The organism is Nocardioides flavus (ex Wang et al. 2016) (genome assembly GCF_014653115.1).
GTDB lineage: Bacteria > Actinomycetota > Actinomycetes > Propionibacteriales > Nocardioidaceae > Nocardioides > Nocardioides flavus.
This window is the reverse complement of record NZ_BNAD01000007.1, coordinates 115,343-171,149: the sequence shown is the minus strand read 5'-3', so window position 1 is coordinate 171,149 and position 55,807 is coordinate 115,343. Positions and strand designations below refer to the sequence as shown.

General features: G+C 71.7%; 53 protein-coding genes and 1 riboswitch (1 of these 54 only partly in view). Of the genes, 24 read left to right on the top strand and 29 right to left on the bottom strand.

What is annotated here, in order from left to right:
• Positions 1-198 precede the first annotated feature (198 nt).
• Together IE200_RS13545 and IE200_RS13540 are read right to left on the bottom strand one after the other, a co-directional pair.
• Positions 199-1,212: a type IV toxin-antitoxin system AbiEi family antitoxin domain-containing protein gene (locus IE200_RS13545; RefSeq protein ID WP_191280005.1), complete on the bottom strand. Its 1,014-nt coding sequence runs from the start codon at positions 1,210-1,212 to the stop codon at positions 199-201.
• Positions 1,213-1,429: 217 nt separating this feature from the next.
• Positions 1,430-2,896: a KamA family radical SAM protein gene (locus IE200_RS13540; RefSeq protein WP_191280004.1), complete on the bottom strand. Its 1,467-nt coding sequence runs from the start codon at positions 2,894-2,896 to the stop codon at positions 1,430-1,432.
• Positions 2,897-3,061: 165 nt separating this feature from the next.
• On the opposite strand from IE200_RS13540, the gene kdd reads away from it, so the two are divergent.
• The 7 genes from kdd (at position 3,062) to IE200_RS13505 (ending at position 10,122) form a co-directional block, all read left to right on the top strand.
• Entirely contained in the window at positions 3,062-4,144 is a 1,083-nt protein-coding gene (gene kdd, locus IE200_RS13535; RefSeq protein WP_191280003.1) for an L-erythro-3,5-diaminohexanoate dehydrogenase, read from the top strand.
• Positions 4,144-5,727: a lysine 5,6-aminomutase subunit alpha gene (gene kamD / locus IE200_RS13530; protein WP_191280002.1), complete on the top strand. Its 1,584-nt coding sequence runs from the start codon at positions 4,144-4,146 to the stop codon at positions 5,725-5,727. Before kdd ends, kamD begins: the two co-directional genes overlap by 1 nt.
• Positions 5,724-6,479 (top strand): lysine 5,6-aminomutase subunit beta, encoded by a 756-nt coding sequence (gene kamE / locus IE200_RS13525; RefSeq protein ID WP_191280001.1) that lies wholly within the window; start codon positions 5,724-5,726, stop codon positions 6,477-6,479. The genes kamD and kamE overlap by 4 nt, the downstream gene beginning before the upstream one ends.
• A complete protein-coding gene (gene kal, locus IE200_RS13520) occupies positions 6,476-6,880 on the top strand; it encodes a 3-aminobutyryl-CoA ammonia lyase (protein ID WP_191280000.1) in 405 nt (134 codons plus the stop codon). Before kamE ends, kal begins: the two co-directional genes overlap by 4 nt.
• 430 nt (positions 6,881-7,310) lie before the next feature.
• Positions 7,311-8,873: an apolipoprotein N-acyltransferase gene (gene lnt / locus IE200_RS13515; RefSeq protein WP_191279999.1), complete on the top strand. Its 1,563-nt coding sequence runs from the start codon at positions 7,311-7,313 to the stop codon at positions 8,871-8,873.
• Positions 8,870-9,622 carry a polyprenol monophosphomannose synthase gene (locus tag IE200_RS13510; protein WP_229856522.1) on the top strand — a complete coding sequence of 251 codons (753 nt, stop codon included), beginning with the start codon at positions 8,870-8,872 and terminating at the stop codon, positions 9,620-9,622. Before lnt ends, IE200_RS13510 begins: the two co-directional genes overlap by 4 nt.
• Complete coding sequence (locus tag IE200_RS13505; RefSeq protein ID WP_191279998.1) at positions 9,619-10,122, top strand: FxsA family protein; 504 nt, start codon at positions 9,619-9,621, stop codon at positions 10,120-10,122. Before IE200_RS13510 ends, IE200_RS13505 begins: the two co-directional genes overlap by 4 nt.
• A gap of 21 nt (positions 10,123-10,143) precedes the next feature.
• Here IE200_RS13505 and IE200_RS13500 read toward each other — a convergent pair whose 3' ends face one another.
• The 3 genes from IE200_RS13500 to IE200_RS13490 form a co-directional block, all read right to left on the bottom strand.
• Positions 10,144-10,524 (bottom strand): RNA polymerase-binding protein RbpA, encoded by a 381-nt coding sequence (locus IE200_RS13500; protein WP_129454004.1) that lies wholly within the window; start codon positions 10,522-10,524, stop codon positions 10,144-10,146.
• 250 nt (positions 10,525-10,774) lie between these two features.
• Positions 10,775-12,154, bottom strand: a complete 1,380-nt coding sequence (locus IE200_RS13495) for an MFS transporter (RefSeq protein WP_191279997.1) — start codon at positions 12,152-12,154, stop codon at positions 10,775-10,777.
• Positions 12,151-12,975, bottom strand: coding sequence for a glycerophosphodiester phosphodiesterase (locus tag IE200_RS13490; protein WP_229856520.1), 825 nt, complete (start codon positions 12,973-12,975; stop codon positions 12,151-12,153). The genes IE200_RS13495 and IE200_RS13490 overlap by 4 nt, the downstream gene beginning before the upstream one ends.
• Between IE200_RS13490 and IE200_RS13485 the strand changes: the two genes are divergently transcribed.
• Entirely contained in the window at positions 12,884-13,270 is a 387-nt protein-coding gene (locus IE200_RS13485) for a TFIIB-type zinc ribbon-containing protein (RefSeq protein WP_308433009.1), read from the top strand. The genes IE200_RS13490 and IE200_RS13485 overlap by 92 nt on opposite strands.
• A gap of 177 nt (positions 13,271-13,447) precedes the next feature.
• Here IE200_RS13485 and IE200_RS13480 read toward each other — a convergent pair whose 3' ends face one another.
• Entirely contained in the window at positions 13,448-14,971 is a 1,524-nt protein-coding gene (locus IE200_RS13480) for a helix-turn-helix domain-containing protein (protein ID WP_191279994.1), read from the bottom strand.
• A 100-nt stretch (positions 14,972-15,071) separates the two neighbouring features.
• Here IE200_RS13480 and IE200_RS13475 point away from each other — a divergent pair, with 100 nt between their 5' ends.
• Positions 15,072-16,088, top strand: coding sequence for a zinc-dependent alcohol dehydrogenase family protein (locus IE200_RS13475; RefSeq protein WP_191279993.1), 1,017 nt, complete (start codon positions 15,072-15,074; stop codon positions 16,086-16,088).
• Positions 16,085-17,926 carry an alkaline phosphatase D family protein gene (locus IE200_RS13470; RefSeq protein WP_229856519.1) on the top strand — a complete coding sequence of 614 codons (1,842 nt, stop codon included), beginning with the start codon at positions 16,085-16,087 and terminating at the stop codon, positions 17,924-17,926. Before IE200_RS13475 ends, IE200_RS13470 begins: the two co-directional genes overlap by 4 nt.
• Here IE200_RS13470 and IE200_RS13465 read toward each other — a convergent pair.
• A complete protein-coding gene (locus tag IE200_RS13465; RefSeq protein ID WP_191279992.1) occupies positions 17,913-18,059 on the bottom strand; it encodes a hypothetical protein in 147 nt (48 codons plus the stop codon). The genes IE200_RS13470 and IE200_RS13465 overlap by 14 nt on opposite strands.
• 196 nt (positions 18,060-18,255) lie before the next feature.
• Here IE200_RS13465 and IE200_RS13460 point away from each other — a divergent pair, with 196 nt between their 5' ends.
• Complete coding sequence (locus tag IE200_RS13460) at positions 18,256-19,368, top strand: DNA glycosylase AlkZ-like family protein (protein ID WP_229856517.1); 1,113 nt, start codon at positions 18,256-18,258, stop codon at positions 19,366-19,368.
• On the opposite strand, the gene IE200_RS13455 is transcribed toward IE200_RS13460, so the two are convergent.
• The gene (locus tag IE200_RS13455) at positions 19,358-20,155 is read right to left on the bottom strand and encodes an SRPBCC family protein (protein ID WP_191279991.1); all 798 of its coding nucleotides are present in this window, start codon (positions 20,153-20,155) and stop codon (positions 19,358-19,360) included. The genes IE200_RS13460 and IE200_RS13455 overlap by 11 nt on opposite strands.
• A gap of 12 nt (positions 20,156-20,167) precedes the next feature.
• The gene (locus IE200_RS13450) at positions 20,168-20,650 is read right to left on the bottom strand and encodes a pyridoxamine 5'-phosphate oxidase family protein (protein ID WP_191279990.1); all 483 of its coding nucleotides are present in this window, start codon (positions 20,648-20,650) and stop codon (positions 20,168-20,170) included.
• Positions 20,651-20,773: 123 nt separating this feature from the next.
• Between IE200_RS13450 and IE200_RS13445 the strand changes: the two genes are divergently transcribed.
• Together IE200_RS13445 and IE200_RS13440 are read left to right on the top strand one after the other, a co-directional pair.
• Positions 20,774-23,158 carry an ATP-binding cassette domain-containing protein gene (locus IE200_RS13445; RefSeq protein WP_191279989.1) on the top strand — a complete coding sequence of 795 codons (2,385 nt, stop codon included), beginning with the start codon at positions 20,774-20,776 and terminating at the stop codon, positions 23,156-23,158.
• Positions 23,158-23,829, top strand: coding sequence for an alpha/beta fold hydrolase (locus IE200_RS13440; protein ID WP_191279988.1), 672 nt, complete (start codon positions 23,158-23,160; stop codon positions 23,827-23,829). The genes IE200_RS13445 and IE200_RS13440 overlap by 1 nt, the downstream gene beginning before the upstream one ends.
• 7 nt (positions 23,830-23,836) lie before the next feature.
• Here the strand turns inward: IE200_RS13440 and IE200_RS13435 are convergent, their stop codons facing one another.
• Complete coding sequence (locus IE200_RS13435; protein WP_191279987.1) at positions 23,837-24,628, bottom strand: Fpg/Nei family DNA glycosylase; 792 nt, start codon at positions 24,626-24,628, stop codon at positions 23,837-23,839.
• Positions 24,629-24,672: 44 nt separating this feature from the next.
• On the opposite strand from IE200_RS13435, the gene mmuM reads away from it, so the two are divergent.
• On the top strand, positions 24,673-25,575 hold the full coding sequence (mmuM, locus tag IE200_RS13430; protein ID WP_191279986.1) for a homocysteine S-methyltransferase: 903 nt from the start codon (positions 24,673-24,675) through the stop codon (positions 25,573-25,575).
• A gap of 3 nt (positions 25,576-25,578) precedes the next feature.
• Here the strand turns inward: mmuM and helR are convergent, their stop codons facing one another.
• Positions 25,579-27,798, bottom strand: a complete 2,220-nt coding sequence (gene helR, locus IE200_RS13425; protein ID WP_191280018.1) for an RNA polymerase recycling motor ATPase HelR — start codon at positions 27,796-27,798, stop codon at positions 25,579-25,581.
• A 49-nt stretch (positions 27,799-27,847) separates the two neighbouring features.
• On the opposite strand from helR, the gene IE200_RS13420 reads away from it, so the two are divergent.
• From IE200_RS13420 to IE200_RS13405, 4 genes are all read left to right on the top strand, one after another.
• Positions 27,848-28,312, top strand: coding sequence for a PaaI family thioesterase (locus IE200_RS13420; RefSeq protein ID WP_191279985.1), 465 nt, complete (start codon positions 27,848-27,850; stop codon positions 28,310-28,312).
• Between the two features lie 215 nt (positions 28,313-28,527).
• Positions 28,528-29,367 carry an aldo/keto reductase gene (locus tag IE200_RS13415; RefSeq protein ID WP_191279984.1) on the top strand — a complete coding sequence of 280 codons (840 nt, stop codon included), beginning with the start codon at positions 28,528-28,530 and terminating at the stop codon, positions 29,365-29,367.
• A gap of 25 nt (positions 29,368-29,392) precedes the next feature.
• Positions 29,393-30,115, top strand: a complete 723-nt coding sequence (locus tag IE200_RS21115) for a peptidylprolyl isomerase (protein ID WP_191279983.1) — start codon at positions 29,393-29,395, stop codon at positions 30,113-30,115.
• A gap of 77 nt (positions 30,116-30,192) precedes the next feature.
• On the top strand, positions 30,193-30,666 hold the full coding sequence (locus tag IE200_RS13405) for a GyrI-like domain-containing protein (protein ID WP_191279982.1): 474 nt from the start codon (positions 30,193-30,195) through the stop codon (positions 30,664-30,666).
• Here IE200_RS13405 and IE200_RS13400 read toward each other — a convergent pair.
• Both IE200_RS13400 and IE200_RS13395 read right to left on the bottom strand, forming a co-directional pair.
• Positions 30,626-31,072, bottom strand: a complete 447-nt coding sequence (locus IE200_RS13400; RefSeq protein ID WP_191279981.1) for an OsmC family protein — start codon at positions 31,070-31,072, stop codon at positions 30,626-30,628. The genes IE200_RS13405 and IE200_RS13400 overlap by 41 nt on opposite strands.
• A gap of 21 nt (positions 31,073-31,093) precedes the next feature.
• Complete coding sequence (locus tag IE200_RS13395) at positions 31,094-31,237, bottom strand: hypothetical protein (protein ID WP_191279980.1); 144 nt, start codon at positions 31,235-31,237, stop codon at positions 31,094-31,096.
• Between the two features lie 149 nt (positions 31,238-31,386).
• On the opposite strand from IE200_RS13395, the gene IE200_RS13390 reads away from it, so the two are divergent.
• From IE200_RS13390 to IE200_RS13370, 5 genes are all read left to right on the top strand, one after another.
• A complete protein-coding gene (locus IE200_RS13390; RefSeq protein ID WP_191279979.1) occupies positions 31,387-32,214 on the top strand; it encodes a formate dehydrogenase accessory sulfurtransferase FdhD in 828 nt (275 codons plus the stop codon).
• Between the two features lie 86 nt (positions 32,215-32,300).
• Positions 32,301-33,488: an exonuclease SbcCD subunit D gene (locus tag IE200_RS13385; RefSeq protein WP_191279978.1), complete on the top strand. Its 1,188-nt coding sequence runs from the start codon at positions 32,301-32,303 to the stop codon at positions 33,486-33,488.
• Positions 33,485-36,496 (top strand): AAA family ATPase, encoded by a 3,012-nt coding sequence (locus tag IE200_RS13380; protein ID WP_191279977.1) that lies wholly within the window; start codon positions 33,485-33,487, stop codon positions 36,494-36,496. Before IE200_RS13385 ends, IE200_RS13380 begins: the two co-directional genes overlap by 4 nt.
• 10 nt (positions 36,497-36,506) lie before the next feature.
• A complete protein-coding gene (locus IE200_RS13375) occupies positions 36,507-38,027 on the top strand; it encodes a TldD/PmbA family protein (protein WP_191279976.1) in 1,521 nt (506 codons plus the stop codon).
• A complete protein-coding gene (locus IE200_RS13370) occupies positions 38,027-39,427 on the top strand; it encodes a metallopeptidase TldD-related protein (protein ID WP_191279975.1) in 1,401 nt (466 codons plus the stop codon). Before IE200_RS13375 ends, IE200_RS13370 begins: the two co-directional genes overlap by 1 nt.
• Positions 39,428-39,442: 15 nt before the next feature.
• Here the strand turns inward: IE200_RS13370 and IE200_RS13365 are convergent, their stop codons facing one another.
• The 16 genes from IE200_RS13365 to IE200_RS13290 all read right to left on the bottom strand — a co-directional run bounded on the left by IE200_RS13365 (position 39,443) and on the right by IE200_RS13290 (position 55,114).
• Positions 39,443-39,730 carry a hypothetical protein gene (locus IE200_RS13365; protein ID WP_229856514.1) on the bottom strand — a complete coding sequence of 96 codons (288 nt, stop codon included), beginning with the start codon at positions 39,728-39,730 and terminating at the stop codon, positions 39,443-39,445.
• Complete coding sequence (locus tag IE200_RS13360) at positions 39,727-40,989, bottom strand: TFIIB-type zinc ribbon-containing protein (protein WP_191279974.1); 1,263 nt, start codon at positions 40,987-40,989, stop codon at positions 39,727-39,729. The genes IE200_RS13365 and IE200_RS13360 overlap by 4 nt, the downstream gene beginning before the upstream one ends.
• 28 nt (positions 40,990-41,017) lie before the next feature.
• On the bottom strand, positions 41,018-42,214 hold the full coding sequence (locus IE200_RS13355) for an SHOCT domain-containing protein (RefSeq protein ID WP_191279973.1): 1,197 nt from the start codon (positions 42,212-42,214) through the stop codon (positions 41,018-41,020).
• Between the two features lie 97 nt (positions 42,215-42,311).
• Positions 42,312-43,601, bottom strand: a complete 1,290-nt coding sequence (locus IE200_RS13350) for a serine hydrolase domain-containing protein (RefSeq protein ID WP_191279972.1) — start codon at positions 43,599-43,601, stop codon at positions 42,312-42,314.
• A 16-nt stretch (positions 43,602-43,617) separates the two neighbouring features.
• A complete protein-coding gene (gene gcvP / locus IE200_RS13345) occupies positions 43,618-46,383 on the bottom strand; it encodes an aminomethyl-transferring glycine dehydrogenase (protein ID WP_229856528.1) in 2,766 nt (921 codons plus the stop codon).
• A gap of 186 nt (positions 46,384-46,569) precedes the next feature.
• Positions 46,570-46,678, bottom strand: a riboswitch (glycine riboswitch).
• Positions 46,679-46,813: 135 nt separating this feature from the next.
• A complete protein-coding gene (locus tag IE200_RS13340) occupies positions 46,814-47,383 on the bottom strand; it encodes a MerR family transcriptional regulator (RefSeq protein WP_456237859.1) in 570 nt (189 codons plus the stop codon).
• Between the two features lie 280 nt (positions 47,384-47,663).
• Positions 47,664-48,131, bottom strand: a complete 468-nt coding sequence (locus IE200_RS13335; RefSeq protein ID WP_191279971.1) for a bifunctional nuclease family protein — start codon at positions 48,129-48,131, stop codon at positions 47,664-47,666.
• Between the two features lie 98 nt (positions 48,132-48,229).
• Entirely contained in the window at positions 48,230-48,973 is a 744-nt protein-coding gene (gene ftsR, locus IE200_RS13330; RefSeq protein ID WP_191279970.1) for a transcriptional regulator FtsR, read from the bottom strand.
• Between the two features lie 4 nt (positions 48,974-48,977).
• On the bottom strand, positions 48,978-49,505 hold the full coding sequence (locus IE200_RS13325; RefSeq protein ID WP_191279969.1) for an FHA domain-containing protein: 528 nt from the start codon (positions 49,503-49,505) through the stop codon (positions 48,978-48,980).
• Positions 49,506-49,646: 141 nt separating this feature from the next.
• Positions 49,647-50,033, bottom strand: coding sequence for a glycine cleavage system protein GcvH (gene gcvH / locus IE200_RS13320; RefSeq protein ID WP_229856512.1), 387 nt, complete (start codon positions 50,031-50,033; stop codon positions 49,647-49,649).
• 40 nt (positions 50,034-50,073) lie between these two features.
• Positions 50,074-50,838: a DUF881 domain-containing protein gene (locus IE200_RS13315; RefSeq protein ID WP_191279967.1), complete on the bottom strand. Its 765-nt coding sequence runs from the start codon at positions 50,836-50,838 to the stop codon at positions 50,074-50,076.
• On the bottom strand, positions 50,831-51,163 hold the full coding sequence (locus IE200_RS13310; RefSeq protein ID WP_191279966.1) for a small basic family protein: 333 nt from the start codon (positions 51,161-51,163) through the stop codon (positions 50,831-50,833). Before IE200_RS13310 ends, IE200_RS13315 begins: the two co-directional genes overlap by 8 nt.
• Positions 51,160-51,996 (bottom strand): DUF881 domain-containing protein, encoded by an 837-nt coding sequence (locus IE200_RS13305; RefSeq protein WP_191279965.1) that lies wholly within the window; start codon positions 51,994-51,996, stop codon positions 51,160-51,162. Before IE200_RS13305 ends, IE200_RS13310 begins: the two co-directional genes overlap by 4 nt.
• Positions 51,997-52,069: 73 nt before the next feature.
• The gene (locus tag IE200_RS13300; RefSeq protein ID WP_407941003.1) at positions 52,070-52,669 is read right to left on the bottom strand and encodes a CDP-alcohol phosphatidyltransferase family protein; all 600 of its coding nucleotides are present in this window, start codon (positions 52,667-52,669) and stop codon (positions 52,070-52,072) included.
• 20 nt (positions 52,670-52,689) lie between these two features.
• Positions 52,690-53,754 (bottom strand): hemolysin family protein, encoded by a 1,065-nt coding sequence (locus IE200_RS13295; protein WP_191279964.1) that lies wholly within the window; start codon positions 53,752-53,754, stop codon positions 52,690-52,692.
• Positions 53,744-55,114, bottom strand: coding sequence for a hemolysin family protein (locus IE200_RS13290; protein ID WP_191279963.1), 1,371 nt, complete (start codon positions 55,112-55,114; stop codon positions 53,744-53,746). Before IE200_RS13290 ends, IE200_RS13295 begins: the two co-directional genes overlap by 11 nt.
• A gap of 235 nt (positions 55,115-55,349) precedes the next feature.
• Between IE200_RS13290 and IE200_RS13285 the strand changes: the two genes are divergently transcribed.
• Positions 55,350-55,807, top strand: the 5' portion of a protein-coding gene (locus IE200_RS13285) for a sulfatase family protein (RefSeq protein WP_191279962.1). 1,063 nt of this gene lie beyond the right edge of the window; only the first 458 of its 1,521 coding nucleotides appear in the window; its start codon is at positions 55,350-55,352; the stop codon falls past the right edge of the window.

Here is a 55,807-nt window from a genome sequence, read left to right as displayed (position 1 = left end):
CTCACCCGCATCGCGTTCGGCTTCCACTCACCCCAACCCCTCATCGCGCTCGCGATGCTCAGCCGCGGCCCCTACAGACCAGCCCTCCCAAGCCGAGCATGACCCACACATCAGTCAGGAGAGCCGGTCAACCGGGGATCACTGACGTTGTCAGGCAATGCAGAGGCCGACAACGTCCGCGAGAGCCTGACAACCCCATCAGGCAGCGGCGGTGCGGAACAACCGACGGATCCGGTCAGCTGTCTCGACGGGCTTGTAGAGGTCTGCCCAGACGATGCGGATGCACCGCCACCCCGTGAGCTCGCAGATCCGGGACTCGCGCTGCTTCTCCCGCAGGACGCAGTCGACGACGGACTCACCCTCGCGCAGATGCCTCTGGTACTTCACCTTGCCGTCGAACTCCAGGAAGACGCCGAGCTCGGGCCACGCCAGGTCGACCCGCGCCACATCGAGCCCCCGCTCGTCCAAGATCGGGTAGTTGGGAACCGGAGCCGGGAGGTGCTGGGTCCAACAGAGAAACCGGGCACGAGACTCGCCCACCGACTCCGAGCGTCCGTCCGCAAGCCGCAGCACGAGATCTGTCGTCAAGGTCCGCGGCCAGTACGTCATTGCCTCGTAGCGTGCCCGAAGCTTCTCGGGAGTCGTGTGGCCGTTGTGCAGGAGGTAGTCGATCTCGACCAGAGCGTGCTCGACGTCGAGCAGAGTGGTGAGCTCCAACGCTGTGCGTGTGGCGCTCATCACCGAGACGCCATTGCGCACCTCGACATCCTCGTCGCCCGCCTCGCCGCATGCCTCGCCGCATGCCTCGCCGCATGCCTGGTCGCCCGTCACCCCACCCCGTGCGATGACACCGCGGTGCTGGACCACGCCAGCCTCGGCCCGGCCCGCGCGTTCGTCCGGCCGAGTGACGTGCACGGTCGTGAGGTCGCAGTCCCACAGCGGCGCGTCGTACTCGTTGGCGGAGCTCAGGTGACTCAGGACGACGTCAGTGTTCGCCTGGCGCACGACGGCGCGGCACAGGACGCCGTAACGACCGTTGGCACCCAGGCCCGCCCATCCATCACCCAGGACGTAGGCACCACGACGTACGCGCACCCAGTCGCCGATTCTGACGAGGAGCGCGATGGCGCGGTCGTGGTACCCGAGCGCCAGGGCTTCCTTGCGCGTGAAGACGCCATGGAGCTCGATGAGTGCTCGCAGCTGGTGGTCCATGGTCTGAGGCTGCCCCGCACCGACCTCACCTGCCGTCACTCGCTCCGGGGCGTGTGGAAAACGGCGGACGACGCGCGCCTGTGGACGGTTGGCGGCGGCCGGCGGGATCATATGGAGGTGAGGTTGCCAGGCAGTCGCTGACGTTGTCAGGCGTTGCACGGGCCGACAACGTCAGCGATCCCCGGCTGACCGGGGATCGCTGGGACCCGCGCAGACCTCAGTACGCCTGGAGAGCAGCCGTACGCCGCGACGCCTCGGCCATCTCGGCGGCCTTGAGGGAGGTCTCGTCGAGACGGCCGTGCTGCTCCCACCACTGCTGGCCGGACTCGGGCAGCGTGTGGATCGGGTCGTAGTACTCGTAGAGACGCGAGAGCGCCTCGGCGTCGTCGGACTCGATGGAGGTGCGGTAGTTCTTGGTCCAGAAGGAGATGCCGTGCTCGGTGTCGTAGTCGGCGTTCTGGTGCACCCAGCGCTTGCCGACGAACGGCACGTCGCACACGATGCGCGGCGTCGCGAAGCCCGGCAGGTAGCCCATGATGTGGTGCTGCAGGCGCTGCGCGTCGGCGAGCGAGACCCGCCAGTGCTCCGAGAACGGGATCATGTCGCACATGTAGAAGTAGTAGGGCATGATCTGCGCGCCGTCGAGCAGGCGGAAGCACAGGTCGAGCAGGGCGTGCGGGTCGGCGTTGACGCCGTTGAGCAGCACGCCCTGGTTGCGTACGTCGCGCAGGCCGGCGTCGAGCATCGCCCGCGAGGCCTCGGCGACGATCGGCGTCACCGAGTTCGCGTGGTTGGCGTGGGTGTGCATCGCCAGCGACACCCCGCGTGAGCGGGCGACCCCGGCCACCCGGGCGACACCCTCGACGACGTCGGGCTGGAGCCAGTGCTGCGGCAGGCCGATGAGCGCCTTGGTGGCGAGTCGGATGTCGCGGATGTTCTCGACCTCGAGCACGGACATGAGGAACGCCTCGAGGCGGGGCCACGGCATGTTGGCCACGTCTCCGCCGGATACCACCACGTCGCGTACCGACGGGGTGCGCCGCAGGTAGTCGAGCATGTCGCCGAGGCGGTCGTTGGGCTTGCCGGCGAACTTGAGCTTGTCGATGACCGGGGTCGAGTTGCCGACGAGGTCCATGCGGGTGCAGTGGCCGCAGTACTGGGGGCAGGTCGGGAGCAGCTCGGCGAGCACCTTGGTGGGGTAGCGGTGGGTGAGGCCCTCGGTGGCCCACATGTCGTGCTCGTGCAGCGAGTCGCGTGCGGCGTGCGGGTGGGACGGCCAGTCGGTGCGCCGGTCGCTGAACACCGGGATCATGTAGTGCCGGACCGGGTCGGCGTAGAACGCCTCGGTCATCGAGCCGGCTCCACCCGGCGAGAACGCCGGCACCATCGTGTTCATCATCTGCGGCGGCACGAGCATCGACATGGTGGCCCGCTCGGCCTGGTCGCGCTCGAGGTCGGCGTAGAACCGCTCGTCGAGCAGGTCGCCCATCAGCTCGCGCAGCTGCTTGACGTTCTTGATGCAGTGCGCGCGCTGCCACTGCACGGAGGACCACTCGTCGGCGGTCACCGACGCCCAGCCGGGGAAGCGGGTCCAGTCGGGCTCGACGAGCTCCACCCGGTGGTAGGGATAGGGCTGTCCGGTGGCGAGGCCGGGACCGAGGTGGGGGGCGGTCTCGATGCTCATGAGATCTCCTTGCAGGGGCCCGGTCGCGGCCGGGTCAGGGCTGACGGCGCGCCGGTTGTGTGGGCGGCGACACATCTGGGAGAGTACGTGGAGAACGTACGGCGAGTCCAATGCCACGCCGCAAGATTTCCGGTTCAAACCGTTGAACCTAGAAGGATGCACTGCATGAACCTGTCCACGGACGTCCGCACCAGCGATCCGACCGGCCTGCACCGTGTCCTGGACGAGCCCGCCGTGCTCCCCCAGGCGGCCCAGCGGCTCGACACCCGCGCGGAGCTCTGGCCCGACGAGGTCCGGGTCCGCGTGGAGCGGCTCAACCTCGACGCCGCGTCGTTCCGCCAGCTCGAGCGCGCGCACACGAAGTTCGGGGAGACCGATGCGGACGCCGTCCGCGCCGAGGTGCTCGACATCGTCGCCGCACGGGGCAAGATGCAGAACCCCGTGACGGGGTCGGGCGGGATGCTCGTCGGCACCGTGGAGGAGGTCGGCCCCGAGTCGCCCCTGGGCCTGGCGGTGGGGGACCGGGTCGCGACGCTCGTCAGCCTGACCCTCACGCCGCTCGTCATCGAGGACGGGCTGGCCCGCTGGGACGGCCGCAGCGAGCAGGTCCCCTGCGACGGCTACGCCGTGCTCTTCGGCCGCTCCATCGCCGAGGTGGTCCCCGACGACCTCGACCCGGCGCTCTCGTTGAGCGTGATGGACGTGTGCGGAGCACCGGCACTGACCCGACGCGTCGTGGAGGAGTACGCCGCCCGCGCCGGGCAGGACGGGGTTGGCGCTCCGGTCGTGGCCGTCATCGGTGGTGCCGGCAAGTCCGGCTCCCTCAGCCTCGCGGCCGCCCGCGCCGCCGGCGCCGCCCGTACCATCGGCGTCGTCCCGCACCAGGGAGAGCACGACGTCCTCGCTGACGCCGGCATCGCCGACGTGGTCACCGTCGCCGACGCCCGCGACCCGATCGCGCTGCGCGACGCCGTCACGGCGGCCGGAGGGCCCGCCGACGTCACGGTCGTGTGCGTCGACGTGCCGGGCTGCGAGGGCGGCGCGATCCTCGCGACCGCCGAGGGCGGCACCGTCATCTTCTTCTCCATGGCCACCAGCTTCAGCGCCGCCGCGCTCGGCGCCGAGGGACTGGCCGCCGACGTACGGATGCTCGTCGGCAACGGCTACGTGCCGGGCCACGCGGCGTACGCGATGGAGCTGCTGCGCGCCGACGCCGGTGTCCGCGGCCTGTTCGAGCGGAGGTTGTGATGGCGGCCAGCCAGCTCGGCATCGACCGCGCCGACGTACGCCGCGCCCGTACGCTCGCGCGCCAGGTCGGCAAGCCGATCGTCGACCTCGCCCGGCGCCACACCACCGTCTCGGTCGAGCGGGCGACGCTGCGCCTGGCCGGGCTCGGCGGCGCCGACCCGGACGGCACCCCGTGGGTCAACCGGCTGGCCGACGTCGTACGGGCGGACACCGGGCTCGAGCACGGCGTGAGCCTGCCCGTGTGGGACGCGCTGCTGCGCGGCGAGGCGGAGGACCTGCTGACGCTCGCCCAGAAGGCGGCTGCCGGCTCGGTGACCTTCCGGCTCCCCGAGGGCAGGGACTCCACGCGTGCCGCCGGTGCGTCTCGCAAGGCCGTCGCCGCCGGCATCAGGCAGATCGATCGCCAGCGTGTCGCCCGCGAGAAGATGATCGCGAGGGTCGGCGACGCCCCCAGCAAGCCGTGGATCTACCTCATCGTGGCCACCGGCGACATCCACGAGGACATCCCGCAGGCGCAGGCCGCGGCCCGCGAGGGTGCCGACGTGATCGCGGTGATCCGCTCGACCGGCCAGTCGTTGCTCGACTTCGTGCCCGAGGGTGCCACGCGCGAGGGCTTCGCCGGCACCTACGCCACCCAGGAGAACTTCCGCCTCATGCGGGCTGCCCTCGACGAGACGTCGCGGGAGCTGGGTCGCTACGTGCGCCTGACCAACTACGCCTCCGGCCTCTGCATGCCGGAGATCGCGACGCTGGCCGGCCTCGAGCGCCTCGACATGATGCTCAACGACTCGATGTACGGGATCCTGTTCCGCGACATCAACCCGGTCCGGACCTTCGTCGACCAGCGCTTCAGCCGCCAGATCCACGCTCGCGCCGGGATCATCATCAACACCGGCGAGGACAACTACCTCACCACCGCGGACGCCGTCGAGGCGGCGCACACCGTCACGACGAGCCAGCTCCTCAACGAGTACTTCGCCAAGGAGGCCGGGCTCGAGGACTGGCAGCTCGGGCTCGGCCACGCCTTCGAGATCGACCCGGAGGTGCCCGACTCGTTCCGCCTCGAGCTCGCCCACGCGATGCTCGCCCGCGAGCTCTTCCCCGACGCGCCGCTCAAGTGGATGCCGCCGACGCGCCACATGACCGGCGACATCTTCAAGGGCTACCTGCTCGACGGGTTCTTCAACCTCGTCGGCGCGATGACGGGCCAGGGCATCCTGCTGGTCGGGATGATGACCGAGGCCGTCGTCACCCCCTGGATCTCCGACCGCGACCTCGCCCTGCAGAACGTCCGCTACGTCATGAACGCCGCCGGCAACCTGCGCGAGGACTTCCACCCCTCGCCCGACGGCTTCATCGCCACCCGTGCGCGCGAGGTGCTCGGCGAGGCCGTGGACCTGCTCGAGGAGATCAAGGCCGATCGCAGCGTCCCGGGGCAGCCGCCGCTGCTCTCCGCCATCGCCGACGGCACCTTCGGGCTGATGAAGCGCCCCGCCGACAAGGGCAAGGGCCTCGACGGGGTCGCCCGCAAGGCGCCCGGCTACTACAACCCGGCGACCGAGATCCTGGAGGGGACCAAGTGAGCCTGATCAGGCCGTACGGCGACACCACCGGCGACGGGATGGTGCAGCTGTCGTTCACCCTGCCGATCCAGCACTCCAAGGTGGCCGAGGGCGCCGCGGTCCAGCTGGCCAACAAGATGGGCATGGACCCGGCCCTGGTCGTGCACGCCAAGCCGATGGGGGAGGGCTTCACGTTCTTCGTCGTCTACGGACGCGTGAACCACCTCGTCGACCCCAGCACGGTCGAGGTCGTCGAGCGCGACTACCCGCTGCTGACGCCGAAGGAGGCCAACGCTGCGATCAAGCGCTCCCTGCGTCGGCGCCTGGTCGTGGTCGGCGGGTGCATCGGCACCGACGCGCACACGGTCGGCATCGACGCGATCCTGAACATCAAGGGCTTCGCGGGCGAGAAGGGCCTGGAGTACTACCGCGAGCTCAAGGTCGTGAACCTCGGCGCCCAGGTCTCCGTCCCGCAGCTCGTCGAGGCAGCCAGGGAGGAGAGGGCCGACGCCGTGCTCGTCTCCCAGGTCGTGACCCAGCGCGACGCCCACCTGCTCAACACCCGGGAGATGTCGGCGGCGTTCCGCGAGGCCTACCCCGCGGCGTCGCGCCCGCTGCTCGTCGTCGGCGGGCCGCGCTTCGACGAGACCATGGCCGACGAGCTGGGCGTCGACCGGGTCTTCAGCAGGGGAACGACGCCGGGTGAGGTCGCCTCGTTCATCGTCCACCGTCTCACCGGTCCCCGCCCGACCACGCAGGAGAAGGCCTCATGAGCACTCCCACGACCGATCGCACCGGCACCGTCGTCACCCACCGCCGCTACGTGCCCTACTCCCACGCTCACTACGCCGGCAACCTGGTGGACGGCGCCTACAGCCTCGGGCTGTTCGGCGACGTGGCGACCGAGCTGTGCATCGTCCTCGACGGCGACGAGGGCCTGTTCGCGTCCTACTCCGACGTGCAGTTCCGAGCGCCCGTGCGAGCCGGGGACCTCCTCGAGATCACCGCCACGCTGGTGCGCGAGGGCACCCGCAGCCGGGTGATGGACTTCGCCGTCCACGTCGTCGGCAGGGGTGCGCCCACCGCGGGTGCGCCCGGTGCCGCCGAGGTCCTCCACCCCCCGATCGTGGCCACGACGGCCACCGGGACGGTCGTCGTGCCTCCGCGGTCCTGATCACGCCCCCAACGCGGCCGGCTCTCGGCGTGTCCGCGCGACACGCCGCCAGCCGGAAGATTTGTCTGACGAGTTTCGTCGGCCGAACAGCCCGTTGACCTGCGAGAACGCGCATTCGTGCAGGTCAGCCGCGTGTTGACACTCCTCGTGGCGGGAGGGATCGTTCCCGGGTCCGCCTGTGCAGCTCGCGGGTGGCGCCTTCGGCAGAGGGGAGACGAGCGTGGGGTACGCGAAGCCAGCGGTGCCCTCCGTCCGCCGACCCGTCGACGGCGTCCCGCGGGGGCCGGATGCGGGAGGAACCACGGGGCCTTAGACAACTTCGCGTGCTCGTCAGCCAGTCGAGCGCGCGTTGGTCCGAAGCCCCCTCGTTCCTCCCGCTCCGCTGCAGGCGCGTGGCCCCTCGTGCCGGACCGTCGGCTACGGTCTGTGCGTGCCGCTGCGCTGCCTCCTCGCCCTGGTCGGCGGTCTCGCCCTCGCCGCGGCCTTCGAGCCGATCGGGCACGCGTGGCTGATGCCGCCGGCGGTCGCGGCGCTGGTCATCTCCGTACACGGCCTGGCGCCTCTGCGGGCGTGGGTCCCGAGTCTGGTGTTCGGCATCGCCTTCATCTTCTCGGTGATGGTCTGGATGCGCGCGGTCGGGACCGACGCGTGGATCGCGATGTGCACCCTGGAGTCGGCCTTCTTCGTGCCCCTCGGGATCGGACTCTCCTGGAGCATGCGGGTGCGCGCATGGCCGGTCCTCGCGGCCCTGTGGTGGGTCGGCGTCGAGACGTGGCGCAGCGGCTTCCCGTTCAGCGGGATGCCGTTCGGCCGCCTGGTCTTCGCCACCGCGGACACCCCGTGGGCCGACGCCATCGCCTGGGTCGGCATGACGGGCGTGAGCTTCCTCGTGGCCCTCACCGGCACGACGCTGGCCTGGCTGCTGGTCCAGCTGAGCGCGCGGTCCCGCGGTCAGGCTCCTGCCTCGACGCGCACCACCTACGCAGTGGTCGCCGCTCTCGCCGTCGTCACCCTGGCCCCGACGCTCGCGCCGTACCCGCTCGAGCGCACCGGCAGCGCGACGGTCGCCCTCGTGCAGGGCGACGTCCCCGGGACCGGGCTCAACGTCCCGGCGGTGCACCGCGAGGTGACGGCCAACCACGTGCGGTTGACCCGTGAGCTGGCCGCAGCCGTCGACGCGGGGGAGCAGCAGCAGCCGGACTTCGTGGTCTGGCCCGAGAACTCCACGGCCGTCGACCCGTTCCTCGATCCCGGCGTCCGCGCCGGGATCGTCGCGGCCTCCGACGCCATCGAGGTGCCGATCATCGTCGGCGGCACCAACAGCAACCCGCTCGACGACACCCAGGTGCTCAACCAGGGCATCGTCTACCAGCCGGGCCTGGGCAGCGGCGACCGCTACACCAAGCGCAACCCGGTGCCCTACGGCGAGTACATCCCGTTCCGCGGCAGCAGCTGGATGCCGTCGACGTACGGACGCCTCACCGAGGTGCCACGCGACATGGTGCGCGGCACGAGCCTGGAGCCGATCCGGGTGGGCGAGCACCTCGTCGCCGACGCGATCTGCTTCGACGTGGCCTACGACGACGGGATCGCCGGGCAGGTCGCCCGCGGCGCCGAGCTCGTCACCGTGCAGACCAGCAACGCGATGTTCAGCCGGACCGGGCAGCTCGCGCAGCAGTTCGAGATCAGCCGGCTGCGCGCGGTCGAGACCGGACGGTGGGTGGTGGTCGCGGCCATCAACGGCGTGTCGGGCGTCGTACGACCGGACGGGTCCGTGGTCGCCTCCGCGCCGGCTCGCACCCACGAGGTGCTGGTGGAGACCGTCGGCCTCAGCACGACGACCACCCTGGCCGTACGCCTCGGCGTCTGGCCGGGGCGACTCGTCCTGCTCTTCCTCGTCCTGCACGCGGCGGCGGTCGCGGTGGCCTATCGTCGTGCCCGGCCGGGCGTCCGCCCGTCGGACCGCGAGTCGGAACAGGGTGGAACCGAGTGAGTGTCGAAGGCCTCGGCCGTTGCGTGATGGTGGTCCCGACCTACAACGAGGCGGACAACCTCGAGTGGATCGTCGGACGGCTGCGGGCGGCGCAGCCCGGGGTCGACGTGCTGGTCGTCGACGACAACAGCCCCGACGGCACGGGTGACCTCGCCGACAAGCTCGCCGCAGCCGATCCCGCCATCAGCGTCGTGCATCGCACCGAGAAGGCCGGCCTCGGCGCGGCGTACCTGCACGGGTTCGACGTGGCCCTGCGCGCCGGCTACGACGTCATCGGTGAGATGGACGCCGACGGCTCCCACCAGCCCGAGCAGCTCCACCGCCTCGTCGAGGCCCTGCGGACCGCCGACCTCGTGATCGGCTCGCGCTACGTGCCCGGCGGGTCGGTGGTCAACTGGCCGGTCCAGCGACTCCTGCTGTCGCGCGGCGGCAACCTCTACGTACGTCTGCTGCTCGGCATCCGCGTCAAGGACGCCACGGCCGGCTACCGCCTGTTCCGGCGGTCCACCCTCGAGGCCATCGACCTTGCCTCGGTGAGGTCTACTGGATACGTGTTCCAGACCGATCTCGCCTACCGCACCCTGAGCCGTGGGCTGCGCCTGACCGAGGTGCCGATCGACTTCGTCGAACGCGAGCGCGGCGACTCCAAGATGAGCGGCCAGGTGGCCACCGAGTCACTGCGCAAGATCACCCGCTGGGGCCTGGCCGAGCGGCGTGCGCAGCTGCGTCGACGGGGCAGACGCGGATGACGCACCCCACCGCGCCCCGTACGGGTCCCCGCCGCAGGCGGTGGCTGCGCCCGGCCCTGGCCGCGGCGTTCGTCGCCGTGCCACTCATCGAGATCTGGGCGATCCTGCAGGTCGGGCAGCTGGTCGGACCGTGGTGGACGATCGTTCTCCTCGTGCTCGACAGCCTGGTGGGCGCCTGGCTGATCAAGCGGGAGGGCGGTCGCGCCTGGCAGGCCCTGCGGACGGCGCTGCAGAGCGGCCGGATGCCGGCACGTGAGATCGCCGACGGCGCACTGATCCTGATCGGCGGCACCCTGATGCTGAGCCCCGGCTTCGTGCTCGACGTCGCCGGGATCCTGCTGGTCCTGCCCTTCACCCGACCGGTGGCCCGCCGCATGCTCACCACCGTGGTGGAACGGCGGCTGGTGGCCGCGCCCGGATTCGGCACACGCTCCGGAAATGACGCGCGCCCCGGACCGGGGCCCGGAGGCCCGGTGGTCCGGGGCGACGTCGTCGAGTGATCGCCGCAGCTCAGCGGTCGATCACGACACTCGCTTCTTCTTGTTGGCGCGGTGCAGGTGCGCGGGGCCGATCTCGCCGCCGCGCAGCAGCTCGAGCCGCTCCTTGAGGATGTCCTCGAGCTCCTTCTCCGAGCGACGCTCCAGGAGCATGTCCCAGTGCGTGCGGGCCGGCTTCTCGACCTTCTCCTCGGGCAGGATCCCCGCGGTGCTCAGCGCCTCGGCACCGCAGCGCGGGCACTCCCACACGGCCGGGATGTCGGCCTCGACCGACATCGTGACCTCGAAGTCGTGTCCCTGCTTGCAGCGATAACCGACCTGCTGCCGAGCGGCGAACTCGATGCCGCGCTCGTCCTCGAAACTCTGGCCTCCGAGCCGTGCGCCACGCAGTGTGCGCTCCGCCACAGTGCCCACCTCCATTGGGTTGCTGACACCCGTTGTGTTGTGTTGGGGTCTCTCCCAGTGCAACGAGCCGGACGGCAGTCCGTGACGCCGCTCGTGACGACGCGGCTCTGGTGCACCAGAAGTTCTACAGCCTTCAACGGTAGCGGGGTCGTCGCAATTCCGCGGATTCGTGACCGCGGCAGTCCCGCTCAGGCGAGACGAACTTCACCCTTGGGGGTGGAGGGCCGTACGGTGCCGGCGGCGACAGGCCTCAGATGACGGCTGGTACGTCGTTGCCGGCCTCCCGGATCCCACGCTCGGTGTCGACGCGCGTCAGCAGCAGGCCGCCGATGACGAAGAACGCGATGAGGGCGAAGATCGCCGGGCGGTAGGAGTCGGTGACGGCCAGCACGATGCCGAACGTGGCGGTGCCGAACCACGAGGTGCCGCGGTCCATCGCGTGGTAGAAGCTGAAGTACTCGGCCTCCTTGCCCCGCGGGATGAGCAGCGAGAAGTACGACCGGGCCAGCGCCTGGGTGCCGCCGAGCACGACGCCGATGGCAGCCCCCAGAACGAGGAAGAACGGGACGTTGCCTGCCGGCAGGAAGAGCGCCACGGTGACGATCACGCACCAGATGGCGAGCCCGAGCAGGATCGACCGCTTCGCGCCGAACAGCCCGGCCAGCCGGCCGAAGAGCAGCGCGCCGCCGAAGGCCACGAACTGCACCATGAGGATGGTCGCGATGAGGACGGTCTGGGAGTGGCCGAGCTCCTCCGAGCCGTACACCGACGCCGAGGCGATGACGGTCTGGATGCCGTCGTTGAAGAACAGGTAGGCGACCAGGAACGTCAGCGCCATGGGGTAGTTGCGCAGCTCCCGCAGGGTGGCGGCGAGCTGGCCGAAGCTGCGGCGCACCGCGTTGCCCTCGACCGGCTCGACGTCGACCGGCTGGTGGTTGCGCAGCCGGAGGAAGGGGATCAGGGTGAAGCCGGCCCACCAGACCGCTGCGGACAGCATGCACAGCCGCGCGGCCAGGCCCTCGTCGAGCCCGAGCGCCTCGTGACCGAGGTAGACGGCGAGGTTGAGCACCAGGAGCAGGCCGCCGCCGAGGTAGCCGAACGCCCACCCGCGTGACGACACGCGGTCCCGGTCGTCCTCGTCGGAGATCAGCGGCAGGATCGAGTCGTTGACCACGCCCGCGGCGCCGAAGAACAGGTTGCCGAAGACGATGCCGACGGCGGCCAGCAGCCAGTTGTCGCCGGTGGCGAAGAAGATCAGCGAGGCGAAGAAGGCACCCGTCCAGGCCAGCGTCGCGAGCAGTCGCTTCTTGTTGGCCACGCGGTCGGCGTAGGCGCCGAGCGGCGGCAGGATCAGCGCGGACAGGATCGTGGAGACCGTGATGAGCCAGAAGAAGAGCGAGTCGGGCGGCAACGACAGCGAGCCGACCTCGAAGCGCCCCTCCTCGCCGCCCACCGCGTTCTCCGCGAGGTTGATGAAGTAGGGCCCGAAGAAGACGGTGCCGATGGTGGTCGTGTAGGCGCTGTTGGCCCAGTCGTACCAGTACCAGGCCTTCTGCTCCCGCGCCTGCTCCAGCGGCTCGAGGTCGGCGATCCCGCCGCCGGTCACGACTCGGTCGATTCCGTCGCTCATGCCTCACCTTCCATACGGCCCTCGGCGGGGCCGTGCCACTGTCCGCGGGCGCGGAGCACGTCCCTGAGTATGTCCGTGCGATCAGTCATGATGCCGTCGACACCGCGGTCGAGGAGCGTGTTCATCTCGATCGGGTCGTCGATCGTCCAGACGTGCACCTGCACGCCGGCGGCGCGCGCCCTCCGTACGAGCCCCGCCGACGCGACGAGCAGGCGGCCCTGGCGGTGCGGGACCTGGAGGGCGACCGGTCGTCCCCGGGTGATCCAGCGCGCCAGCCGGGCGCTGGGGGAGAGGACGAACGCGGCCACCTCGAGCGGGTGCGCCGAGGTCGCGACCCGGCCTCGCGTGCGCCGCCGGAAGGCCGACAGCCGGCGCCGGGAGAAGGAGCCCACGAGCACCCGGTCCCATGCCTCGCGCTCCTCGAGGAAGTCGGCGAGCGCCTCGACCGCGCCCGCCGACTTGAGGTCGATGTTGAAGCGCGCGCCCGGGAAGGCGTCGAAGAGCTCCCCGAGCGTCGGCACCCGCTCCCGGCCGGCGATCAGCGCGTGCTGCACCTCGGCGTACGTCGACTCGCCGACGTGGCCCGTGCGGTCGGTGACGCGGTCGAGGACGGTGTCGTGGAAGGCCAGCAGCACACCGTCACGGGTGACGTGGACGTCGGTCTCGAGGTAGGTGTATCCCAGCTCCACGGCATGCGCGAACGCGACCACGGTGTTCTCGAGGCCCTCGATGTCGGGGTGGTACGCGCCGCCGCGGTGGGCGAACGCCAGCGGACGGGCGGAGTCGAGGTATCCCCGGGCGGCCGGGTGCGGTGACTTCACGCCAGAAGTATGGATGCAGCGGTACCGTCGGGGGATGGAGAGCATGACGTGTCCCCGATGTGGTGCCGAGATGGACGAGAAGACCCTCGGCGAGGCGACGGTCAACCAGTGCCCCGACGGGCACGGAGTGTTCCTGGCGCGCGCTGACCTGGGCCTGCTGATCGAGGCGGAGAACGACTGGCACCGCAACGCCGGTCAGCACACCGCCCCGCTGCCGCGGATCACCGCCGACATGACCGCCCCGCCGGCGATGGGCAAGGTGTCGCGGGCCTGGGTGGAGACGCTGTTTGGCTGACGAGGCCTCGTCTCGGTGGTTGAGGTGCGAGGAGCGCCAGCGACGAGCCTCGAAACCATCTCTCCACCAACGTGAGATCTCGACGCGCCCGTTCCGAGCTCGCTCCTCGCTCGGAGGGCTTGCTCGATCTGGCCGGGCCCACGCCGCTGACTCGTTCCTCGTCCGCGGCTGCCCGTCTCAGATGTCGCGGAAGGTCTCGATGTTCGCGCCGAGCTCGTTGAGCCGCTCGGCGAGGTCCTCGTAGCCGCGGTGGATGACGTAGGTGGAGCGCAGCACGCTTCGACCCTTCGAGGCCAGCATCGCGATGAGCAGCACGACGGCGGGACGCAGCGCCGGCGGGCAGACGATCTCCGCGCCGGAGAAGTGGGTCGGGCCCTCCACGAGCACGCGGTGCGGGTCGAGGAGCTTGACCTGGGCGCCTAGCTTGTTGAGCTCCGTCAGGTAGATCGCACGGTTCTCGTACACCCAGTCGTGCAGCAGGGTCTGGCCGTCGGCGACGGCCGCGATGACCGCGAAGAACGGGAGGTTGTCGATGTTGAGGCCGGGGAAGGGCATCGGGTGGATCTTGTCCAGCGGCGCCCGGAGGTCGGAGGGGTAGGTGGTGATGTCGACCAGGCGCGTCTCGCCGTTGAGCGCGGGGTACTCGGGGGAGCGGTCGTAGCGGAAGCCCATCTCCTCCAGGATCGCGAGCTCCAGCTCGAGGAACTCGATCGGGGCCCGGCGGATGGTGATCGACGACCTCGTGACGATCGCGGCGGCGAGCAGCGACATCGCCTCGATGGGGTCCTCCGACGGCGCGTAGTCGACGTCGACGTCGATCGAGGACCTGCCGGTGATGCGCAGGGTCGTGGTGCCGATGCCCTCGACGGTGACGCCCAGCTTCTGCAGGTAGAAGCAGAGGTCCTGGACCATGTAGTTGGACGAGGCGTTGCGGATCACCGTCGTGCCCGGGTGCAGCGCGGCAGCCATGAGCGCGTTCTCCGTGACCGAGTCGCCACGCTCGGTGAGGACGATGGGACGCTCGGGCTCCACGGCCCGGTTGACGCTCGCGTGGTAGCTGCCGTCGGTGGCCTTCACGTCGAGACCGAACGGGCGCAGCGCCGACATGTGCGGCTCGACGGTGCGCTCGCCGAGGTTGCAGCCACCCGCGTAGGGGAGCTCGAACGTGTCGTAGCGGTGCAGCAGCGGGCCGAGGAACATGATCACCGAGCGCGTGCGCCGCGCGGCGCCCTCGTCGATCGCGGCGAGGTTGAGGTCGGCGGGCGGGACGATCTCGAGGTCGTTGTCCTCGTTGAGCCACCGGGTGGCCACGCCGAGGGAGTTGAGCACCTCGAGCAGGCGGTTGACCTCCTCGATGCGCGCGACCTTGCGCAGCGTCGTACGGCCCTTGTTGAGCAGCGAGGCGCACAGCAGCGCCACGCCGGCGTTCTTCGAGGTCTTGACGTCGATCGAGCCCGACAGGGTCGTGGGGCCGTCCACGCGCAGGTGGGTGGGACCGGCGCCCAGGGCGACGATCTCGGAGTCGAGGGCGGCACCGATGCGGGCGAGCATCTCGAGCGAGAGGTTCTGGTGCCCCTTCTCGATCCGGTTGATGGCGCTCTGGCTCGTGCCGAGGACCTCGGCGAGCTGGTGCTGGGTGAGCCCGCGGTGCTTGCGGGCGTCGCGGATGAGATTGCCGATGCGACCCTTGTAGTCAGCCATGGCACCACGGTATCTCAGATATGAGATAACGCCATTCTGAGCCCACCCGAGGGTGTCTCTGCGGACGTGATCGTTGGCACCCGCGTGGCAGGATCCGACCATGCGCGCAACCACGATCCACGCCCCCGGCGACATCCGCTTCGAGGAGGTCCCTGACCCCCGCATCGAGCTGCCCACCGACGCGATCGTGAAGGTCGTCGCGGGCTGCATCTGCGGGTCGGACCTCTGGCCCTATCGCGGCGAGAACGACGTCACCGCCGGCGCCACCATCGGCCACGAGTGCGTCGGCGTGGTGGAGGAGGTGGGGGCGGACGTCCGCGAGACCAAGGTCGGCGACTTCGTCATCGTCCCGTTCTGCCACTGCGACAACACCTGCGCCCACTGCCGGGCCGGGGTGCAGTCGGCGTGCGTCAACCTCGGGATGACGCAGAGCGGGCAAGGTGAGTACGCCCGCGTCGCGCAGGCCGACGGCAGCCTGGTCGCCACGGACGGGATGCCCGACGAGCGCCTGATCCCCTCGCTCCTTGCCCTGACCGACGTGATGGCCACCGGCTGGCACGCCGCGGTCGCTGCCGGTGTGCAGCCGGGACACACGGCCGTCGTGGTGGGCGACGGGGCCGTCGGGCTCAGCGGTGTGCTGGCGGCCGCGCAGATGGGAGCGGAGCGCGTCATCGCGATGTCGCGCCACGAGCCACGCCAGGAGATCGCCCGGGCGTTCGGCGCGACGGACATCGTCGCCGAGCGCGGCAAGGAGGGCGAGGCACGCATCGCCGACCTCACCGACGGCATCGGCGCGGACGCCGTGCTGGAGTGCGTCGGCACCGACGCCGCGATGCGGACCGCCTTCACTGTGGCGCGTCCGGGGTCCACCGTCGGGTTCGTCGGCGTGCCGCACGGTGTCGAGCTCCCGGTCGGCCGGATGTTCCAGAAGAACGTCGGACTCGCGGGCGGCATGGCGCCCGTTCGCCGCTACCTGCCCGACCTGCTCGAGCGGGTGCTGTCCGGTGCGATCGACCCGGGCCGGGTCTTCGACCTCACGCTGCCCATGGCCGAGTCGGCCGAGGGCTACCGGGCCATGGACGAACGCCGCGCGATCAAGGTCCTGCTCCAGCCGTGAGCGAGCACACGGGCGACCACGTCGACGACCACCGCGCAGATGCAGAGGACCGGCTGCGCCTCGGTCCGTTGCTGCGCCACGTCGACGAGACCTCGGCCGCTGTCTGGGTCGAGACCGAGGACGCGGCGACCGTCACCGTCACCCGTGGCGAGGCCTCGGCCAGCGCCCGTACGTTCCTCGTCCACGGCCACCACTACGCGCTCGTCGAGCTGGACGGGCTCACCCCTGGCACCACCGAGGCCTACACGGTCGCGCTCGACGACGACCAGGTGTGGCCGCCCGCGGGCTCGCCGTACCCGCCGCCGGTGATCGCGACGCTGGAGGCCGGACGGCCGCTGCACCTGGCCTTCGGCTCCTGCCGTACGTCGGTCTCCCACGACGAGAAGGGCAACCGCCTGCACGGCGTCGACGCGCTCCGGGCCTGGGCGTTGCGCGTGGCCGACCAGGTCGCGCCGGCCGACGCCGACGACCCGGACCTGGCCACGGACCGGTTGCCCGACCTGGTGCTGTTCCTGGGCGACCAGGTCTACGCCGACGAGACCACCGACGCCATGCGGGCGTTCATCGAGTCGCGGCGCGACATCGAGGAGCCACCGTGGACCGAGCTCCAGGACTACGAGGAGTACGCCGAGCTCTACCGCTTGGCGTGGTCGGACCCGGCCAACCGTTGGGTGCTGTCGACGGTCCCGAGCGCGATGATCTTCGACGACCACGACATCCGCGACGACTGGAACACCTCGCTCGACTGGCGCACCGAGATGGAGGCCACGTCGTGGTGGCACGGCCGCATCGTCGCGGGCCTGGCGTCCTACTGGGTCTACCAGCACCTGGGCAACATGTCGCCCGCCGAGCGCGAGAACGACGAGATCTACACCGCGGTGCGCGCCCACCGCGGGCACGACGAGCACGACCTCGGTCCGCTCATCGACGCCTTCGCCGCCCGGGTCGACCAGGAGCCGCAGACCTACCGCTGGAGCTACACCCGCGACTTCGACACCCAGGCCCGGCTCGTCGTCGTCGACTCACGGGCGGCCCGGCAGCTCGACCCGGACGACCGCGCGATGCTCGACCCCGACGAGGCCGCGTGGCTCGACCGTCAGCTGCGGGGCGACGTCGACCACCTGCTCGTCGCGACCTCCCTGCCGTTCCTGCTGGCCCGCGGGCTGCACCACCTCGAGGCCTTCAGCGAGGCGCTGGCCCAGGGGGCGTGGGGCGAGCGGGGCGGCCGGATCGGCGAGTGGATGCGCCAGGTGGTCGACCTCGAGCACTGGGGAGCGTTCCAGAACAGCTTCCAGGAGCTCGCGCGCCAGGCGATGGAGGTCGCGTCCGGGCAGCGGGGGAGGGCTCCGTCGACGGTGACCTTCCTGTCCGGCGACGTGCACCACAGCTATGTCAGCGAGGCCCGCTCGGCGCACGGGGGCCCGGAGCTCACGTCGACCATCCTCCAGGCCGTCTGCTCCCCGATCCGCAACCCGCTCTCGCGCAACATGCGCTTCGCGACGGCCGTGCTGTCCTACGGGGTCGCCGGCCCGGTCGGCCGGCTCGCGTCGAGGTCGGCCCGGGTGCCGGACGCCCCGCTCACCTGGACGTACGCCGAGGGGCCGTGGTTCGACAACAACCTGGCGTTCCTCCGCATCAACGGCCCCAGCCTCAAGATGTGGTGGGCCACGGGTGAGGTCATCGACGACCACGAGCGGCCACGGCTCGCCAAGGTCGCGAGCTACGAGCTCGACGACCAGGGGCACCCGCCGCCGCACGACAAGGTGCGCGAGCGGCTCGTCCGCGGGCTGCGTCGCCGCTATCGCGACAAGGTCAAGGACCGGGTCAGACAGCGCTGAGCAGCCGGTCGCGACCGCGCGCGCAGTCGCAGGTGTCCGAGCACGGCAGGTAGGTGTGGAGCGCGTGCCCGCAGCCGGTGCACGGCAGGTCGTGCGAGAGGTGGAGCGTGCTGGTCTCGACGGTGTCCCACATCGGCGTCCTCCTTCCCTGCCTCGAGCGGTGGACCGGCCGGTGCCGACCCGTTGCTCCTGTGACGTCGAGGGTCGCACCGGATGACGCCGCCGGGGCGCCAACCCGCCCGGAAGTGCCCGATCTGGGGCACGAATGACCCGTTCGGGCCATGCGCGCGTGACCCGTCCGTACGGTGTCGGCGGCCTAGGATCGCGACGTGTCCGTCTCCGTGCACGACCTGACGCGCCGGGAGGCGCGTCGGATCGCCGTGCGCGCCCAGCTGCTCGCGGCCGACCGACCCGTGGACGTGCTGGACACCGTCCGGCACCTGGGGTTCCTCCAGGTCGACCTGACCCGGGTCGTCGCCCACCACGCCGACCTCGCGCTGTGGTCCCGGCTGGGGAGCGCGTACGAGCAGGAGCACCTCGAGGAGCTCGTGGGCAACGGTGCCCTGGTCGAGCTCCAGGCGATGTGGCGCCCCGGCGAGGACATCGCCCTCTTCCGGACGGACATGGACGCGTGGCCCGGCCGACCGCCGCTGAAGGAGTGGCAGGAGGACGTGCGCGACTGGGTCGCCGCCAACGACGGGTGCCGCCGGGAGGTGCTGGCCCTGCTGCGCACCGAGGGGCCGATGGCGGCGCGCGACCTGCCGGACAGCTGCGAGGTCCCGTGGCGCTCCTCGGGGTGGACCAACGACAAGAACGTGATGAAGCTCCTCGAGTGCCTCGAGGCGCGCGGCGAGGTCGCCGTGGCCTCCCGCGAGGGGCGCGAGCGCCGCTGGGACCTCGCCGAGCGCGTCCACCCCGGCGACCCCGCCGTCCCGGCCGAGGAGGCGCACCGGGTGCTGGCCCGTCGCCGCCTCAGCGCGCTCGGGATCGCCCGCCCGCGCGCCCTCGAGGCGTGGGACGAGCCCTTCGACGTGCGCGACACCGGCGAGCCGGCCCGCATCGAGGGCGTACGCGGGCTGTGGCGCGTGGACCCCGACCGGCTGCACGACCTGGCCGACTTCGAGGGGCGTACGGCCGTCCTGTCGCCGCTGGACCGACTCGTCTTCGACCGCAAGCGGATGGCGGACGTGTTCGGCTTCGACTACCAGCTCGAGATGTACAAGCCGGCGGCGCAGCGTCGCTGGGGCTACTGGGCGATGCCGGTGCTCGACGGGGACGAGCTCGTCGGCAAGGTCGACGCGACCGCGGACCGCGACGGCGGGGTGCTGCTGGTTGATGCCGTCCACGAGGACGGCGACTGGTCCGCCGCCCGGCGGCGCCGGGTGCACGCCGAGCTCGACGCGCTGGGGGAGTGGCTGGGGCTCGCGGTCGTCAGACCGTGAAACCGAGCGCCTCGGCCAGGCCGTGCGGGTCGGCCACCGACAACGTCGCGCCGGGGTGGGTGATCGTGGCGGTCGGGTCGATGGCGGGTACCGGCTCGTGGAAGGTGAGGCAGAGCGCCGTGTCACCGTTGGTGGTCATCGAGACGCCCCGGTCGGTGAACGACAGGTGGGGCGGACCGGCGGTCTTCACGAAGGAGAAGCCCCCGGTGAGCTGCGCCGAGGCGATGTTGTCGCGCGGGGTCGCCAGCCGCCACGGGCCGTAGCGGACGTACAGCCAGCGCGGGCCGACCTCGACGGTCGTGGTGCCCGGCCGGATCCCGAACGCACGCGCCGCGAGGGCGTACGACGGGGCGAAGGCGAAGTCGAAGGACTGCACCGCCTCGGGGGTGGCGTCGGCACCTCCGGTCGTGCGCACCAGGCGCCGCAGCGCCATCCCGGCCGGCACGCGATAGGGCTGCACGAGGCTCGCTGTCGGCGGATGGACGCGCACCAGGGCGTGGCTCCCGCCTCCCGGCGCCGGGAGGACGTGGTGGTCCATCCGCACCCGCGCCGACGCCCGGCCGACCTCCCAGGTCCACGACCGGAGCCCAGGGTCGAGCTCGGTGATGCGGAAGTCCACCGCGAGGCCGGCGGGACCGTGGACCCGGCCCGTCACGCCCACGGCCAGAACCGCTGCGTCCGTCTGGACGTCACGGACCTGGGGCGCCCAGACGGTCCACTCCGCGGGGTCGGTGAAGCGCCGCCACACCTCGTCGGGGTGGGCGGGACCGGTGGCCTCGACGAGCACGTCAGCCCCCGCTCAGAGGATGACCGTGTCGTTGTCGCCGAGGTCGGGCTTCTCGTCGCCGAGCAGTCCCTTGGCGAGCTGGATCGCGGCGTTGACCCGGCCCGGCGACTCCCAGTACTCCGCGGTCGAGCCGTCGATCTCGAGCAGGACGTTGGACGGGTCGTCGGGGCCGCCGGACATGAACGCGCCGGCCGAGGCGTCCCACAGCTCCTCGAGCTTGCGGCGGTCCTGGCTCACCCGGGCGGTGCCGGACAGCGACACCAATCCCGCCTTGCTCGAGTAGGCCACGTTCACGCGCGGGTCGGCCTCGATGGCACGCACCTTGTCGGTGTCACGCTCGGTGAGGAACCAGGTCGTCCCCGGCTGCTCGAAGTCCTGCGTCCCCATCGGCGTGGAGACGAGCGCGCCCTGCAACGACACGTAGGTGAGCACCGCGATGTCGGTGTCCTTCATGATCTCGGCGACGGTGCCGAGCTGGTCGTCGTGTGTCGTCATGCCCTCGACCATGGCACGCCGTGCCCAGCGACTGCCTCATCCACCCGGGCGGTCGCGTCACGTACGCCCTCGGTGGCGCGTCGAACTGGCAGGATGGCCTGCCACGGGGAGGAGACGCACCGCATGTCCAGCACCACCACCGGCACCACGAGCACGCACCCGGCCGACGACCACGCGCTGATCCGCGTCGAGGGCGCCCGGGAGAACAACCTGAGGAACGTCAGCGTCGAGCTGCCGAAGCGCCGCCTGACCGTGTTCACCGGGGTGTCGGGCTCCGGCAAGAGCTCGCTCGTCTTCGCCACGATCGCCGCCGAGTCGCAGCGCCTGATCAACGAGACCTACAGCGCGTTCGTGCAGGGATTCATGCCCACCCTCGCCCGGCCCGACGTGGACCACCTCGAGGGCCTGACCACCGCGATCATCGTCGACCAGGAGCGGATGGGGGCCAACCCGCGCTCCACCGTGGGCACCGCGACCGACGCCAACGCGATGCTGCGGATCCTGTTCAGCCGGCTCGGGGACCCGTACGTCGGCCCGCCCACGGCGTACTCGTTCAACGTCCCGACCCGCAAGGCCAGCGGGATGATGACCACCGAGAAGGGCGGGCGCACCGAGCGCCGGGTCGCCAGGCAGGAGGTCTACCTCGGGGGCATGTGCCCGCGCTGCGAGGGCATGGGCAAGGTCAACGACATCGACCTGACTGCGCTCTACGACGACGAGAAGTCGCTGTCCGAGGGAGCCCTGACGGTGCCCGGCTACTCCATGGACGGGTGGTACGGCCGGCTCTTCGAGGGCATGGGCCTGCCGATGGACAAGCCGATCAGGACGTTCACCAAGAAGCAGCTCGAGACGATGCTGTGGTCGGAGCCCACCAAGATCAAGGTCGAGGGCGTCAACCTGACGTTCACCGGCATCATCCCGCAGATCCAGAAGTCGATGCTGTCCAAGGACCCCGAGGCGATGCAGCCCCACGTCCGGCGCTTCGTGGAGCGGGCCGTCACGTTCCAGACCTGCCCCGACTGCGAGGGCACCCGGCTCACCCCCGAGGCGCGGCGCTCGAAGATCCGCGGCAGGTCGATCGCCGACCTGTGCGAGATGCAGATCAGCGACCTCGCCGACTGGGTGCGCGACCTCGACGAGCCGTCGGTGGCGCCGCTGCTCAAGGGACTGCAGCACCTGCTCGACTCGTTCTCCGAGATCGGCCTCGGCTACCTGTCGCTGGACCGGCCGGCGGGCACGCTGTCGGGCGGCGAGGCGCAGCGCACCAAGATGATCCGCCACCTCGGGTCGTCGCTGACCGACGTGACGTACGTCTTCGACGAGCCCACGATCGGGCTGCACCCGCACGACATCGAGAAGATGAACGACCTCCTGCTGCAGCTGCGCGACAAGGGCAACACCGTCCTCGTCGTCGAGCACAAGCCCGAGACGATCCAGATCGCCGACCACGTCGTCGACCTCGGTCCCGGCGCTGGCTCAGCCGGCGGCGAGATCTGTTTCGAGGGCGACGTCGAGGGCCTGCGCGCGAGCGACACCGTCACGGGCCGGCACCTCGACGACCGAGCGCGGCTCAAGGAGTCCGTACGGTCCGCCTCGGGCGCGCTGGAGGTGCGTGGCGCGTCGATGCACAACCTCAAGGACGTCGACGTCGACGTCCCGCTGGGCCTGCTGACCGTGGTGACGGGCGTCGCCGGCTCGGGCAAGAGCTCGCTGATCCACGGCTCGCTGGCGGGCCGCGACGAGGTGGTCGTCATCGACCAGGGGGCGATCAAGGGGTCGCGCCGCAGCAACCCGGCGACGTACACCGGCCTGCTCGAGCCGATCCGCAAGGCGTTCGCCAAGGCCAACGGCGTCAAGCCGGCGCTCTTCAGCGCCAACTCCGAGGGAGCCTGCCCGACCTGCAACGGGGCCGGGGTCATCCTCACCGAGCTCGGCCCGATGGCGACCGTGGAGTCTCCGTGCGAGGAGTGCGAGGGACGACGCTTCCGGGCCGACGTCCTCGACCACACGCTCGGCGGCAAGGACATCGCCGAGGTGCACGAGATGTCGGTCGTCGACGCGCTGGCGCTCTTCGGCGAGGGGGAGGCGAGGATCCCCGCCGCGGTGAAGATCCTCGAGCGGCTCGTCGACGTCGGGCTGGGCTACCTCTCGCTCGGCCAGCCCCTGACCACGCTGTCGGGAGGTGAGCGCCAGCGGCTCAAGCTCGCCACGCAGATGGGCGACAAGGGCGACGTCTACATCCTCGACGAGCCCACCACCGGGCTGCACCTCGCCGACGTGCAGAACCTGCTCGCGCTGCTCGACCGCCTGGTCGACTCGGGCCGCTCGGTGATCGTGATCGAGCACCACCAGGCCGTGATGGCGCACGCGGACTGGATCATCGACCTCGGCCCCGGTGCCGGCCACGACGGCGGCACGGTGGTCTTCGAGGGGACTCCCGCGCAGATGGTCGAGGCGGCGGCGCCGACCCTGACCGGACAGCACCTCGCGGCGTACGTGGGCGCCTGATGCTGCTCCTCCACGGCCTCGGTGCGACGGGCGGCGTGTGGCACGCCGACGACGGCGTGGCACCCGACCTGCCCGGGCACGGGGCTGCGCCGTGGCACGACGCCTACTCCTTCGACGCGATGGCGGAGGCAGTGCTGCCGCTGCTCGGCGACGAGCCGGCGACGGTGGTCGGGCACTCGATGGGCGGCGTCGTGGCACTCGCGCTCGCTGCGAAGGCCCCCGACCGCGTGCGGAGGGTCGTCGGCCTCGGGATCAAGGTGGCGTGGTCGGCCGAGGACGTCGAACGCGCGAGGGCGCTGGCGGCGCGGCCCGTGGCGACGTACGACACCCGTGGTGCGGCGGTCGAGCGGTTCCTGCGGGTCTCGGGCCTGGCCGGGCTGGTCCCGCCCGATGACCCGATGACCGACGACGCCGTGGTGGACCGCGTGGCAGCGGGGGAGGGGAGCGGCTGGCGGCTCGCGCAGGACCCGCGCACGTTCGGCGTCGGTGTCCCCGACCTCGCCGGGCTCCTCGCCTCGGTGACCTGCGAGGTCGTCCTCGCCCGCGGCGAGCACGACCGCATGGTCTCCCACGACCAGCTCGCAGCACTCGTGCCCGATCCGGTCACGCTCCGCGGGCTCGGGCACAACGCCCACGTCGAGGACCGCGCCGCGGTGCTCGCGCTGGGCTGACCGGGGCTCAGGCCTGGCAGACCGGGCACCAGAAGAGACGACGAGCGGCGACGAGCGCGTCCTGGACCGCGGTCCCGCAGACCCGGCACGGGAGCCCGGCGCGGCCGTAGACGTAGTGGGCGTCGACGCGCCGCGGTCGGCCCGCGGGCCGTTCGCGGTCCTCGGGGAGCGTGGTGATGATCCGTCCGGCTCGTACGCCCGCTCGCAGGAGGCCGACGAGGTCGTCCCACACGCCGTGGAGCTGAGCGGCGTCGAGGTCGCGTCCCGGTCGGTAGGGGTCGAGCCGCTGCCGGAACAGCACCTCCGCCCGGTAGACGTTGCCGACGCCCGCGACCACCGACTGGTCCATCAGCAGCGTGGCGATGGGCGCCCGGCTGCGGAGCACGCGCGCGACGAAGCGCTCGACGTCGGGCCGCCGCCGGAGCGGGTCGGGACCGAGACGTGCGAGCACCACCGCGCGCTCGGCGTCGGTGAGCACCTCGCACGCCGTCGGCCCACGCAGCTCGAGCCAGTGCCCCTCGCCGAGCAGGCGCAGCCGGAGCGCGCCGCGCGGCGGGGGAGCGGGCAGGGCGCCGTCGCGGAACTTCCCGTACAGACCGAGGTGCACGTGGAGCCACAGGTCGTCGTAGCGGTGGAAGAGGTGCTTGCCCCACGCGTCGGTGGCGTCGAGCACCCGGCCGTCCAGGACGCGCGCACCGTCCTCGAAGCGGCCCTGCGGGCTGTCGACGCAGACGCGCTGTCCGACGAGCAGCCGGTCGTGGCGGCGGGCGAGGCGGTGGATGGTGTGTCCCTCTGGCACGAGCCGATCGTCGCCGACCGCTCCAACCCTGCGAGCATGACGGCATGAGCCGCACCGACCTCCGTTCCGTCGTCGCCCAGCGGCCCGTGGTCCTCGACGGCGGGCTCGCGACGCTGCTGGAGCAGCACGGGCACGACCTCTCGAGCCACCTGTGGTCGGCGCGTCTGCTGCGTGACGACCCGCGGGCCGTCGAGGACGCCCACCGCGAGTTCTTCGCCGCCGGTGCCGAGGTGGCGACGACGGCGTCCTACCAGGTGTCCTTCGAGGGCTTCGGAGCCGACGGCGTCGGGCGCGACGAGGTCGAGGCCCTGCTGCGCCGCAGCGTGGACCTGGCCGTCGCCGCCCGGGACGCCGTGGCGCCCGACGGCTGGGTGGCCGCCTCGGTCGGCCCGTACGGCGCCGTGCTGGCCGACGGCTCCGAGTACCGCGGCGACTACGACCTCGACGTGGCCGGCCTGCGGGCCTTCCACCGGCCACGGCTCGAGGTCCTCGCCTCCACGGTCGGCGACGGCGCCGACGTGCTGGCCGTCGAGACGATCCCGTGCCTGGCCGAGGTCGAGGCGGTGCTGGCCGAGCTCGACGGGAGCGGTGTGCCGGCCTGGCTGTCGCTCTCGGCGGCGGGCGGTCGCACCCGGGCGGGGGAGCCCCTGGAGGAGGCGTTCTCGATGGCCGCCGACGTGGCCGAGATCCTTGCTGTCGGGGTCAACTGCACGACGCCGGCCGACGCGGGCTCGGCCGTGCCGCTCGCGGGTGCCCACGGGCCGGTCGTCGTCTACCCCAACTCGGGCCAGTCGTGGAACGCCGCGACGAGGTCGTGGGAGGGCGAGTCGGCCTTCCACCCCGACGAGGTGTCGGCGTGGGTGTCGGCGGGCGCGCGACTGGTGGGGGGATGCTGCCGCGTCGGGACCGACGACGTCGCCGCGCTGCGTGCCGCACTCACGTCGTGAGGTTCAGCCGCTGAGGACCACGAGCCGCTGCGTGGCGCGCGTCATCGCGACGTAGCGGTCCACGGCGCCGGTGATCCCGTCGCCGAACGAGTCGGGCTCGACCAGGACGACGAGGTCGAACTCGAGCCCCTTCGCCACCTCCGGCGCCAGCCACCGGACCCGGTCGAGCCCCTGCTGGTCGAGGAGGGCGCTCCGGCGTCCGTCACGAGACCTCTCGACCGACCTCTCGATCACCACGGCCGTCCCCTCCGCGTTCTCGGCGAGCCAGGAGCGCAGGACGTGCTCGAGGGCGGTGACGGGGGAGTGGAGCACCGGCACGCCGCTCTCCCGGATCGAGGTCGGCACGTTGACCTCGGGCAGCGCCGCGCGGATCACCGGCTCGGCCTCGGCCATGACCTCCGCGGGCGTGCGGTAGTTGATGGTGAGGGGAGCCACGGCCACCTCGGGGAGTCCGACGCGGGCCAGACGGTCGTTCCACGACTCGCTGAAGCCGTGTCGTGCCTGGGCGCGGTCGCCCACGACGGTGAGGCTGCGCGACGGGCAGCGGCGCAGCAGCATCTGCCACTCCGCGTCAGTGAGCTCCTGGGCCTCGTCGACGACCACGTGCGCGAACGGTCCCGCCAGCCCGTCGGTGTCGGCCGCCGGCAGCGCGCCGTCGTCGACCAGCGCCGTGCGCAGGTCGTCGTGCACCAGCATCGACACCAGCCCCTCGCCGTACTCGTCGGCGCCGCTCTCGCGGGCCGTGGTCCGTAGGTCGTCGATCACCTCGCCCATCCGGGCACGCTCGCGCGCCTCGGCGGCCTGCGTACGGCGTCGACGCCGCGAGGCCTCAGGGTCGCCGAGGCGCAGCCGTGCGGCGTCGAGCAGCGGCAGGTCGGCGTACGTCCATGCCTCCGGGTCCTCGCGACGCAGCGCTCGAACGGCGTCGGGCTCCAGCCACGGCGCGCAGTGGCGCAGGTAGGCTGGGACGGTCCAGAGGTCACCGACGAGGTCGGTGTGCTCGATCAGCGGCCAGGCGCGGTCGAACGTCTCACGCAGTCCGGCGTGGCGGTCCAGGACGGCGTGGAGCTGGTCGCGGGAGATGTCCTCGACGACGTCAGCGGCCTTGTCGAGCAGGATCGCGAGCACCGCGTCCCAGACGTCGTCGCGCGCGAGGTTGTGCGGCGTGCCGGGGTCGGGGGAGTCGAAGGCCTCGGTCCACTCGGCCGTCGTGATCCGTACGTCCACCCACGGCGTCTCGACGAGGTAGGACGCGGTGGGGGGCTCCTCGTAGAGCGCCACCGCCGGCTCGATCGCGGCCACCATCCGCACGTCGGCCTTGAGCGTGGCGACCCGCTCGTCGGGCTCGGGACCCGCGGTCGCCGACTGCGGCACGAGGTCGCCCAGCGTGCAGGTGCGCACGCCTTCCTCGCCGAGGCTCGGCAGCACGTCGCCGACATAGGCCAGGTAGGGCTGGTGGGGACCGACGAACAGCACGCCGCCCCGACGGTGCCCCAGCCGGGGGTCCGCGTAGAGCAGGTAGGCGGTGCGGTGCAGCGCGACGACCGTCTTCCCCGTCCCGGGACCTCCGTCGACCACGAGGACGCCGTGCGAGCCGGCACGGACGATGGCGTCCTGGTCGGCCTGGATGGTGCCCAGCACGTCCCGCATCCGGGGCGTACGGCTCGCGCCGAGGGTGGCGAGAAAGGCCGACTGGTCGTCGAGGGCCGCCGTGTGGACCAGTGCCTCCTCGGTGTACGCCTCGTCCCAGTAGTCGACGATCCGCCCGCCGGTCCAGCGGTACCGGCGACGGCTGGCCAGCCCGCGCGGGTGTGCGTGGGTCGCGGCGAAGAACGGCTCGGCCGCCGCCGAGCGCCAGTCGACGAGCAGCCGGCGACCGTCCGGCGCGGAGAGACCGAAGCGACCGATGTACGTCGGCACCTCCCGGTCGACGTGCACGATCCGTCCCAGGCAGAGGTCGAGGTCGTAGCGCCGCAGCGCACGCAGCCGGGCTGACAGCCGGTGGACCTCCTGGTCGCGCTCGAGCGCGGCGGTGCCGTGGCGGGCAGGCATGCGCCTGACCTCGGCGAGGCGAGCCTCGAGCTCCGAGACGGCGTGGGCGAGGCCGTCGGCGATCTCACGGAAGTGGGCGCGGTCGGCGTCGACGAGCGCCGGGGCGGACTTGGCCGCGAGGGCGTCGGGGAGGGCGAACGGGAACGTGTCCTGCGGAGCGCGAGGCGGCATCACGCCCTGCAGTGTGGGCGCCACCGGGGGGCTTGCGGCAAGCCCCCCGATGGCCTATACGTTGAGAGTGGAGGCAGCCGAGGCCGTCGGATCCGTCCCGATCCTGGCGGCCATGGGGATCCGTGTCGTGGAGGTCAGGCCGGGCTTCGCGGCGGCCGAGCTGCCGCCGGAGCCCAACACCAACCACTTCGGCGTCACCTACGCCGGCTCGCTCTTCAGCGCGGCCGAGATGCTCGGTGGCATGCTGTGCCTGGCGTCCTTCGACCTCGAGCCGGGAGGCGAGCTCGCCGGGTTCGTACCGCTCGTCAAGGAGTCGACGATCCGGTTCCGTCGCCCGGCACTGGGAATCGTACGGGCTGCCGCGTCGTTGGCCGGGGACGAGATGTCGCGCGTACGTGCGGACGCGCTGGCGACGGGCAAGGGCGAATTCGTCCTGGAGGCCACGCTGACCGACGCACAGGATGACGTGGTGGCGACGACCGTCGGGACGTACCAGCTGCGCCGTCTCGGCTGAGCGCTGCCTCACCCGATCCGGACTCGGAGGGGGTTTCCGACTCCCGGAGGGGTTTGCAACCGCCTCCAGGAGCCAGTTTCCCCGCTCGAGCGGGGAAACTGCGAGGAAACCAATAACACGGTTCGCCGATAACTGACATTATGTCAGATAGTCCGGGTCCGGGAACCACACCAGTGTGATCCCCGCGGTCAGGCCGGTCCCCTAGGTTGGGACCCATGCCTGACATCCCGACGTACGCCCTCAACGACGGCACGACGATCCCCGCGATCGGATTCGGCACCTATCCGCTGCGCGGCGAGGCCGGGACCTCAGCCATCCTGAGCGCCCTCGAAGTCGGTTACCGGCTCCTCGACACGGCGGTGAACTACGAGAACGAGTTCGAGGTCGGCGAGGCGATCCGTCGCTCGGGCCTGCCCCGTGACGAGGTGCTGGTCACCTCCAAGATCCCCGGCCGGCACCACGCGTACGACGACGCCGTCCGCTCGGTGCGCGACTCGCTGCAGCGGCTCGGTGTCGAGCAGACCGACCTGCACCTCATCCACTGGCCGAACCCCAGCCAGGGCAAGTACGTCGAGGCGTGGCGCGCGCTCGTCCAGCTCCAGAAGGACGGTCTGGTCCGCTCGATCGGCGTCTCCAACTTCACCGAGGAGCACCTGCACCGGATCATCGACGACACCGGCGTCGCGCCGGCGGTCAACCAGGTCGAGCTCCACCCACGCTTCCCGCAGGAGCAGCTCCGCGGGGTCCACGAGCGCCTCGGCATCCGGACCGAGGCGTGGAGCCCGATGGGCAAGCGCCGCGCGCCGCTCGACGAGGACGCCGTCACCGCGGCCGCGCGGGCGCACGAGGTCTCCCCCGGTCAGGTGATCCTGCGCTGGCACGTGCAGCTGGGATCGCTGCCGATCCCCAAGTCCGCGGACCCCGAGCGACAGCGGCAGAACCTCGACGTCTTCGGCTTCGAGCTGGCCGACGACGAGATGGCGGCCGTCTCCGCGCTCGCCGAGCCAGACGGTCGTCTGTTCGGCGGCGACCCCGACACCCACGAGGAGATGTGACGAGGCGCTGGCTACCATCACGGCCATGCTGAAGCGACTCGCCACTGTGGCCGCCTGCCTGTCCGTGCTCGTCCTGTCCGCCTGCGGCAACGAGGCCGACGGATCGGAGACCGCATCGGACTCCTCCGAGACGTCCGGTGAGACGTCGGAGGAGACCTCGGAGGAGCCTGCGGCATCCGGCGAGACCACGACCTGCGAGTACCCCTCCGACGGCCAGGAGCCGGCCAGGGACGTCGAGGCACCCGAGACCGAGGCCACGGCCGAGGGCACTGTCCCGGCGACGATCACGACCAACTTCGGCGACATCGGCCTCACCCTCGACGCGGCGAGCGCGCCGTGCACGGTGAACTCGTTCGTCTCGCTGGCCGAGCAGGGCTTCTACGACGACACCCCGTGCCCGCGCATCGGCGACATGGACGGGTTCGGCATCCTCCAGTGCGGCGACCCGTCCGGCACCGGCGCGGGCGGCGCCGGCTACTCGTTCGCCGACGAGCTCAGCGGCGACGAGACCTACCCCGCCGGCACCCTGGCCATGGCCAACGCCGGCCCGGACACCAACGGGTCGCAGTTCTTCCTGGTCTTCCGCGACTCGCAGTTCCCGCCGAGCTACAACGTCTTCGGCACGATCGACGAGGCCGGCCTCGAGGTCCTCACCGAGATCGCGGCCGTGGGCAACGACAACTCCAACCCGGCCGGTGGCGGCGCGCCCAACGAGGACGTCACCATCGAGGAGGTCACGATCGGCTGAGGTCCACCCCACGACCAGGGACGGGGCGGGACCTTCAGCCCTCCCCCTTCGCGTCGGTGCGGTGCAGGCTCGGCGTCATGGAGCACGAGATCACCGTGGTGGACCTGACCGAGCAGTCGACGGCCGTCGTGCGCAGCCGCGCGTCGGTCGACACGATCCCGGAGGTCCTGGGCCGTACGTTCGACGCGGTCGCCCGCGCCGTGGCGGACCAGGGCGGGCAGATCACCGGCCCGCCCTTCGCCCGCTACGGGGCGATGGACGAAGCCGGCTGGGACCTCGAGGCCGGATTCCCCATCGACTCCCCGCTGCTCCCCCAGGGCCAGGTCGAGCCCTCCAGCCTGCCCGCGTGCCGAGCCGTGCGGCTGGTGCACACGGGCCCGTACGACACGGTGGGCGAGGCCTGGAGCGAGGCGACGTCGTGGCTCGACGAGCACGGCTACACCGCTACCGAGGCCCCGTGGGAGTGCTACCTCGACGAGCCCGGCGTGACGCGGCCCCGCACGCTCATCCTCATGCCGTGCGCGGCCCGTCCGGAGTCTGCTCGTAGGTGACCGGCTCGCCCAGCTGCACCGTGCGCGAGACAGTGCAGAGGCGGTCGCGCGACATCTCGATCGCCGACTGCAGCCGGCCGCGCGCCGCGTCGCCGTCCGGCCCCTCGGGGAACGCGACGTCGAACGAGATCCGGATGCCGGTCAGGTGGTTGCCCTGCTCGTCGCGGACCTTGCGGCCCTCGGCGCGGACGTCGAACGCCGTGCTCCGGGCGCGCTTGTGCGTGATCGCCTCGACGTCGAGCGCGCTGCACCCGGCCATGGCCGCCAGCAGCAGCTCGACGGGGGTGAAGTCGGGGTCCTCGCCACCGGTGCCGAAGAAGGTCTCCCCTCCCCTGGCGTTGGTGGCCTTGAAGCGCGCCGGTCCGATCCGGGTGATCTCGACGCTGCGCAGGGTGTCGTCCGTCATGACGACCACCCTGCCAGAGGGTCAGCGGATGGCGCGACGCGCGGCGCGACGGGCACGCCGCTCCTCGCGACGGGCGATCTCCACGGTGCGCAGGAGGGCACGGTCCTCGGCCGAGCGAGCCCGCGAGTCAACGAGGCTGAAGGCGAGGTGCAGCTGCGTGGTCATGGAGATCTGTCCTTTCGAGGGCTTCTGTCCCTCACGAGATGTGTAAGAAGTGGCCGCCCCATTGCGACTCTTACATCCTACGGTTACGGAATCGTTATCCAGCACCACCGAGCACGTGACGTCGGACACCGGGCGGCTAGGGTCGCAGCGTGACGAGCGAGCGCGTGAGACGGCCCGGACCGTCGGTGCGCACCCGCGTCACGGAGCACTCCGACGACGCGCCCGTGGCGCGCGAGGACCGCCTCATCACCGAGGAGCCGTTGGAGATCCGCGTACGGGTCGGCGGCCTCGAGCCGCAGCGCGCCTGGGTCACGATGCGCACCCCCGGCCACGACTTCGACCTCGCCGCCGGCTGGCTGGTCAACGAAGGGCTCGCCGCACCCGACGCGGTGACGCAGGTGGCCTACTGCACGGACGTCGACCTCTCCCCGGAGCAGGAGCTCAACGTCGTCACGGTGTCGCTCTCCGGGGGCACCGCGCTCCCCCACCGTCATGCCGCCGTGTCCGCGGGGTCGTCCGCGTGCGGCGTCTGCGGCAAGGACAGCGTCGCCGACGCCCTCGCCACCCGGGCCGCCGCCCCGTGGCCCGGCCCGCGGCCCGGTGCCGACGTCGTACGCCGGCTGCCGGGGGCGCTACGCACGCACCAGACCCTGTTCGCGCGGACCGGTGGCGTGCACGCAGCCGGACTCGCCGATGCGGACGGCACCGTGCTGGTCGTGCGCGAGGACGTCGGGCGCCACAACGCCGTCGACAAGGTGGTCGGCGCGCGAGTCCTGGCCGGCCGGGCCCCCGCGGCCGCGTGCCTGGTGCTCAGCGGTCGGGTCGGCTTCGAGCTCGTGCAGAAGGCGGCGGCCAGCGGCATCGGGTCGATCGTCGCGGTGGGTGCCCCGACGAGCCTCGCCGCGCGACTCGCAGCGGAGGCGGGCATCGACCTGTGGGGCTTCACCTCCGAGAGCCGTGCGGTGCGCTACGGCTGAGCCTTGACCGAGGCTCCGACCGGGCTTGATCCATCCCGGCGGCGTGGTGGCCAGCCACTGTCGGTCCCGCGATCTACCGTCGACCCGTGCGCATCCTCCACACCTCCGACTGGCACCTCGGGAGGTCCTTCCATCGCGAGGACCTCTTGGGCCACCAGGCTGCGTTCGTCGACCACCTCCTCGAGGTCGTCGCGACCGAGGCGGTCGACCTGGTCGTGGTCTCGGGCGACGTCTACGACCGCGCGCTCCCCCACGTCGACGCGGTCGCCCTCGCCGACGAGACGTTCGCCCGCCTGGCGTCCTCCCGGGCCCAGGTGGTCGTCAGCAGCGGCAACCACGACAGTGCCCAGCGTCTCGGCTTCGGCTCGCGCCTGATGGACGCGGCCGGCGTCTTCGTCCGCACCGACGCCGCGTCCGTGGGCACGCCGGTCGTGCTGTCCGACCGCCATGGCGACGTCGCCGTCCACGCCCTCCCCTACCTCGACCCCTCCGCGCTCCTCGAGCCGTGGGGCCTGCCCGCCCGGAGCCACGAGGCGGCGCTCTCGGAGGCGATGGCGCGCGTGCGCGCGGACCTCGCCACCCGCCCCGGGACCCGGTCGGTGGTGCTCGCCCACGCGTTCGTGGCGGGCGCCACGCCGTCCCAGTCCGAGCGCGACATCAGCGTGGGTGGCGTGTCACGCGTCGCGACGAGCCTCTTCGGCGGCATCGACTACACCGCCCTCGGCCACCTGCACGGTCGCCACGTCCTCGCCGACGGCCTGCGCTACTCCGGCTCCCCGCTGGCCTACTCCTTCTCCGAGGCCGACCACGTCAAGGGTTCGTGGATCGTCGACCTCGACGCCAGCGGTCTCGGGTCGACGCAGTGGATCGACGCACCGGTCCCGCGTCGCCTCGCGCGACTCAGCGGCACGCTGAAGGCCCTGCTCACCGACGACTCGCTCAGCGCCCACGAAGACGACTGGGTGCAGGTCACCCTCACCGACGCCCGACGCCCGGCGCGGGCGATGGAGCAGCTGCGCCGCCGGTTCCCCCACACCCTGGTCCTGCAGTTCCCCGGCGCGGCCGCCGGCGGGCTCGTGCCCCACCGCCCGGCCCCCGGCACCAGCGACCACGCCATCGCCCTCGACTTCGTCCGACACGTGCGCGGGTCCCGGGCGACCAAGGCCGAGTCGGCGCTCCTGCGCCAGGCGATCGACGCGTGCTGCCACGACCCCGAGCAGGACACCGCCGTACGCCCCTCCACCGACACCGCACGCATCGGAGGTCCGGCATGAGGTTGCACCGGCTCGAGGTCGTCGCCTTCGGCCCCTTCGCCGACCTCGTCTCCATCGACTTCGATGCGCTGTCCGACGCGGGGCTGTTCCTGCTCAGCGGGCCCACCGGCGCGGGCAAGTCCAGCATCCTCGACGCGGTGTGCTTCGCGCTCTACGGCGACGTCCCCGGCGACCGGGCCGTGGCCAAGCGGCTGCGCTCCGACCACGCCGCTCCCGACGTCGTCCCGCGGGTCGTGCTCGAGGCAACGCTCGCCGGCCGGCGGTTCCGCATCGACCGCTCCCCCGCCTGGGTCCGTCCCAAGAAGCGCGGAGCCGGCACGACCACCGAGCAGGCGCGCGTGGTGATCTCCGAGCGGCGCGCGGGGGCGAGCGGCTCCGACGACGACGCCTGGCAGCCACTCAGCACCCGTCTCGACGAGACCGGCCACCTCGTCACCCGGTTGGTCGGGATGACGCTCCCCCAGTTCTGCCAGGTGGCGCTGCTGCCGCAGGGACGCTTCCAGGCCTTCCTCCGCGCCCGGTCGGAGGAACGGCAGGCCCTGCTGCAGCAGGTGTTCCAGACAGGGCGGTTCGACCGCACCGAGAGGTGGTTGCGCGAGCGTCGCGTCGAGCTGCGCCGGGCCTCCGAGGAGCACCGCGCCGCGGTCGCCGACCTGGTCAGCCGGACCAGCGAGGTGGGTGGCGACGCCGCACCCGACGACTGGGTCAGCGCCCCGGCCTCCCTCGCCGCATGGATCGACGCGCTCACCGAGGCAGCGGTGACCGCGTCCGTCGAGCAGGCACTGGCGGTCGAGGCCGCGTCGGCCGCCGAGGTCGCTGCGGCCCAGGCCAGCGCAGCCGGCATCGAGCTCGCCGGCCTGCGCGCGACCCACGCAGCGGCTCGTCGGTCCTGGGCGGCGCTCGAGGCCGCCGCGCAGGAGCACGCCAGTCGCAGGCGCCGGGCCGACAAGGCCCGACGGGCCGCGTCGGTCCTGTCGCTGCACCACCTCGCGGTCCAGTCGCGCGCCGACGTGGCCGACCTCGAGCGCGACTGCTCCGCAGCGCTCGGCACGCTCGTCGGCCTCCTCGACGAGCCGTCGCTCGACGCGGACGCCGTGGCCGAGCGGCGCCGCGCAGCCACCGAGGCCCTCACCGACATCGCGCGGGTCCGCCCGCTCCAGCGCCAGGCAGCCGACCTCCAGCGACAGCTGTTCCGCACCGACAAGGCCCGTACGACCACTCGCGACGAGCTGCAGCGGGTCGAGGAACGCCTGACAGCCGTCCCCGTCGAGCTCGCCGAGGTCCTTCCCGCGCTGGAGGAGGCACGCGCCGCCGTCGCCGCGACCGAGGTCCTCGAGCGCGACCTCGTCGTGCTGCGTTCCCGCACACGCGCGGCGCGGACGGCAGAGACGCTCACCACGCAGCTCGCGAGTGCCGAGCAGGCACTCGCCGAGGCGTCGACCGCCCGGCTGCTGGCACGGGAGGCGCTCGTCGAGATCCGTGAGCAACGCCTGGACGGGATGGCCGCCGAGATCGCGGTCAAGCTCGCCGTCGGTGCGTGCTGCCCGGTGTGCGGCTCCGCCGAGCACCCCTCGCCGGCCGCGCCCGCACCCGGCGCGCCGGACGACGCGGCCGAGCGGGAGGCCCGCCGCGAGGTCGACGACCTCGAGGTCGTCGTCGAGGCCCACGCCCAGCAGGTGCGCGGGCTGGAGACCCGCCTCGCCGCCGCGCTCGCGGAGTCCGGCGACACGGTCGAACGGCTCCTGGTCGCCGAGGGCGACCTCCTCTCGCGCCTCGACCGGGCGCGTGCGGACGGCGCCGGCGTCGAGGCGCACGCGAGCCGGGTCGCGGCGCTCGAGGCCGAGCAGGACGCGCTGAGGCGTGAGCGGGACGCCCACGTCGCGGCGCTCGCGCGGCACGACACCGAAGCCGCCGTGCTGTCGTCCCGGATCGACGACCTGCACCAGCAGGTCACCGCGGTGCTTCCCGACGGGATCGGCGGCGCCGGACCGGACGCCGACCTCGACTCCCTAGCCGCACACCACCGGGAGGTCGAGGGGCTCGCCCAGCGCCACGCGGACCTCACCGCCGAGCTCGTGCGGGCGCGGGCCACCGCGACCAGTACCCAGGAAGCCGCCGACGAGGTGGCAGCCTCCGCAGGGTTCGACTCCTCCGCCGCGGCAGCCGCGGCCTGGCTGGACGAGTCCGAGCTGTCCGCCCTGCTCCAGGCCGTCGAGCGCCACGAGCGCGAGGTGGCCCGGGTGAGCGAGCTGCTGGCCGACGACGACCTCGTACGCTCCGCCCAGACGGACGCGCCCGACCTCGAGGCGCTCGCCCAGGCCCACCACCGTGCCAAGGAGGAGGCCGCAGCAGCCCGCCAGCGCGACATGGCTCTTCGCGACCGGGGACGCCGGCTCCGCCGCCTCGCCGCGGAGATGGCATCGGCGCTCGAGGCGTGGCAACCGGTCCTCGCCGAGCTCGACCTCGTCACCGACGTGGCCGCGATGGTCGAGGGCAAGCACGCCGACAACCGGCTCCAGATGCGCCTGTCGGCCTACGTCCTCGCGCACCGGCTCGGGCAGGTCGTCGACGCCGCGAACCTCCGGCTGTCGACGATGAGCGACCAGCGCTACTCCCTCGTCCACACGGGCCGGCGCGGCGCAGGCGAGACCCGCGGCGGCCTGAGCCTGCTGGTGCGCGACGACTGGACCGGCGACGACCGCGATCCCGCGACGCTCTCGGGCGGTGAGACCTTCGTCGTGTCCCTGGCCCTCGCCCTCGGCCTCGCCGACGTCATCACCGAGGAGGCCGGCGGCACCGACCTCGAGACGCTGTTCGTCGACGAGGGCTTCGGATCGCTCGACGCCGAGACGCTCGAAGGTGTCATGGACACCCTCGACACCCTGCGCGACGGCGGTCGTGTCGTGGGCGTCGTCAGCCACGTCCCCGAGCTCCAGACCCGCATCCCCACGCAGCTGCGGGTGCACCGCGGGCGCACCGGGAGCCACGCGACCCTCGCGCTCGGCTAGGTTCGTCCCCATGAGTGCGCCCGGGCTCGACCCGACCTTCAGCGACCTGCCGCACCGCCGGCTCGGCGAGGTGGCCCTGACCCGGGCCCAGGAGCTCGGCGTCAGCCACGCGGACTTCCGGTTCGAGCGCAACCGCTACCAGTACCTCGGCGCCCGCGACGGCGTCCTGCAGACCGCCAGCGACGCCGAGGACCTCGGCTTCGCCGTCCGGGTCGTCCACGAGGGCGCCTGGGGCTTCGCGTCCGGGGTCGTGCTGACCGAGGACGAGGCCCGCCGGGTGGCGGAGACCGCCGTGTCGGTCGCCAGGGTCGCCGCCGCGATGACGACGACGCCCGTCGTGCTGGCCCCGGAGCCCGTGCACGACGACGTGACCTGGATCTCCGGCTACGACGTCAACCCCCTCGACGTGCCCACGCGCGACAAGGCGGCGCTGCTCGTGGACTGGACCGAGCGGCTGCGCTCCGGCGCTGCCGTCGCCCACGCCACCTCGTTCCTGCAGCAGGTCCAGGAGAACAAGTACTACGCCGACCTCGCCGGCACCCGTACGACCCAGCAGCGCGTACGCCTGCAGCCGGGCTTCGAGGCGACCGGCGAGGACGCGCAGACCGGGGTCTTCGACTCCATGGCCTCCATCGCCCCTCCCGTCGGTCGCGGCTGGGAGTACCTCACCGACGGGCACTGGGACTGGGACGCCGAGCTCGCCGAGGTCCCCGAGCTGCTGGGCGAGAAGCTCCGCGCGCCCAGCGTCGAGGCCGGGACCTACGACCTCGTCGTCGACCCGTCCAACCTCTGGCTCACGATCCACGAGTCCATCGGCCATGCCACCGAGCTCGACCGCGCGCTCGGCTACGAGGCCAACTACGCCGGCACCTCGTTCGCGACCTACGACAAGCTCGGCACGCTGCAGTACGGCTCGCCGGTGATGAACGTGCGCGGCGACCGCACGCACGACCACGGTCTCGCCACGGTCGGCTACGACGACGAGGGCGTGCAGACCCAGGCGTGGGACATCGTGCGCGACGGCGTCCTCGTGGGCTACCAGCTCGACCGCTCCATGGGCCACCTCAAGCCCGAGCTCAACGGTGGGCGGTCCAACGGCTGCGCCTACGCCGACTCCCCCGGCCACATCCCCATCCAGCGGATGGCCAACGTGTCCCTCATGCCCGGCGCGGACGACCTCTCCACCGACGACCTGATCTCGCGTGTGGAGCGCGGCATCTACGTCGTCGGCGACAAGTCGTGGTCGATCGACATGCAGCGGTTCAACTTCCAGTTCACCGGCCAGCGGTTCTACAAGATCACCGACGGCAAGCTGGACGGCATGCTGCGTGACGTGGCCTACCAGGCCACCACGACCGACTTCTGGGGCTCCATGGAGGCCGTCGGCGGTCCGGACACCTGGGTGCTCGGCGGGGCGTTCAACTGCGGCAAGGCCCAGCCCGGGCAGGTCGCGGCGGTCAGCCATGGCTGCCCGACAGCCCTGTTCCGAGGCGTCAACATCCTCAACACCATCGACGAGGCAGGCCACTGATGACGACCTCCCTGCGCACCACGGCCCAGCAGCTCGTCGAGCACGCGCTCGCGGCCTCCAGCGCCGACGACTGCATCGCGATCGTGCGTGACGTGACCAGTGCCAACCTGCGCTGGGCCAACAACACCCTGACGACCAACGGCGTGATGACCGAGATCTCGGTGACGGTCGTCAGCTTCGCCGCGGTCGAGGGCGGCATCGCGACCGGGTCGGTCTCGGGCAGTGCCTCGACGACCGACCAGGTCACGGCTCTCGTCCGGGCCGCGGACGCCGCCGCGCGCGCCGGGTCGCCCGCGGAGGACGTCGCCGAGCTCGTCGCCGACACGACGTCGCCCGACTGGGACCTCGAGCCGGAGACGACCGACATCGGGGTCTACGACGCGTTCGCCCCCGCCCTCGGGGAAGCCTTCAGCGAGGCCACCGCCGAGCGCCGGCTGCTCTACGGCTTCGTCAACCACGACGTCACCACGACCTACCTGGGCTCGACGCGTGGGCTGCGGTTGCGCCACGTGCAGCCCACTGGTCACTACGCCTGCACCGGCAAGGACGACGCGCTGACCCGCAGCGCCTGGACGGGGGGCGCGACCCGCGACTTCCGCGACGTCGACGCCGCCGCCATGGCCGCCACCGTCAAGCAGCGCCTGGGCTGGGCCGAGCGACGCATCGACCTCCCGGCCGGACGCTACGACACGATCCTGCCGCCCTCCTCCGTCGCCGACCTGATGATCGACGCCTACTGGGGCGCAGGGGCGCGCGTCGCCCACGAGGGCGAGTCCGTCTACAGCCGCCGCGGCGGCGGCACCCGGATCGGCGACAAGGTCGCGGCGCCGGGCGTGAGCCTGTTCTCCGACCCCCGCTACCCGGGACTGGAGTGTGCGCCCTTCGTGGTGACCGGGGCCTCCGACAACACCGACTCGGTCTTCGACAACGGGTTGCCCCTCGAGCGCACCGACTGGGTCCGTGACGGGCTGCTCACCGGGTTGATCCAGACCCGGCACTCGGCCCGGATGACCGGCCAGCAGGTCACGCCGATGATCGACAACCTCGTCCTGGAGGTCGCCGACGGTGCGGGCACTGTCGAGGAGATGGTCGCCGGCACGCAGCGCGGCCTGCTGCTGACGTGCCTGTGGTACATCCGCGAGGTCGACCCGCAGTCGATGCTCCTCACCGGTCTCACCCGCGACGGCGTCTACGTCGTGGAGGACGGCGAGATCGTCGGCGCGGCCAACAACTTCCGCTGGAACGAGAGCCCGATCGACCTCCTCAACCGGTTCAGCGCGGCGAGCGACACGGTGCCGAGCTTCAGCCGCGAGTGGGGCGACGACTACTTCTCGCGCACCGCCACGCCCGCCCTGCGGATCCCCGACTTCAACATGTCGAGCGTCTCGCAGGGCGTCTGACCCCGCGCTCGGGGGTCAGCGCAACCGCTGCACTCGTACGCGATGGTCGTCGCTGTTGTCGCCGTCGATGTCGGAGTCACGCGTGCGCGAGATGTGCCGCAGCTTCTCCCGGTCCCCTTGCACCGGCTGGGCGGAGATGAGGGTGTCGCGCTCGTAGGCGTGCGACTTGTCGGTGTTGCGGTAGTAGCGGTAGAGCGCCCAGTAGGTCGCCACCGCGCCGGCAGGACCGGCGGCCAGCAGCCACAGCGGCGCCTCGTCGCCCGAGGTGGCCATCACGACCTGGAGCACCACGTCGCCGATCATGCCGTCGCCACCAGGATCGCGCCGGCGATGCCTTCCAGGACCGTCCCGACGGTCAGGGCCGCAGCGATCAGCCGCGGCTGGGAGACCGGGATGCTGCCCATCGTCTCCCCCGTCCGCGCGTTGACCGCGATGTAGTGCAGCATCCTCGTGTTCTCCTGGTAGTAGGAGTAGAGCCACACCGGCAAGTACATCGAGACCCAGCGCGACCCGCCTACGTCGACCTTCTCGGCCTCCCACCGCACCCCGCGGTCGAACTCCCCCAGCGTGGCGTGGACCTGTGAGCGCCCGATGGAGAGCAGCTGGTCCTCCAGGACGGGCTCGAGGTCGCTCACGTCGAGGTCCCGCTTCTCGCTGGTGAAGCCGACGAGGTAGCTGGAGTTCCACTTCACGGCGTTCTTGGTGTCGAACGGCAGGATCGTGTTCACGATGTTGTTGGTCGTGTCCGAGCCGAAGCTCGCGCGGTCCGCGGCCCCCTCGATGGTGAGGTCGTCGACGGTGAAACCGACCGAGCGCTCGACCCGGTAGACGTCGGCGGCGTAGTAGGTCACCGAGCTGTCACCCTGCTTCTCGGTCCAGCGCCGCGTCTGCACCTCGCCCTCCCCGACGTACGCCGTCTCCGCCCGGGCGTCGATCACGAGGTAGGGCAGGTAGACGCCGAGGACGTTCTCCGGGACGAACTCCTTCTTGAACCGCGGGTGGGCGAAGAGCCGGCGCGACGACGCGAACTCGCGGATCTTCTCGACCGCCTCCTCGTGGGTCAGCCGGAACGGCAGCACCGCGTCGGGAACCGCACCGTTGGGCGTGCGCTGGTTGACGTTGAGGGTGTGCCGGCACCAGTGGCACCGCGCGTTCATCGCGTGCGCGGTGTCGACGACGACGTCCGCCCCGCAGCCGGAGCACGTCATGGTGATGACGTCCTCGTCGGAGGAGATCTCCTCGGCGCCGCCGGCGATGACGGTGCCCTCGAGGTCGTCGATCCCCACACCGAGACCGAACTCCTCCTCGACGCGCGACTCCTGCCACTGGTGCCGGCAGAACAGGCACACCAGCATCTCCGTCGACCCGCGCAGCCGTACGTCGGTCGAGCCGCACTTCGGGCACCGGTTCAATCCGTCAGCGAGGGACTCGTTGACGGTCTCGATGTCGGGGCCGGGTGCGGGCTCGGCGCGCGCCGCGGCGAGCTCGTCCTCCAGCGACAGCGGCGGGCCGTCGAACGGCGGGTCCCGCGGGTCGCGCGGTGGTGTCGGGTCCTGCGTCATCGGGGCCGTCCTCTCCGAGACCGGAGCCCTAGAGGCCCAGCGCCTTCGCCTTCGCCGCGTCGTAGTCCTCCTGCGTGATCAGACCGGCGTCGAGCATCTCCTTGGCCCGCTTGAGCACCGCGACCGGGTCCTCGACGGCCGGGGCCGCCGCCTCGGGGGCGGGCGCGGCGGCTGCGGCCTGCTGGGCAGGAGCAGGCGGCTGCGTGGGCTGCTGGAGCCCGCCGAGCCCCATCCCGCCGGTCGCCATGCCCATGCCGACGAGCCCCCCGGGCCCGGCGTTCTCGCCCGCGGCCTCGATCCCGGCGGCCACGGACGCCTGCAGGTTGGAGTTGCCGCGGGACCCGGACAGGGCGTCGGCACGCTGGACGTTCTTGAGCAGCTCGCGGGTGTTCTCGTCGTACTCGATCGAGATGATCGCCGTCTTGGCGATCTCCAGGCCGCGGTCGGTGCGCCAGCGGTAGTTCTCCTCCACCGCCGCCGACAAGGACTGTGCGAACCCGACCGAGTCCTGCTGGAGCCGGCTGATCCGGTTCCCCTTGGCCGGGTCGTTGGTGTACATCGAGAACGCCGGCGCCAGCGACGCGACGACCTCGTTGAAGAGCTGCTCGCCGGCCGGGTTGTCCAGGTCGGTGAAGTCGAAGACGCCCTTGCCGCTGATCACGTCCGCCGAGACGAAGTTGCGGATGAACGTGAGCGGGTCGGTGATCTTGAGGGTGTAGGTGCCGCGGGTGATCGCGCCGACCTGGGTGTTGAGGAACGCGTCGTCCCAGTAGATCTCCGACTGGGTGCCGAACTTGTTGTTGGGCAGCTCCTTGAGCGCCACGAAGACCGCGGTCTGCTGGGACCCGGGCCGGCCGCCGAACTTGAACCGCTCCCAGCTCTGCTTGATGATCGAGTCGACCAGGCCGCCGCCGGAGAAGACCGACTGCGAGGCGGCCTCGTCGGAGTCCCAGACGTAGCCGCCGGGCTGGGCGGCGAACCCGGTGAACGCCCCGTCCTCGATCAGGACCAGGCCGTATCCCTCCGGGACCACGATCTTGGAGCCGTTGGTGATCACGCCGTCCGAGGCGCTGGTGTTGCTGCCGCGCCCGGCGTTCTGGCCCTTCGCCACGGCGGGGAACAGCGCCGCGGTCGCCGGGAGCCCGTCCGGCACACCGTAGAAGTCGCGCCACTGGTCCGCGAGCGTGCCGCCGACGGCGCCGCTGACTGCCTGGAAGAGTCCCATGCCCATTCCCCTCTTATGGATGCACGTACGGGCGGTTCCACCCGGCGGCAACCCTAGCGCTCGCGCACCCACACGGGGAGGTGCCTCACGGCGGCGTTCAACGACGCGGATGGCCACCCGGGACGTCCACCTCGGGGTCGTACGGCGTGCGGGTGTAGACGAACGTGGCGCACTCGAGGTGGTGCACCGAGCCGTCGGGACCTCGCACCACCTCCAGCCGTTCTCCGCGGTGGTAGCCGAGGGTGCCGACGAGTCCTGCCTCGTCGACCTCGAAGCGGTCGGTCACCACGTTGCCGCGTGCCATGGCCCGCAGCTCCAGGCCGTCGTTGTGCCAGCGAACGTCGTACGCCGTGTTGCCCCAGAACCACAGGCCGGGGATGCCGCGGGCCGCTGGCGGCACGGCCACGGTGGGCCGCCAGGGCTCGGGCCGCGAGTCGTCGGCGTCCGGGTCGCCCTCGATCAGCGACACCGCGAGCTCGCGGGGGTCGAGCCCGGTCGTGGCATTGGCGAGCACCACGGCACCGATTCCGCTGCCGGGGTCGACGTGGAGCGCGGCGAGGAAGCCCGGCATCGAGCCGTTGTGCCCCACGAGGCGGCCGCCGGGATGCATCCCGAGCATCAGGCCGAGCCCGTAGTCGGACAGCACCGGCTGCTGCATCTCCTCCAGCGTGGCCGGTGCCAGCACGTCGGCGCGGGCACCACCGAGCACCTGGCCCCAGGTGACGAGGTCGGCGAGCGTGGACCAGAGCTGGCCCGCCGGCGCCATCGCGCCCGTGTCGGTGAGCGGCTCGTGGACCCGGATGCCGGTGAAGTGGTCGACGCTCCACCCTGGCTGCGCGCCCGGGCGGGGCAGGTAGGAGGTCGCGCGCATGCCGAGGGGCTGCAGCAGGCGCTCGACGACGAGGCGCCGCCACGGTGCCCCGAAGCGGCGGGCGACCACCTCGCCGAGCAGGCCGTAGCCGAGGTTGGAGTAGTGGAACCACTCCCCCGCAGCCGCGACCCGTCCGCTGCCGTCGTTGGCGCGCACCAGCGCGGCGAAGTCACCACCGCGGGTGCGCTCCCACCACGGCCCGCGCGGCTCGCTCTGCAAGCCCGAGGAGTGCGCCAGTGCCTCGCGGACGGTGACCTCGCCGTACCCGATGTCGCCGAGATGGGCCGACAACGGGTCGTCGAGGTCCAGCAGCCCCGCGTCACGCGCCTGCATCACCAGCGCCGCGGTCATCGTCTTGGTGATGGACCCGATGCGGTACTGGCCGTCCAGCCCGGGGGCCTGGCCCGCGCCGCCCGCCCAGACCGCGCCGTAGCGGTCGAAGACGGCACCGACCACGGAGGTCAGTCGGCTCTCTGCCTGGGCGACGTCGAGCAGGCGCTGGCGCTGGTCACTCACGGAAGCGACCCTACGGTCAGTCCTGTGCGAACGCCTCCGGCGGAGGGCACGCGCAGACCAGGTTGCGGTCGCCGTACGCCTGGTCGATCCGCGCCACCGGCGGCCAGTACTTGTCGGGGTCGATGCCGCGCGGGAACACGCCGACCTCGCGGGAGTAGGGACGGTCCCACTCCCCGACGAGCGCACGGGCGGTGTGCGGCGCGTGCCGCAGCGGCGAGTCCTCCGGCGTCCACTCCCCCGCCTCCACGCGGGCGATCTCCTCGCGGATCGCGATCATCGCGTCGCAGAACCGGTCGATCTCGGCGAGGTCCTCGGACTCGGTCGGCTCGACCATCAGGGTGCCGGCCACCGGGAACGACATGGTCGGGGCGTGGAAGCCGTGGTCGACGAGACGCTTCGCCACGTCGTCGACGGTCACGCCACTGGCCTTGGTGATGCCGCGCAGGTCGAGGATGCACTCGTGGGCGACGAGGTCGCCGTGGCCGCGGTAGAGCACCGGGAAGTGGTCGCCGAGGCGGTGGGCGATGTAGTTCGCCGACAGCACGGCGACGGCCGTCGCGCGGGTGAGCCCCTCGGCGCCCATCATCCGGATGTAGGCCCAGGTGATGGGCAGGATGCCGGCCGACCCGTACGGCGCCGCGCTGATCGGGCCGATCCCCTGACGCTTGTCAGCCTCCGGGTGCCAGCCGTGGGACGGGAGGTACGGGGCGAGGTGTGCGCGCACCGCCACGGGGCCGACACCGGGCCCGCCACCGCCGTGGGGGATGCAGAACGTCTTGTGCAGGTTGAGGTGGGAGACGTCTCCGCCGAACTCGCCCGGCTTGGCGTAGCCCAGGAGCGCGTTGAGGTTGGCGCCGTCGACGTAGACCTGCCCGCCATGGTCGTGGACGATCTTGCACAGGTCGGTGATCGTGTCCTCGTAGGCCCCGTGGGTGGACGGGTAGGTCACCATGATCGCGGCGAGCGTCTCGGCGTGCTGGTCGCACTTGGCGCGCAGGTCGTCGAGGTCGACCGAGCCGTCGTCGGAGGCCTTGACCACGACGACCTTCATCCCCGCCATCACGGCCGACGCCGCGTTGGTGCCGTGGGCCGAGGACGGGATCAGGCAGATGTCACGACCGGTGTCACCGTTGGCGCGGTGGTAGCCACGGATCGCCAGGAGCCCGGCGAGCTCGCCCTGGGAGCCCGCGTTGGGCTGCACCGAGACCTTGTCATAGCCCGTGACCTCCGCCAGCCACGCCTCGACGTCGTCGACGAGCTCGCGGTAGCCGGTGGCGTCCTGGGCGGGCGCGAACGGGTGCAGGTCGGCGAACCCGGGCAGGCTGACCGGCTCCATCTCGGTGGTCGCGTTGAGCTTCATCGTGCACGAGCCGAGGGGGATCATGCCGCGATCGAGGGCGTAGTCCCGCGAGGAGAGCCGGTGGAGGTAGCGCAGCATCTGGGTCTCGCTGCGGTGGGAGTTGAAGACCTCGTGGGTGAGGAAGTCCGTGGTGCGGTGCAGCGCCTGGGGCAGTCCGGAGACCACCTCGTCGCTCGGGGCGACGCCGAAGGCCCGCAGGACGGCGGCCACGGTCGAGGGGCTGGTGCGCTCGGACGTGGACAGGCCCACGTGGTCGGCGTCGATGAGCCGCAGGTGCAGGCCGACCTGGCGGGCCGCCGCGACCACCTCCCCGGCGCGGCCGGGCACCACGACGGTGAGGGTGTCGAACCAGGTGTCGTTGACGACGTCCACTCCGCCGGCGCGCAGCGAGGCCGCGATCCGGCTGGCGTGGTCGTGGGTGCGCCGCGCGATCCGGCGCAGGCCGTCGGGCCCGTGGTAGACCGCGTACATCGAGGCGACGACGGCAAGCAGCACCTGCGCCGTGCAGATGTTGGAGGTGGCCTTGTCGCGGCGGATGTGCTGCTCGCGGGTCTGCAGCGCCAGTCGGTACGCCGGGCGGCCCTCGGCGTCCACCGAGACACCGACCAGCCGGCCGGGGAGGTGGCGCTCGAGGCCCGCGGAGACGGACATGAAGCCTGCGTGCGGCCCGCCGTAGAACAGCGGGACGCCGAAGCGCTGCGACGAACCGACGACCACGTCGGCGCCGAAGGTGCCGGGCGCCTCGAGGAGCGCGAGGGACAGGATGTCGGCCGCGACGACGGCCAGGCCGCCGCGCTCGTGGACGGCGTCGATGACCGGGCGCGGGTCGGGCACGGCGCCGGATGCTCCGGGGTACTGCACGAGCACGCCGCACAGCTCGCCCTCGGGCAGGCCGTCGCGGAGGTCGGCGACGACGACCTCGATGCCCATCCCCTCGGCACGCGTACGGATGACGTCGATGGTCTGCGGCAGGGCGTCGGCGTCGACGACGAACGGTCCGGTCGCCGCGCGCTTCGCCCGGCGTACGAGGGTCATCGCCTCGGCCGCCGCGGTGCCCTCGTCGAGGAGCGAGGCGTTGGCGGTCGGCAGGCCGGTGAGGTCGGCGACGACCGTCTGGAAGTTCAGGAGCGCCTCGAGGCGGCCCTGCGAGATCTCCGGCTGGTACGGCGTGTAGGCGGTGTACCAGGAGGGGTCCTCGAGCACGTTGCGGCGGATCACCGGCGGCGTGATCGTGGCGTGGTAGCCCAGGCCGATCATCGCCTCGGCCGGCCGGTTCTGGGAGGCGAGGGTCCGCAGCGCGCGGGCGGCGGCCTCCTCGTCCAGCGGGTCGGGCAGGTCGAGACCGGCGGCCGTACGGATCCCGCCGGGCACCGCGGCCGACATCAGGGACTCGAGGGAGTCGTGGCCGATCGCCGCCAGCATGCGGGCGACCTCGGCGTCGTCCGGTCCGATGTGGCGGGCGACGAACTCGCCCGACACGGCTTCGGCGTGGCGGTCGGTCGTGATGTCGCTGGAGGTGGCGGGGGTCGAGCTGGCGTCCGGCACGGGTGCTCCCTGAGGTCGCGTCGCGTGACCTCCCCCTCTGTCGGTCCGGTGACCTCCAGAGTGCCAGCCCCTGCGGTCCGGGTGCCTGAGAGGTTCCGGGGAGGAATTGCCCCTTCGGCGCACGGCTCCCCGGTCCCGAGACCGAGCGCCGTGACTCTCCCGCACGGGATGTCGGCCCGACCAGTCTAGCCCCCCGCAACCGTCCGGGCCGTACGGGCGCTGCGCGAACCCGCCGAAGGTGGGGAGACACGACGACGCCGCCCGGTGGCCGGGCGGCGTCGTCGGAGGGTCTTGCGTGCTGTCGGGCTCAGCCGGTCTGGCGAGCGGCCCGGCGCGCCGCGAGCTCATCGCCCGCGACCGTCGCGGCCGGCTCCTCGGCAGTGCGCTCGGAGGGCAGCTCGGCGAGCGTGCCCTCGATCTCGCGCCAGACTCCGCCGATCGCGATGCCGAAGACGCCCTGCCCACCCTGGAGCAGGTCGATGACCTCGTCGTTGCTGGTGCACTCGTAGACCGAGGCGCCGTCGCTCATGAGGGTGACGCGGGTCAGGTCGTCGGTGCCGCGCTCGCGCAGGTGGGCGGTGGCGGTGCGGATCTGCTGGAGCGAGATGCCCGCGTCGAGCAGCCGCTTGACCACCTTGAGGATCAGGATGTCGCGGAAGGAGTAGAGGCGCTGGGACCCGGAACCCGCAGCCCCGCGGACGCTCGGCTCGACGAGGCCGGTGCGGGCCCAGTAGTCGAGCTGGCGGTAGGTGATGCCGGCGGCGTTGCAGGCGGTCGGCCCGCGGTAACCGGTGTCGCTCGGCAGCGGGGAGACGTCGTCGTCGAAGAGCAGTCCCTGCTCCTCGGCCAAGTCGGCGGCCTCGGCCGCGGCCTTCACGCCGGCGGCGTCCGCCCCGTGCTCGTTCTCGTTGCCAGTCACTGCGACCCTCCAGGTCAGATCCTCCGCTGAGCGGTAACTCCTGGGGGAAGGGCCCGCGTGACTGTCGGAGGATCCGGCAACCACAACGGTGGAGTTACAACAGAGACAGTTCAAGGTAAGCCCGAGGATCCGGCTTGTCCATCCACGACCCGGCGTGTCGCAACCCTCAACCTCACGTTGAGGGTCAGTCTTGCTGCCGGGACAGGAGTGTCTCTCGTCCCGCGACGCCGACCGACGATCAATGAGCTTCGAAGTCGTCGGGCGAGACGTGGTCGAGGAACTCGCGGAACCGCTCGACCTCGTCCTCCTGCTCGGCGGGGACCGCCAGCCCTGCCTCCTCGAGGACCGACTCGGCGCACACGATCCGGCTCCCCGTACGCAGCGCGAGGGCGATCGAGTCGGACGGGCGCGCGCTGACCTCGGCTCCACCGTCGAAGACGAGCTCGGCGTAGAACACGCCGTCCTGCATGTCGACGATGCGCACCTCGTCGAGCCGCTGGCCGGTCGCCTCGAGCACGTCGCGCATGAGATCGTGCGTCAGCGGGCGCGGCGGGGTCACGCCCTGCTGCGCGAAGGCGATCGCGGTGGCCTCGACGGCCCCGATCCAGATCGGCAGGTAGCGCTCTCCCGTCACCTCTCGCAGCAGCACGATCGGCTGGTTGGAGGGCATCTCGACGCGGACTCCGACGACGTCCATTTCGCGCATGCCTCCACCCTACTCACGTGTGGTGAGACCAGCACCGCCTGTCTCCGAGAGGCCGGCGCCGGACCGATGCGCGTTCCGGCACCGCCTTCCGACAGGGGTCAGAACCCGCGGTCGAGACCGATCTTCACCAGCGTGGCGTGCAGCCGCACGGACAGCGCCGCGATCTCGGACGTGGCGTCGTCGGCCCGACCGCGGGCCGCCGCGTCCCGACCCCGTGCCAGCGGTGCCACGACCTGCTGGACCAGCCCGACCTCACGATCCGCCGCGGTCTTGAAGGCGCGCAGGTGGCGCGGCTCGAAGCCGAAGTCGGCGAGCTCCCGGGCAGTCTGGGCGACGACCAGTGCGTCGCTGTCGAAGTGGCCGGTGCCGGTGCGTGCCGCGACCAGGCCGTACTGCTCGAGCTCGGCGAGCAGCTCCTCGGAGATGTCGGCGACCTTGAGCAGCTCGCGGCGCGAGAGCCGCAGGTCGCTGGTGCGCCGGAAGGACTCAGGGCTCGGCAGGCCGTCGGAGCTGAGCGCCACCTTGGGGACGGTCGGGACGACCGACTCGATCGCGGGCGGCTCGAGCCCACGGTCGATGGCGTCGAGGTGGTCGCCGATGACCTTGAGCGGCAGGTAGTGGTCACGCTGCATCAGCAGGATGTAGCGCAGCCGCTCGACGTCCTCGCCGGAGAACTTCCGGTAGCCCGCGGCCGTGCGCTCGGGCTTGACGAGCCCTTGGTCCTCCAGGAACCGGATCTTGGGGATCGTCACACCGGGGAAGTCCGGGCGCAGCTGGTCGAGGACCTGCCCGATGTTGTAGCGGGCGCCGCGACTCGAGCCCGCGGGTGTCGAGGCACTCACGGACTCAGCGGGCCGGGTGGGAGGAGAAGAACACCAGGCGGTACTTGCCGATCTGGACCTCGTCACCGTCGGTGAGCTCCACCGAGTCGATGCGGTCGCGGTTGACGTAGGTGCCGTTGAGGCTGCCGACGTCACTGACGGTGTAGCCGTTGCCGGAGCGGCGGAACTCCGCATGGCGCCGCGACACGGTCACGTCGTCGAGGAAGATCTCGCTGTCCGGGTGGCGCCCGGCGCCGACGACGTCGGTGTCGAGGAGGAACCGGCTGCCGGCGCTCGGTCCGCGCTGGACCACCAGCAGTGCGTGGCCCGCCGGAAGCGCGTCGACCGCGGCGGCGTCGACGGCGCTCAGCTGGCGGTCCGAGGACTCACGCTGGTCCGGGGCGCCGAAGGTGATCGTCGCGGTGGTCTCGGCCTGGCTCGGCTCGACCGGGCTCGCGCCCGTGTCCTCCCCGGCGAGCAGCTTGGTGCCGCACTGGGCACAGAAGCGTGCATCGTCAGGGTTCTGCCTGCCACAGGCGGTGCAGAACGGCATCTGGAACTCCTCGACGGATCGACGCTCAACCCTCAGGCGAGGGTTGAGGTTGACGGTTGCCACGAACCTATCAGTCCTGCGATGGACGCGGCGACCGATCAGGGGGTGGGGCGGGGGGTGGGGCGGGGCGTGGGGCGGGAGTCAGCCGTCCAGGCCGGCCTGGTAGGCGGACGCGTCCATCAGCCCGTCGACCTGGGCCGCGTCGGCCACGCTCACCTCGAAGAGCCAGCCCGCCTCGTAGGGGTCGCTGTTGACGAGCTCCGGGGTCGAGTCGAGTGCCGCGTTGGTCGCCACGACCTCGCCGGTCACCGGCGCGTAGATGTCGCTGACCGACTTCGTGGACTCCAGCTCGCCACACGTCTCCCCCGCCGTCACCTGGTCGCCGACCTGCGGGAGCGAGACGTACACGATGTCCCCGAGGGCGTCCTGGGCGAAGTCGGTGATCCCGACCCGTACGGAGCCCTCGGCATCCCCGGGGGTGCGGACCCACTCGTGCTCGCTGGTGTACTTCAGGTTCTCCGGATACACGTGGGCTCTCCTCGGGTGGGTCGGACAGGTGCCCGGCAGGCTACTGGCCGGTGCCGAACTCCGCATAGTCAGGTCGGGTGGCCTCGCGGACGCTGGTGATCTCGACGGACTCGAGCTCCTCGACCTCCACGGTCGCCCCGTCGAGGCCCTCGAGGGTCTCGATCGGGCCGGTCGAGAAGCTCAACGCCGTACGCAGGACGTGGGGGTCGCCGATGACGTCGAGGACGTAGGGGGGCTCGAGGAGCTGGTCGTCGAGCTCGATGCCGCCCACGGCGTTCTCGAAGGAGCTGTCGGCGCCGAGCCGGATGCTGTCGTTGAACTCCATCGCCTCGGCACCCGCGGTGCGCAGCTCCTGGACGGTGTCGAGCAACGAGCCGACACTGACCCGGCTCGTCGTCTCGTTGATCGTCACCCGCAGGCCTGGCCCCGAGACGGGCACCAGCCCCGCGATGATGTTGAGGGTGCGCACGCGCTGCTCGGCCTCGTCGAGGGCGGCCGCGCGCGCCTGGCTCTCGTCGCGCAGCTCGTCACGCCGGGCCTCGAGCCGGTCGACCTCGCGTCGGGCCCGCTCGGCGGTGCCGGTCAGGCCGTCGAGCACCTCGATCAGCTCGCTCTCGCGCAGCCCGGCGTAGGTGTCGTTGGCCTTGGTGTCGCGCACCTGCACGACGAACGCGAACCCGAGGACCGCGAGCAGCACGGCGACCACGGCCTGGGCGCGCGAGGGCACGAGACCGGGCCGGGCCCGCCGCGGGCGGTCGGTGTGGCCGGGCGCCTCGGTGACGTCGGCGGGGCGGTCCTCAGGCATGGAACAGGTGCCTCCGGATGGCCGCGACGTTGGAGAAGATCCGGATGCCGAGCACGACGATGACGCCCGTGCTCAGCTGCGACCCGACGCCGAGCTGGTCGCCGAGGTAGACGATCGCCGCGGCGACCACCACGTTGCTGACGAACGAGACGACGAAGACCTTGTCGTCGAAGATGCCGTCGAGGTGCGCTCGCAGGCCGCCGAAGACGGCGTCGAGGGCTGCGACCACCGCGATGGGGAGGTAGTTCTGCAGGCTGAGCGGCACGTCCGGGGCGAACACCAGCCCCGCGATGATGCCCAGGAGCAGGCCAAGTGCGGCGATCACGGCGCGCTCCCCTCCCCGTCCGGTCCCCCGTCGGGATCGGCGTTGAGCTCGATCACATCACGAAGGACGCGCTCGGGCGCAGCCGGCAGGCGGATGTCGTCCACATTCTCCGAGCTGTAGACGAATTCCAGGCCGTTGACCAGCGCGAACCACTCCTGGCCCTGGCTGGACTCCAGCAGTCGCGCCTGCAAGGTGCGGGGGTCGCCGATCGCCGACACGACGTACGGCGCGTTGACGGGCCTGCCGTTGACGTGGACCGCGCGGTTGGTGTTGCGGATGCCGCCGAGCACGTTGATCCGCTGGTCGTTGATCGCGACCGCCTCGGCCCCCGCCTCGAACAGCCCGTCCACCAGGATCGCGAGGTCCTCGTCGCGGATCTCGCTGTTGACGTCGGCGCCGGGGCTGTTGTCGACGGTGATCCGCACGCCGGGCCCGCGGACGACGGAGAAGCCGGACAGGAGCTCGGCGCGCTGCACCCGGGACTCGATGTCGTCGAGCTGGCTCTGGGTGGTGGTGCTGCGGCTGGCCAGGTCCGCGTTGGACCGGGTCAGCTCCCCGACCTGGGACTGGAGGGACCGCAGCTCGTCGCCACGGCTCTCGATCTGCTCGACGAGCGCGGCCCGGCTCAGCTCGTCGACGGGCGCCTGTCGGTCGGTCTGGGCGGCGACGACGGCCGCCATCACCCCCAGCGCTGCGACCGCGAGGACACTGGACCAGTGCGGCCGCGACGGCTGGGACGCCGGTCCGCCGGCGGCCGCCCGCTTCTGCGCCACGTGGGCGTAGTCCTCGTCCATCGAGCGCGCGGTGATCAGCGTCAGCAGCGGGGTCGTCACGTGCGCGGGCAAAGGGCGCTCGGGGGTCTTCGTGCCGCCCGGCCCTCCTGCCCTGCCGCCCGCGGCGAAACCGTCATCCATGGTCGCTCGCCGTCGACGTGTGACGCGGGGTCTCGCGCAGCAGCGTGCGCACCTGCCAGGCGTAGAGGACGCCGGCCCACCAGTAGAGGCCGATCCCCCACCACGCGAAGGCCCAGCCGAAGTTGCGCGCGAGAGTGGCGACGACGCCCTCCCCCTCGCCGAGCAGCAGCAGCGGGAAGGCGTAGAGCAGGTTGAAGGTGGCCGCCTTGCCGAGGAAGTGCACCGGCAGCGCGGAGAAGCCCCGCGTGCGCAGGATCGGCACCAGCCCCCACAGGAAGAGGTCGCGCAGCGGCAGCGCGAGGGCCACCCACCACGGGATGATGTCGCGCATGTAGAGGCCGATGACGACGGCGAGGATGTAGAGCCGGTCGGCCACCGGGTCGAGGATCTCGCCGAGCCGGGAGTACTGGTCGAGGCGTCGCGCGAGCCAGCCGTCGAGGAAATCGGTGAACCCCGCCACCATCAGCACGACGAGGGCGATCGCGTCCGCCTCGGGGCCGAGGACCAGCCAGAGGAAGAGGGGCACACCGGCCAGCCGCACCACACTGATGATGTTGGGCACGGTCCAGACGCGGGAGGCTTCCTCGGACACGATCAGACCCTATCCAGCACTCAGAGCGCGTCGGCGCCGGACACGTCGTGGTGCGCGGCGTCGCGGATCTCGCCGACGAGCTCCTCGAGGACGTCCTCGAGGGTCACGAGGCCGATGACGGTGCCGTCGCGCTCGACGACCCGGGCCATGTGGGCGCCCTTGACCTGCAGGCTCTCGAGCGCGTCGTGGAGCAGGTCGTCGGGATGGACCGAGGCGAACGGGCGGATCCACTTGTCCTCGATGACGCGCGAGCGTCTGTCGTCGTCGGACTCGAGGGCGTCCTTGATGTGCAGGTAGCCCAGCAGCGAGCCGTCGGCCCCGGCCACGGGGAACCGGCTGAAGCCGGTCGCCGCGCAGACCGCCTCGACGTCGGCGACCGTCGAGCCCGGCGCCACCGTGGCGAGCGTGTCTGTCGCCATCACGATGGAGGACACCGACTTCTCCGTGAAGCCGAGCGCGCCGGCGAGCCGGTCGTACTCGTCGGCCTCGATCAGGCCCTCCCCGCGGGACTCCTCGACGAGGGCGGCGACCTCCTCGCGCGTGAAGGTCGAGTGGACCTCGTCCTTGGGCTCGATGCGCAGCAGGCGTAGCACGGCGTTGGCGACCATGTTCATGCCGCCGATCACGGGGCGCAGCACCGTGACGATGACCATCATCGGCGGGCTGAGCAGCAGGGCGACCCGGTCGGCGCCCGCGAGGGCGATGTTCTTGGGGACCATCTCTCCGAGCACGACGTGCAGGTAGACCACGATCGACATCGCGACCACGAACGAGACCGGGTGCAGCAGGTCGTCGGGCATGCGTGCGGCGTGGAAGAGGGGCTCGAGCAGGTGGGCCACGGCCGGCTCGCCGATCGCCCCGAGACCGAGCGAGCAGACCGTGATGCCCAGCTGGGCACCTGCCATGACGAGCGAGACGTTCTCCATGGCGCGCAGCGTCGTACGCGCGGCGCGGGAGCCGTCCTGGGCACGCGGCTCGATCTGGCTGCGGCGGGCGGCGAGCAGCGCGAACTCGGCACCGACGAAGAAGGCGTTGAAGGCGAGCAGCACGACGGCCAGGCCCACCCCGGAGAAGTCACTGTTCATCGTCGTCACCCCCGGTCCCGGTGGACTCGGCGGAGACCACGCGGAGGTCGAGCCGATCGATGCGCAGGCCGTCCATCCGCTGGACGGTCAGCGTCACGAGGCGCTCGCGCACCTCGTGGGGCTCCGAACGGTCGGGCACCGGCAGCTCGACACGGTCGCCCGGCTCGGGGACCTTGCCCAGCTCGCGCATGACCAGGCCCGCGACGGTGTCGTAGTCCTCGTGGTCGGGCAGCTCGACGTCGGTGACGTCCTCGACCTCGTCGGGCCGCAGCAGGCCGGACAGGGTCCAGCTGCCGTCACGACGCTGGCGGATCCGGGAGCCGAGCCGGTCGTGCTCGTCGGAGATGTCTCCGACGATCTCCTCGACCACGTCCTCCAGCGTGACGATGCCCGCGTGGCCGCCGTACTCGTCGAGCACGACCGCCATCTGGAAGCCGTCCTGGCGCAGCAGGGCGAGCAGGGGGTCGAGCCGCAGGCTGTCGGGCACCACGACCGGCCTGACCATCACGTGCTTGATGCGGGTGGTCGAGCGCTCGTGCACGGGCACCGCGACAGCGTGCTTGACGTGGACGGTGCCGACCACGGTGTCGTCGGCGTCGAGCACCGGGAACCGCGAGTGCCCGGTCTGGCGGGCGAGGTCGATGACCGCGGAGACGCGGTCCTGCTCCTCCACGGTGGTGGTGCGCACGCGCGGCGTCATGATCTCGCCGGCGGTGCGACTGCCGAACTCGACCGAGCGCTCGACGAGCTCGGCGGTGTCGGCGTCGAGCGTGCCCTGGTCGGCCGAGCGCTGCACGAGCGAGGAGAGCTCCTGGCTGCTGCGCGCGGACCGCAGCTCCTCCTGCGGTTCGATGCCGAGACGCCGCACGATCGCGTTGGCCGAGCCGTTGAGCACGCGGATCGGGCGACCGGTCATCGCGGTGAAGCCACGCATGAAGCCCTGCGTGGCCCGGGCGGTCGCCAGCGGACGAGCGATGGCGATGTTCTTGGGCACCATCTCGCCGAAGATCATCGTGACGACCGTGCCGATCACCAGGCCCAGCGCCAGCGCGAGCGGCGACACCGCCCCGTCGGGCACCCCGGCGGAGGCCAGGGGGTCGCGGATGAGGTCGGCGATCGCCGGCTCGGCCAGGAAGCCGATCGCCAGGTTGGTGACGGTGATGCCGACCTGGGCGCCGGAGAGCTGGGTCGACAGCGACCGGAGGGCCAGCTGGACTCCACGGGCACCTTCGTCGCCGGACGCGGCGGCGCGCTCGACGCTCGGACGGTCGACGGTGACGAAGGAGAACTCGGCGGCCACGAAGAGGCCGCAGGCGGCCACGAGGGCCAGCGAGGCGAGCAGCAGCAGGAGAGGGGTCACGACGCGCACCCGGTGGTCAGTGCGGTCGTGCGGGGACTTTGACTCTCGTCCATGGCGGGTGCTGCAGGCTCCTTCGTGCGGATCGTGCCGGCTCTCGGCGGGACCACAGGCTAGCGGCTGGAACCGTCGCGGCCACAGTCGACGTGTCGCTTTGGGTGAGGGCCGGGCCCCGCCCTACTGTTGCGCCCGAACAGGGCGGACGATCAGGACCCTCAGGGTCTCGGCGAGGGGCATGATGCGAGCGTGGGCACAGTCGATCTCGGCTGCCCTCCTCGTCGTGCTCGTCGCCACCCTGGCCACGGTCAGCACGACCGGTGACGCCGGCGGCGCCGCAGAGGCGGGCTCCGTACGGATGGTGCAGGGCACCGGCTCGGCGTCAGCGGCGACGACGGCGTCGCAGCCCAACCTGGTCTTCGTCCTCACCGACGACATGCGTGACGACGACCTCGACCACATGCCGATCACGCGACGCCTGCTGGCCGACCAGGGGATGGAGTTCACCGACGCGATCTCGCCGCACCCGCTGTGCTGCCCGGCGCGCGCCCAGCTCGCCACCGGCCAGTACGCGCAGAACAACGGTGTGCAGCACAACCGCGGCGAGCACGGCGGCTTCGCCGCACTCGACCCGGGCGAGGAGGCGAGCGTGTGGTTCCGCGACAGCGGCTACCGCACGGCGTTCGTCGGCAAGTTCCT

Bases quoted from the DNA above. Each gene is read 5' to 3' on its own strand.
- IE200_RS13545 (WP_191280005.1), bottom strand. From the start codon at position 1,212: ATGGACCACCAGCTGCGAGCACTCATCGAGCTCCATGGCGTCTTCACG.
- IE200_RS13540 (WP_191280004.1), bottom strand. From the start codon at position 2,896: ATGAGCATCGAGACCGCCCCCCACCTCGGTCCCGGCCTCGCCACCGGA.
- kdd (WP_191280003.1), top strand. From the start codon at position 3,062: ATGAACCTGTCCACGGACGTCCGCACCAGCGATCCGACCGGCCTGCAC.
- kamD (WP_191280002.1), top strand. From the start codon at position 4,144: ATGGCGGCCAGCCAGCTCGGCATCGACCGCGCCGACGTACGCCGCGCC.
- kal (WP_191280000.1), top strand. From the start codon at position 6,476: ATGAGCACTCCCACGACCGATCGCACCGGCACCGTCGTCACCCACCGC.
- IE200_RS13505 (WP_191279998.1), top strand. From the start codon at position 9,619: ATGACGCACCCCACCGCGCCCCGTACGGGTCCCCGCCGCAGGCGGTGG.
- IE200_RS13495 (WP_191279997.1), bottom strand. From the start codon at position 12,154: ATGAGCGACGGAATCGACCGAGTCGTGACCGGCGGCGGGATCGCCGAC.
- IE200_RS13485 (WP_308433009.1), top strand. From the start codon at position 12,884: ATGTCGGGGTGGTACGCGCCGCCGCGGTGGGCGAACGCCAGCGGACGG.
- IE200_RS13480 (WP_191279994.1), bottom strand. From the start codon at position 14,971: ATGGCTGACTACAAGGGTCGCATCGGCAATCTCATCCGCGACGCCCGC.
- IE200_RS13475 (WP_191279993.1), top strand. From the start codon at position 15,072: ATGCGCGCAACCACGATCCACGCCCCCGGCGACATCCGCTTCGAGGAG.
- IE200_RS13465 (WP_191279992.1), bottom strand. From the start codon at position 18,059: ATGTGGGACACCGTCGAGACCAGCACGCTCCACCTCTCGCACGACCTG.
- IE200_RS13450 (WP_191279990.1), bottom strand. From the start codon at position 20,650: ATGACGACACACGACGACCAGCTCGGCACCGTCGCCGAGATCATGAAG.
- IE200_RS13445 (WP_191279989.1), top strand. From the start codon at position 20,774: ATGTCCAGCACCACCACCGGCACCACGAGCACGCACCCGGCCGACGAC.
- IE200_RS13440 (WP_191279988.1), top strand. From the start codon at position 23,158: ATGCTGCTCCTCCACGGCCTCGGTGCGACGGGCGGCGTGTGGCACGCC.
- mmuM (WP_191279986.1), top strand. From the start codon at position 24,673: ATGAGCCGCACCGACCTCCGTTCCGTCGTCGCCCAGCGGCCCGTGGTC.
- helR (WP_191280018.1), bottom strand. From the start codon at position 27,798: ATGCCGCCTCGCGCTCCGCAGGACACGTTCCCGTTCGCCCTCCCCGAC.
- IE200_RS13420 (WP_191279985.1), top strand. From the start codon at position 27,848: ATGGCCTATACGTTGAGAGTGGAGGCAGCCGAGGCCGTCGGATCCGTC.
- IE200_RS13415 (WP_191279984.1), top strand. From the start codon at position 28,528: ATGCCTGACATCCCGACGTACGCCCTCAACGACGGCACGACGATCCCC.
- IE200_RS21115 (WP_191279983.1), top strand. From the start codon at position 29,393: ATGCTGAAGCGACTCGCCACTGTGGCCGCCTGCCTGTCCGTGCTCGTC.
- IE200_RS13405 (WP_191279982.1), top strand. From the start codon at position 30,193: ATGGAGCACGAGATCACCGTGGTGGACCTGACCGAGCAGTCGACGGCC.
- IE200_RS13400 (WP_191279981.1), bottom strand. From the start codon at position 31,072: ATGACGGACGACACCCTGCGCAGCGTCGAGATCACCCGGATCGGACCG.
- IE200_RS13395 (WP_191279980.1), bottom strand. From the start codon at position 31,237: ATGACCACGCAGCTGCACCTCGCCTTCAGCCTCGTTGACTCGCGGGCT.
- IE200_RS13380 (WP_191279977.1), top strand. From the start codon at position 33,485: ATGAGGTTGCACCGGCTCGAGGTCGTCGCCTTCGGCCCCTTCGCCGAC.
- IE200_RS13375 (WP_191279976.1), top strand. From the start codon at position 36,507: ATGAGTGCGCCCGGGCTCGACCCGACCTTCAGCGACCTGCCGCACCGC.
- IE200_RS13370 (WP_191279975.1), top strand. From the start codon at position 38,027: ATGACGACCTCCCTGCGCACCACGGCCCAGCAGCTCGTCGAGCACGCG.
- IE200_RS13365 (WP_229856514.1), bottom strand. From the start codon at position 39,730: ATGATCGGCGACGTGGTGCTCCAGGTCGTGATGGCCACCTCGGGCGAC.
- IE200_RS13360 (WP_191279974.1), bottom strand. From the start codon at position 40,989: ATGACGCAGGACCCGACACCACCGCGCGACCCGCGGGACCCGCCGTTC.
- IE200_RS13355 (WP_191279973.1), bottom strand. From the start codon at position 42,214: ATGGGACTCTTCCAGGCAGTCAGCGGCGCCGTCGGCGGCACGCTCGCG.
- gcvP (WP_229856528.1), bottom strand. From the start codon at position 46,383: ATGCTGGCGGCGATCGGCCACGACTCCCTCGAGTCCCTGATGTCGGCC.
- IE200_RS13335 (WP_191279971.1), bottom strand. From the start codon at position 48,131: ATGCGCGAAATGGACGTCGTCGGAGTCCGCGTCGAGATGCCCTCCAAC.
- IE200_RS13325 (WP_191279969.1), bottom strand. From the start codon at position 49,505: ATGCCGTTCTGCACCGCCTGTGGCAGGCAGAACCCTGACGATGCACGC.
- IE200_RS13315 (WP_191279967.1), bottom strand. From the start codon at position 50,838: ATGCCTGAGGACCGCCCCGCCGACGTCACCGAGGCGCCCGGCCACACC.
- IE200_RS13295 (WP_191279964.1), bottom strand. From the start codon at position 53,754: ATGAACAGTGACTTCTCCGGGGTGGGCCTGGCCGTCGTGCTGCTCGCC.